Origin of the sequence: Zymomonas mobilis subsp. pomaceae ATCC 29192 (assembly GCF_000218875.1) — a bacterium.
Taxonomy (GTDB): Bacteria; Pseudomonadota; Alphaproteobacteria; order Sphingomonadales; family Sphingomonadaceae; genus Zymomonas; species Zymomonas pomaceae.
On sequence record NC_015709.1, the window covers coordinates 1,897,844 to 1,955,514 of the forward strand.

Sequence of the window (57,671 nt, forward strand, 5' to 3'; positions counted from 1 at the left end):
GAAGACTGGGCCGTGGATGTCTTTTTAAAACGGGTAGCCGTTGAATGAAGGGCATGTTGTCGGATCGCATAAGGATGCTCTGATGCTGCTAAAAGAGCTGAAACAATCCCGATACAGGATATTATCGGTGTAATCATAAGCCTTCTCCTGCTGCGTTTGATACGCTTTTTGCCTTGGAAAAAGCAGATGACAAGGGCAGGGGCGACGATATTCAGAATTCTTGCGCTATTCTGCCCCATAAATCGCGTGATAAGAGGCTCAAAAAAAGAAATCCTGTCTGTATCCTCCTAACAAAAGTGCAAAAAACGGTTTTTAAAGGTAAGAGGTCTTCAATTCCGCTGCGTTACTGAGTAGAGCATAAGCGCTTCGGTTTCATCTTTTGGGATGAAATCGGAAGATGGTTTTATTTTGCGGATATAAATTTTTATATCCGCCCAGATTTGTCCCTGTCGCCGTGGGCATCATTCGAGGAAAAATGCCAGAGAGTCTGTCCTTCCAAGCACTTATCCTGAGACTTCATGATTACTGGAGTCAACAAGGATGCGTCATTCTGCAACCTTATGATATGGAAATGGGGGCAGGAACCTTTCATCCGGCAACCAGCCTGAAAGCGCTCGGGCCCAAGCCATGGAAAGCGGCCTATGTTCAGCCTTGCCGCCGTCCCGCCGATGGCCGCTATGGTGAAAATCCCAACCGGCTTTGCCATTATTATCAATATCAGGTTATCCTGAAGCCTTCACCTGATAATCTTCAAGCCCTTTATTTGGGGTCTTTAGAAGCTATTGGTATTGATCTTTCCCTTCACGACATCCGTTTTGTTGAAGATGACTGGGAAAGTCCGACTCTAGGTGCTTGGGGGCTGGGTTGGGAAGTCTGGTGCGATGGCATGGAAGTGACCCAGTTCACCTATTTCCAGCAAATCGGCGGTTTTGACTGTAAACCGGTTTCCGGTGAAATCACTTACGGTCTTGAACGACTGGCGATGTATATTCAAGGTGTCGATAACGTCTATGACTTACGCTTTAATGATGAAGGCGTAAGCTATGGCGATGTTTTCTTAGAAAACGAGCGTCAATTCTCCGCTTATAATTTCGAAGCCGCCAATACAGACACTTTATTCCGCTGGTTTAAAGAAGCGGCGAATGAATGCAAAGCTTTGCTGGAACGTGAAAATCCGCTTCCTTTACCGGCTTACGATCAAGCGATCAAAGCCAGTCACATTTTTAACCTGCTCCAATCGCGTGGCATGATTTCAGTTACCGAGCGTCAGGCTTATATCGGCCGTGTCCGTGAATTGACGAAAGCAGTGGCTGCCGCATGGATGGCCTATAATGGGTGGGAGGCATAAAAATGGCTGATTTTCTGCTTGAACTTCGTTCGGAAGAAATTCCGGCCGGTTTTCAAAAAATGGCGGTGGACAAACTTGCCGAGCTTTTAACGGCACGTTTAACCGAGGCCGGCATTAAGCCGGAAAAAACTGAAAAATACGCAACCCCCCGTCGTATCGCCTTATTGATGCGCAATTTGCCGGAAAAAACCGAAGCGGTCAAAGAAGAACGCCGTGGCCCCCGCGCTGATGCGCCTGAAAAAGCTTTAGCGGGTTTTCTGCGTTCAACCGGCTTAACCCGAGATCAATTGGAAAGCCGTGATACCCCCAAGGGGCAATTTCTTTATGCCATTATTGAAAAGCCTGGCCAAGAATTAACCACAGTTTTAGCGGATATTATTCCGGCTATTATCCGTTCTTTTCCCTGGCCTAAATCCATGCGTTGGGGGCATTTTTCCAGTAGCAGCGAATCCTTGCGCTGGGTACGTCCTTTAAAGGGTATTGTTGCACTTTTGGATGATCAGATTATCCCTATAGAATTAGAGGCGATCACCTCTGGCAATAAGACTAAGGGGCATCCTTTTCATAACCCGAACTTTATCACTTTGGGTAAAGCGGCTGATTATCCTGAAAAAATGGCCGCCGCGCATGTGATGATTGATTTTGATACACGGGTCGAAAGCATTACACGCGCTGCACGCGCTGCCGCTAAAGCCGCAAATCTGACTTTGATCGAAGATCCGGTGCTGGCGCAAGAAAATGCAGGTCTTACGGAATGGCCGGTGCCTCTTCTTGGTCATTTCGATGAAGCTTTTCTCGCTGTCCCTCGGGAAGTTATTCAGCTTACTATGCGTACCAACCAGAAATATTTTGCTTGTAGCGATGCAAAGGGCAATCTTGCTGCGGCCTTTATTTGTGTTGCCGATAGACAAGCAAGAGACCGTGGGCGGGAAATTATCGCGGGTAATGAAAAGGTGCTTTCTGCCCGTTTATCGGATGCGCGTTTCTTTTGGGAACAAGACCTTAAAATTCCTTTGGAAAACTGGTTGCCCAAGCTCGATTCCGTTTTGTTTTATGAAGGCATGGGTTCGGTCGGTGATAAGGCTAAACGCATTGCGGCGCTTTCAGGGTATATTGCTGATCAAATTGGGGCTTCACCCGATCTTGCAAAGCGGGCCGGGTTGTTAGCCAAAGCAGATCTTGCCAGTAATATGGTTGGCGAATTTCCTGAACTGCAAGGCATTATGGGCGGCTATTATGCCAAGGCGGGCAAAGAGGATAGCGCGGTAATCAGGGCTATTTCGAGTCAATATCAAGCGGAAGCGGGGGAAGCGGTCGCGGCGGCTGTCGCGTTAGCCGATCGTATTGATAGTTTAGCATGTTTTTTTATGCGTAATATTCGCCCGACTGGCTCGAAAGATCCTTTCGCCTTAAGACGGGCTGCAGTTCAAATTATTCAGACCATTATCGCCCATCAATTGCGTTTACCTTTAGCCCCTCTTTTTAAAGAAGCCGGTGCTGGCGATCAACTAGATGGCTTGTTAGGCTTTATTACTGAACGTTTAAAGGTTCAGCAACGCGAAGCGGGCATCCGCTATGATCTGATTGATGCTGTGTTAGCCTTGGGCTATGAAGATGATGTCATTCGTCTTTTGGCACGGGTTCAGGCCTTGCAAGATTTTCTTGAAACCGAAGAGGGACGCGATCTCTTAGCGGGTTATCGACGGGCTGCAAATATTTTAAAGGGCAGTGAGGAAAATGCCTCTGGCATGATCAGTGAAGAGGCTATGGAACCCGCGGAAAAGGCCTTGGAAACCGCTTTAGCAGCGATCCATAATGATCTGGAAGCCGCGCTATCCGGTGAAAATTATGCCGCTGCTATGACAGCATTAGCCAGCTTACGCCAACCGATTGATCAATTTTTTGATCAGGTTATCGTTAATCACGAAGATGAGAGCATACGTCATCGTCGTCTCGCTTTATTGGAAAAAATCCGAAAAGCGATGCACCGCGTGGCTGATTTTTCACTTGTTGAAGCTTTAGCTATTGAAGCTACAGGCGGTAAGCGCTAAATAAAAGATAGCTTACGCATTAGAAAGGGCGGTTCAGATTTCTGAGCTGCCCTTTTTAGTGTCTTTTATCGCGTATAACAAGCAGTCTCTAATAATAATTTTGGCTATTTTTTTTATTTCATTATTTTAATTAAATTAACTTAATGGTTAAAATATTGTTTATTTTAGTAATTAAAATCTTTTTTTCTAAAAAAAAATAATAGAATCCTTTTATACCAGAAGAAGGGGGGCAGCGCCCATCTAACTTAAATATTGATTAAAATGACTATTACTTAATGATGGCGATGAAGGCGCTAAAATGCGATCAAAATTAAAAAGGTTAATCGTATGGCCGTTTCTATCGATTTCGGTCTCTTCTGCCCAAAGTTATTATCGAGAATGTGACCTTGCAAAGGGCAATAAATTTTTCTGTCGTGGTTGGTATAGTGGTAAAGCCATTATCAAAGATAAATAATTTTTTGTTGCCTTTATCATGCACATAGAGCGGCTTCGTTTTTCACTTTTTTATTCTCGCTATCTGCTATCTTTATGGGGTGAAGGCGCCCTTACTGATTTCCCATGCAAGCATTAATATTAAAGGGCATAGCCTGCATGGGTTTCTTCGCAATCAGTAGAAAATATCGTTAAGAGCGCTTCACAGACTAAAATTTAATTTGATCTTCAGGTGAAATCTTGACCGATGATCTTAGACTTGAAACCGTTTCGGTGAATAGCGCTCTGGATCGACGTCTTTTAACCAATCGGGTAAGGCTTGTTCTAATAACAAGCACGCCGCTAACATAGAACCCGCTGAAGAGGTCTGGATACCGAATCCCCCCTGTCCAGCACACCAAAAAAAGCCTTCTGCCTTAGGATCAGCGCCATAAATAGGGGCACGGTCAGGTGAAAAACTCCGTAAACCAGCCCAAGTACGTTCCACTTTTTCAATTTTCCAATCAGCGGCCTGTTGAAAACGGTCAATAGCTATCGCGACATCCATTTCTTCGGGCGCAACATCTGCTGGCGGCTGTGGATGTTCATCATGCGGTGATAACCAAAAACGATTGCCCGCTTCTGGCTTAAAATAAAAACGAGTTAAAGCATCAATAATAATAGGCATCGCCGCCGGTGGAGTAGGGCTGACCTGTAGTTGAATCATCGTGCGACGATAAGGCGTAATAACCACAGGTAAGGCACCTGCTAATTTTGCAATTTCACTAGCCCATGCACCCGCAGCATTTACAACACGGGCCGCTTTAAAGCTACCGCGCGTCGTTTCGATGAACCAATATCCCTCTTTTCGAGTTAAGGCCGTAACACGATTATGCGTGTGTAATTCCGTGCCCGTTTTTTTTGCTACGGACAAAAAATGGGCATGAAGCGCCGCGACATCAATGTCTTCACAACTCGCTTCTGATAATCCATGATCCCAGCCCGCTTTTAACCGTGCGCCGGTGGCCTCAATCGCAGCCCGATCCAGCGGCGTTAAAACGACAGGTGTGCCTGCAAAGCTTTCCTGAAATTTCTTTAACGCGTCTAGGCCGTCTTGATCTGCGACATGGGCAATGCCGCGTGGGAATAGGAATCCCCCTGCCTTTAACCGTGGGCCTGATGCACTGGTTAAAGGTTGAATGGCAGGGCCACCATAGGTTTCTGACCAGAACGCAGCAGAACGACCTGTCGCATGGTAACCGGGGGTTGCCTCTGCTTCCAATAACAAGGTGGTGGCTTGATCCCCAATCATCGCCGCCAGTCCGGCCCCTGCAATCCCACTTCCGATAATGGCAATATCGAAAATTTTAGACATTTTTTTCTCCATCCCGACAGCGCCTTAACGCTCTTAAAAAAGCTATTGTCAGTTGATCCCTTGTCAGGCAACCAACTTTATGCGCTTTCCACTTATAGTTAGAGAGAGAAAATGGAATATATTAATTTATAACAATTAAAACATCATTTTTATAGTATTTGGTATTATTATTTTTGTTTTAATATTTGTTTCAAACAAATATTAATATTAATTGAAAAATCGCCCAATTCATTAAAAATTATTTTAATTTCATTGATAAGATATTGAAATACTAAACAAGCAAAAAAAACAATTACTCACATTTTTTTTAGAATTCTCTTTTTAAAAATCGTTAATAATTTATTAAAAAAAGATTGTTGTTATTATATTTTTTTAATGTTGCGTTCCACTTACAGTGCAACCATGCCACACCCCTGTTGTTTTGTTGGGAAAAAAAAGAAAACCCTCTTATAAATATAGAAAATATATCAATCTTTAGTTAGAAAGTTTTTATTCGGAAAGGGGATCAGCGTTAGAAAATGGTTTTGCGCAAGCTTGGCATCGGCTTGACAAAAGGAGGGGGCTCCTTTGCTTATCGATTAGGGGGATGTTTTTTATTTTTTTTGTCGGTTCAGCCTGTGATTGCCGCTTCGCAACCTATTGGGCCGCCGTCTCCTAAAATCGTATCAAGCCATCCGCCTTTTACCTATCATAGCAATCGTAGTCATCACTCTGAAACCAGAGGGAATACTACACGCCTGCAAGTCATCGGGCATAATGGTAACGATGCGCCCATAGGTTCTTTCACGCCCTCGATTGGCGATCCTCGATTGGCCGCCGCTTTTGCGCAATCCCCCGCTAATCCGATTTCTTCCGGTTTTCAGTTTACGCCTTCTTCTGTCCCCGGGCATAAGCGTGCCGTTACTGTTGCGGTAAGGGCGCATATTCTACCACCTACCGGAGAGCATAACGGTACGCCTCAAAGCTTGTCTATTGCCCCCGGCACGGCTTACAATATGGGGGCTTCTCTCAGCTGGAAACAATTTACGCTTTCAGGGGATGTCGGGCATGTCAATGAAGGGCCGATTTTAGGGGGGCGTGATGCTTTTGATGTCGGGGTAAATTATACCAACCATAATTGGTCTACCCGCTTTCAACTTAATTCTGCCCGTAACACCGGTGAAAGATCATCTGCCATCGGTGATAATACTAATTATTCCTTAGATGTGGTCGGTTCTTATATGTTGAACCATCGCCTTCAGCTTTCTGGTGGCTTGCGCTATTCGATGCAACGGAACAGCCATATTTCACCCTCGGCCCCTGATGTTCATCGTGATGGGCAGGCTGTCTATCTGGGAACGACTTTCAAATTCTAATAAATCCGATAAGGGTTTCTCTCAACTTTAAATATCGTCGCTATTAGAGATGACACGCCCTATCATTCAAACTTGTAGTTTTGATAGGATTAGGACTTTACCAAATTAATATTTATTTATGGTAATAAGGATACCAGATTATATTTTTATAAGTAGAGAGATGAAGGAGCCTTTTTTTGAAAGTAGCCCTAGGTCAGTTTGCGGTTCAGCCAGATTGGCATGACAATCTTGTAATATGTAGTGATCTCATCGAGCAGGCTGCGCTTGGTGGTGCTGATTTTTTGTTGTTGCCTGAAAGTATATTGGCACAGGATATGACCGATCCTGATATTATCCCCAAAACAGCACAACCTATTGATGGTCCTTTTATAACGCATCTTCTGGCGGTGACAAAACGCTATCCCAAACTGACTATGGCGGGGTGTCTTCCTATCCCTGATGGCCTAAACCGTTTTTACAATACGCTACTCGTTATCAAAAATGGTCAGATTATTGCAGAATATCGCAAACTTCACCTTTATGATGCTTTTTCCTTTCAAGAATCTCGATCTATCACTGCGGGCAACAGTTTACCCCCTTTGGTGGAAGTGGCCGGTTTTAAACTAGGTTTAATGATCTGCTATGATCTTCGTTTTCCAGAATTAGCGCGCCGCTTGGTTCTGGAAGGGGCTGATGGGCTGATTTTACCGGCTTCTTGGTTAAAAGGGCCGGGGAAAGAATCGCATTGGGATATTTTGGTAAAAGCGCGCGCGCTGGAAAATACCTGCTATATGATTGCAACAGGTGAATGCGGGGCACGGAATATCGGGAACAGCATGGTCGTCGATCCCTTAGGGGTGGCTATTGTAAGGGCTGGGGAAGAACCTGCTTTAATATTTGCTACCTTAGAGCATAGCCGCATAGAACACGCACGATCAGTTTTACCGGTGCTTCACAATCGCCGATTTTTGCCGCCCAAATTTATTTGATAATTTCGGAAATATCTGCATATCACTTTAAATATAGATACTTTCAGAAAAACTATACGATAAGTCTTGCGTCTGGTGCGACAAAATAGAAAAAGCTATAGAACAGATAGAGAGATATACCCATAAAATCTGTCTATAAGACCGCATACGTTCTTACTCTTGCTAGGAAGCCCAGACCATTTATAAGCAAAGCTGTCACACCGCCATTGTTTCCGGGGATTGCCACTTTATGTTTTATCGCCGCTTTATCTCTTTGCTTCTGGCTGCTGTCATTTTACCACTGACAGCTTGTGGCCATGGCCATCAAAAGAGTGTAGCGGGGCTTGCCCCTTCGAGATTAACGACTATCGGCATTAATGCCTATCTCTGGCGGGCGGCTCTGGAAACTTTTTCCTTTATGCCTCTTATCCAGACTGATGCTAATGGTGGTGTTATTATTACAGATTGGTATATCAATCCGGCTAGCCCTAATGAGCGTATGCGCGTGGCTGTTGCTATTTTCGGAGATGATTTGCGCGCTGATGGTTTAAGGATTTCTGCCTCCCGTCAGGTTTTACGTGAGGGCAGTTGGATAGACGAACCCGTCGATGCCAGTACTGTCCAGCGGCTTGAAGATGTGGTGTTAACACGGGCCCGTGATCTTCGACGGACAGCTATGTCTGGTGATTAAGAAAAGGTTTTCGATTAATGAATGAGTCTGGTTTTTCCCAGCGTTTTAATCCGCATGTTATTGACCGTCGCTGGCAGAAAAAATGGGAAGAAAGCGGCTGTTTTCACGCAAAAGATAATTCAGATCGACCGCATAGTTATGTGCTTGAAATGTTTCCTTATCCTTCGGGCCGTATCCATATGGGACACGTCCGTAATTATACGATGGGGGATGTCCTAGCCCGTTATCGTCGCATGAAAGGCCATGAAGTCTTGCATCCTATGGGGTGGGATGCCTTTGGAATGCCCGCTGAAAATGCTGCTATGGAACGCCATGTTCACCCGCGTGAGTGGACAATGTCGAATATCGCTACGATGCGTGAGCAGCTAAAGCGTATCGGGTTTGCCATTGATTGGAGCCGTGAATTAGCCACTTGTGAACCATCTTATTATGGCCAAGAGCAAGCCCTTTTTCTTGATCTTTACAAGGCAGGGTTAGTTTACCGGAAAGAATCAGCGGTCAACTGGGATCCCGTAGATCATACGGTTTTAGCCAATGAACAGGTTATTGATGGTCGCGGCTGGCGTTCGGGTGCCTTAGTAGAAAGACGAAAGCTTAATCAGTGGTTTTTAAAGATCACGGATTTTGCCGATGATTTATTAGAAGGTCTAAAAGACCTTGATCAATGGCCAGAAAAAGTCCGCGCTATGCAGGAAAACTGGATTGGTCGTAGCCAAGGGATGCAATTTCACTTTCATTTTGACAAAGCCCCTGAAGGTTTTGATCAAATCGAAGTTTTCACGACACGTCCTGATACGTTATTTGGGGCCAGCTTTGTTGCTATCGCCTGTGACCATCCTCTGGCGAAGGCGCTTGCTGAAAAAATGGCAGGCTTACCTGAATTTATTGCTGATTGTCAGCAGATGGGAACGGCGACTGAAGATGTTGAAACCGCTGAAAAGAAGGGTTTTGATACAGGTCTCTCGTTAACGCATCCTTTTGATAAAAACCGTAAATTACCCTTATTTATCGCTAATTTTGTTCTCATGGATTATGGAACCGGGGCTGTTTTTGGATGCCCTGCCCATGACCAACGGGATCTGGATTTTGCCCGTAAGTATAATTTGCCTGTCACCCGTGTAGTGGCGCCGTCTCCAGAAGAAGCGCATGAACCAATTGCTGACAAAGCAGACAGCCGCCCGGGCATCATGGTCAATTCCGGCTTCTTGGATGGTATGGCCTATGAAGACGCTAAAAAAGCCGTCATTCAGCGGGCTGAAAAGGAAGGATGGGGCAAAGGCACAACGGTTTTCCGGTTGCGAGATTGGGGGGTTTCCCGTCAACGCTACTGGGGCACGCCGATCCCTATTATTCATTGTGATAGCTGTGGGCCCGTTGCTGTCCCACGGGAACAGCTTCCGGTTACTTTACCCGATGATGTCAGTTTCGATAAACCTGGTAACCCCCTAGAACGGCATCCGACATGGAAAAACGTTAATTGTCCTTGTTGTGGAAAACCAGCCCGTCGGGAAACGGATACGCTGGACACCTTTGTTGATTCATCTTGGTATTTTATACGCTTTGCCAGCCAACCTTCCGATCAGCCTTTTGATAAAAAAATTGCCGAAAAATGGCTCCCTGTTGGTCAATATATTGGGGGGGTAGAACATGCGATCTTGCATCTTTTATATGCGCGCTTCTGGACAAGAGCGTTACAGTCTATCGGACGTCTTGATATAAAAGAGCCTTTTACAGGTTTATTTACGCAAGGCATGGTTACCCATGAAACCTACAAAGATGCGGAAGGGCATTGGTTAGCGCCGGAACAAATCCATAAAAACGAGGAAGGTATTCTTTTAACCACTGAAGGTGGCCCTGTTAATGTTGGCCGTGTGGAAAAGATGTCAAAATCAAAAAAGAATGTCGTCGATCCCGCACCGATTTTAGATCAGTATGGTGCCGATGCTGTTCGTTGGTTTATGTTGTCCGATAGCCCGCCGGAACGTGACTTAGCATGGACTGAATCGGGTATTGAAGGATGTTGGCGTTTTATGCAGAGACTTTGGCGCGTTAGTGCCTTTGCTTTGGATAAAACTTCCGGCGAAGATCGGGATTTGCTTCGTCGTTTGCACTGTGCGATCAAAGATATTGGGACCGCTATTGAGGATCTTTCCTTCAATAAAGCAGTCGCCAAAATCCATGATCTGGTTAATGCTATCGAAAAAGCCAAACCTTCTGCCAGCCGTCGGGAAGCCTCCCGTATCCTATTGCGTTTGGTCGCCCCTATGGTGCCCCATCTGGCCGAAGAAGCCTGGGATATTCTTCAGGAAGACGGCTTCGTTGCTGAAACATCATGGCCGGATTTCGATCCTGCTATGACGATAGAAGACGAAATCGTTATTGCCGTTCAGGTCAATGGTAAACTGCGGGATACGTTAACGGTAAGCCGCACAACATCCAAAGACGAACTCGAAAAATTAGCAACTTCTTCTGCTAAGGTTATAAAGATGCTGGACGGCAAATCGCCTAAAAAGGTGATTGTTGTGCCGAACCGGCTCGTTAATCTGGTAGTATAAAGGCCATTGATATGCTGCATCTTAGCAAGCCGTCCAAAATAGCGCTTCTTCTGTTTTTATGTATGCCGCTTCCCGCTTGTGGTTTGCATCCCCTTTATAAAGGGGGTAAATCCGGGCCGGTTGCTAAGATGCTTGGCACTATTCACGTGGCCTCTATTCCAGGTAAATCAGGGTATTTATTGCATGGTGCCTTGCAAGATAGGCTGTTATCTGAAAATGGCATGACGCCTCAGTATCAGCTGGAAGTCGAGGTTGATGATCGTATTGATGGTTTAGGTATCCGTACCGATAATACCGTTAACCGCGAACGGCGGACATTGCGGGCACGTTATAGGCTAATCAATTTACGCAATAATCAGGTTGTCGTTGATTCTACGGCGGTATCAGATGCCGGTATTGATGTGGTCAGTTCTGAATATGCTACGATTGCGGCAGAAGATACGGCACTTCAACAGATAACTGAAAATGTTGCCAATCAAATTATTACGCATCTTGCACTTTATGCCGAGCGTCGCAATCAGGCGGATCAAAAAGTAGAAAATACGACGGTCAGCCCCGATAAGGCTCAGAATGAAGTAGAAAAACCTCAGACCCCTTCACAAAATCAGTGAAAAGCAATCGCTCTCAGGTCAATAAAGCCATAGAAGCCGTAGGAAAGGGCGAAAAAGTTATCCTGCTGCTCTATGGGCCTGATGTTGCCCAATCACGGGCAATCGCTGATCAGATTGACAAAATAGCCCCCAGCATCGAACGAATAGAACTGACGGGGGCGATGCTCAGGAATGATCCTGCCACGCTAGCCGATGAAGCGGCCTCGATTTCGTTATTCAGCGCTTCGTGCTATGTCCGTGCCGAAGTGGCGGGTGATGAAGCGACAGCGGCTTTGAAATTACTGCTTCCCATACAGAATATAAATAATTCCGTTATTATAATAACCGGAAATTTGAAGCGCGATTCAAAACTACTCAAAACGGCTTTACCTGCGCCCAATATTTTGGCGTATGCGAGTTATCCACCTGAAGGTGAAAATGCCATACGTTTGGTCATGGATTTGGGAAGACAAAAGGGTTTAGCGATTCCTCCTGATATTGCGCAACGCTTAGTACGATATGCTGAAAATAATTGTGCATTGTTCGATCTGGAAATAGAAAAATATGCCTTATACCTAGACGCTTCCCCCGATAACATCGTAACATTGGATCACAATTCAGTGGACCTTCTAAGCGCCGATAATCATGAGGGAAATCTTTCCCAATGTGTAGAAGGTTTTTTTTCCAGAAGTCTTTTTCATACTAAACAAAGCCTCTTGGAACTTTCGGATTCGGGAATAGAGGCTATTGCTATACTCCGTATTTTAATACGCCGCGCCTTACTCTTGTCAGAACTTTCCGCTCAAATAACACAGGGTTCCACCATCGAAAAAGTGATTGAAGGGGCTGGAAAGAAGGTTTTTTGGAAAGAAAAGAGGGCAATTGCTCAACATCTTCGTCAATGGAGAGGACAAGAGCTTGGGCGATTAATAGACTATTTGTTGAAGATTGAACGAAACATAAAACAAGGAAAGACAATAGGTTTTGATTATGTTGCACAAGAGCTTTATTTAATAATCAGCCTTTACCAATAAATTTTTTTATAGAAACCGTTTTCCTTCTTAACTCATTAGCCATTTTCAGTCGAAAATTTTTCGATAAAAATAATTTTAACAAAAAATGCTAGTAGGAAAAAAGCGCTAACCTTAAAATTTTTTAACAATTTAAGGATATATATTTTCAGGATCAAATTTATCGCGTTTAATTTTTTCTTAAATTATCAATCGAAAATTTTGTAGGAAAAAATATAACCTATCAAACGTTTTAGCGATTCTCTTGTATTTGTAGGGTTTTTTTGTTTCTTTTTTATAAAATAAAACCTTACTTTATCTATCTTTTTATAAGTAATTGGCGTTTTAATCCTATTAAAATTTAAGTGACTGTATAAAATTGCTGGATTAAAGGGGGCTGACAGGACTAGGGAAGCTTTCATCACCTATTCTTTGAAATGGGATAGGAAGCTTTCTTGATGGGTGGTTGTCTGCCTACTATGAATGATAGTACCGCTTTAAAAAATTATGCCGTTTTTTTTGGGTCGGGATATAGCTTTTTGGCTATAGCTGCCTTTAATCAATATAGGTCACTGTGATGCTGTTTAATTTACGGCAGGCGGCCTTTGCGCTTAATTGTTATATAGCCGCGATGCTGGGTCTCTATGTCTCCATGCGCATTGGGCTTGAACGGCCTTTTTGGGCTATGACAACTGTTTATGTTGTCAGCCATCCGTTAACGGGCGCCATTCGCTCCAAGTCTTTTTACCGCGTGATCGGTTCTTTCTTGGGGGCTACTTTTGTTTTAGCGATTGTACCCAAATTTGATAACGCCCCGCTTTTTCTCTGCATGATTTTGGCTTTATGGGTGTCTTTCTGCATCTTTGTCGTCATGCTAGATCGCTCACCCCGTTCTTATATCTTTTTTCTGGGTATTGTTACGGCTTCGGTCATTGGGTTTCTCAGCGTAGAAACCCCTATTAATATTTTTCATATCGCCTCGCTCCGCGTTCAGGAAATTTGTTTCGGCGTGGTCTCGGCGGGTTTTGTTCATAGTGTTCTTTTTCCCCATTCCGTCACTAATCTTTTAGCCAAGCAGCTTGATCAAATTCTTAAAGACTGTGAACGTTGGGCTAACCATGCTTTGGCCGGTGATATGACCGACATTGATGAGGCTGATCGTCAGCATCTTACGGTCGATCTAACCAATGTTCATTTTCTTGGAACGCATATTCCTTATGATACCAGCGGCCTACGGCCCACGCGTATGGCACTCGCTGCGGTTCAGGATCAAATTATTCTTCTAATGCCGGTCATTGCTGCCATGGAAGATCGGACGCGTGAAATTGATGATGCCGGTGGTATGTCATCAGAAATCACGGCTTACGTCGAATCCGTTAGACAATGGGTTATTGCGCCTCCAGCCGATGATGCAGCAGAAGCTAGTCGTCTTATTGCGCGTGGAAATGTTTTAGGTGAAAAACTAACTGTTGAGAATTGGCGGGAGTTATTAGAACTTAATATGATCGGGCGACTGCGTCATCTGATCGAAGCTCTACAATCAACGCGTTTACTTGTCGAAGCCGTTAGTCATCCAGATGAACATCCGCCTGCGATGATTGCAGCCTTAAGTAGTGCCCATCGTGTTCGTTCTATGCATCGCGATTATGGTATGGCAGCCCTGACGGCTTTTACGTTATTTTCCATCGTTATGATGATCTCTTGTTTTTGGATCGGAACAAGCTGGCCTAATGGTGCAACGGGCTGTTTGATGGCGGTCATGTCTTTTGGGTTGTCGGCGCAAGGTGGTGATCCTATTAAGACGCAAACCAATTATTTGATTGGGGCCTTTATTGGCGTTGTTTTAGCTGGATTCTATCTTTTTGCTGTCATGACACAAATTCATGAATTTGAATTGGTGATGCTGACATTGTTCCCTGTCTTATTTGTGACTGGCTATTTGACTGCCGATCAAAAATATTTACCGACAGTCCGGCCTTTTATCGTTGTTTTTAACCTGACGATGGCCATTCATCCTGCTTATTCAGCTGATTTTGAGCTTTATTTTAATAATGGTCTCGCCATCGTTGCGGGCGTCGGTGGTTCGCTTATCGGTATAAAAGTGATGCGTGTTATCGGTGCCGATATGATGATACGGCGTCTGTTACAGTCGGGATGGCGCGATCTTGCTTCTACGTTAAGAAGACCTGGAACACCGGATATCGTTGACTGGTCAAGCCGTATGCTGGATCGTATTGGCCTCATGGCACCGCGCATATCTGCTATAAGCCCTGATCAGACGGGTATTCGGGACGATGGTATTCGGGATTTGCGTATCGGAATTTGTATGCTTCGTTTACGTCAACTAGCCACCCGCGTTGATGAGACAGTTCGACATCAAATAACGACTTTGGCTCAAGCTATTGCCGGTTATTATGATGAACTGTCCCATTCTCCTAATATGGAATCATCAGAGGCTATCCTGACCGATATAGATAAGGTCATTGATAGTTTTGTTGACTTGCATAATTCGATAGATCGTCGTGAAGGTCTGACAGCGCTGGTAAGTCTTCGTCGCAACATGTTTCCTGAAGCACCAGGATTCATCAAACAACGGAGGTTGGCATGATAACCGGAGAATTTGATGTTGTCGGTGTTTATATGCATCCACTCGTCGTGGGTGCTGCCATTTCGATATTGATTACCCAACTCATTTCAGTGATTTTGAGTAAACTTAATCTTTATCGTTTCGTCTGGCATCGTGGATTATTTGACACCGCGTTGCTGATTGTTATTTGGGGTATGATTACCGGCTATATTTCTGTAGCCGGTAACCCTGTCGCCTTTTTTCGCTTGTAGGGGGGGACATGGATCGGAGATCCGTCCTGCGCGTTCTCGTAACGCTATTTGTCGTTTTGGTGGCTGTTTGGGTCAGCTTACGCATGTGGTTTTATTATGAACGTGAACCATGGACACGTGATGGTCGTGTTCAGGTCGATGTTGAAAACGTAACGCCTGATGTATCTGGACTGGTCACTGATGTTCTCGTCCGAGAGAACCAGTATGTGACGGCTGGAACCCCTCTCTTTGTCGTCGATCGTGTTCGCTTTCGTCTGGCTTTAGAGGCTGCAGAAGCGGAAGTCGCCAATGTTGCTTCCCGTCTGGAACAAGCTGAACGTGAAAACCGGCGTAATATCCGGTTAGGTGATTTGGTCTCGACCGAAATTTTAGAGCAAGGCGCCTCTAAAGTTGACGAGTTGGCAGCGGAATTAGAGCGTGCCAAGGCTAATCTCAATACAGCACGTGTTAACGTCGTCCGTTCTGTTGTTCGGGCTTCTGTTGATGGCTGGATTACGAATTTCTCCTTAAGACCCGGAAATTATGCAACCGCAGGCCGACCTGAATTTGCGCTTTTGGATCGTCGCTCTTTACGTATTGTCGGTTATTTCGAAGAAACAAAATTACCGCGTATCCGTATAGGGGATAAAGTTTCTATTCGACTTATGGGTGAAAAACGCATTATCGAAGGTCATGTTGATTCAATGGCGCGCGGTATTGCGGATCGTGAATTAAACGCGACGTCTTCCTTGATGGCTAATGTTAATCCGACCTTTACTTGGGTGCGTTTACCGCAACGTATTCCGGTTCGTATTACAATTGACCATGTACCAGAAGGCATTCGTTTAGTGGCAGGGCGGACAGCTACAGTTTCGGTGCATTATAACTCTCATATTCGTCCTATATTGCCTCCGGTTATTACAGGCGGTGTACCTGCTATCTTGGATGACAACACTGTTTCGGATAGTATTGTTAATACTCTTGGAAATAATGAGATGAGTAGTACGACGCATATTACTACGAATACATCTGAGACTATCAATAAGACATCCTCTCATACGGCTCCCAATACGACAGTACATAATCAGTCAGTTCATCAGACAACATCTGTTACGCATCAAGAGAAGGTGAAGAACGTCAAGGCTGAGGAGCATGCACGGTGAAATTGCAGCGGATATCCCTGCTGACGGTCACAATTTTGGCATCATTAACGGCTGGATGTGTACTAGGACCTAAGTATAAGCGTTCTGATAAGGCGGCTATTGAACGTCCTACAGCAAAGGGCAATTTCGTTAGTAGCCAGAATAAGGCTTTTACGAGGATGCCTGACCTGCCGGATCATTGGTGGCATCTCTATGATGAGCCTCAGCTGGACAAACTTATCGAGGAAGCTTTTACCCATAATAATGATTTAAAAGTAGCTGCAGCGGATATCACACGGGCTACAGCCGCTTTGGCGCGGGCACGGGATGCCAAGCGTATCGGCACTAATCTGAATACATGGGCAAACTATATCGAATTTTCGGATCAAAGATATTTGGTTAATAGTGCCAACAGGCCCCATATTCCTGATGCTTTCGCTACTTCTTTAGATGCGATTATTTCCTATCAGGTCGATTATCTGGGGCAGCTGAAACGGGCAATTCAGGCGGCAAATGCCGATGAAGAAGCCAATCGTTCAGCCTATGATATGGTCCGTATCACAGTGGCTGCCAACACGGCACAAGCTTATGTCGAAGTATGTGCCACTGGTCATGATATCGCTATTACCAAAGAATTGATCGCGCTTTCTGAACGTTCTGCTTCTTTGATTTCGCGTATGCGTTCAACAGGCCGTGCGATGGTCACCGATGTTAGACGTCAGATGGCTTTGGAAGCCCAGATCAAAGCCGCATTGCCTCAACAGATTGCACGAAAACAGGTTGCGCTTTTCAGTTTAGCTGTTCTAACTGGCCGACCGCCGGCTGAATTTCCGGCAGAAGTCGCGAATTGCGAGGAAGAGCCTATCTTGCGGCAGCCTATACCTGTAGGTGATGGTGAGACTTTGTTAAACCGCCGTCCCGACGTCCGTAGTGCCGAATATCATTTGAAATCGGCAACTGCCGAAATCGGTGTGGCTATGGGTGAGATGTGGCCTAAAATCACACTGGGGGCCGCTGCCGGTTCAACGGGTATGGCTAACCATATGTTCGGTGGTCATACCCGAGAATTCAATTTAGGGCCTGGGGTGACGTGGCAGGTACCTAATCGGAATAGAGCAAGAGCTGAAATTCTGGCTGCCAGAGCAGAAACTCGTATAGCGTCTGCTCAATTCGATCAAACAGTATTAAATGCTATCAAGGAAACTGAAGCTGCTTTAACCACTTATTCGCATGATCTCGACTATCGCGAACAAGTCGCTTTAGCGCGTGACCGTGCCGATGCCGCCGATAAAGACATTCATCGTCTTTTTTCGCTGGGTCGCATCAACGCCTTACCTGTCTTGGATGCAGATCGCAGTTTGTTACAGTATGAGCAACAACTTGTGTCTGCCGATGGCAGGATTTCTGATGACCAGATCAGAATTTTCTTGGCCTTAGGCGGTGGTTGGTCACGTGATAAGGATCAAATAGAACGTGAACGCCTCAGTGGTACGGCACCAACCCCAAGAATTGTTCGGGCAAAAGGTATTATCCAGCATATTGGAGATGTGACGGGTATCCGTGCTGAAATTGGTAAGGGCGGGGATTTATCCCATGAAAAGGATGCTAAATTAAATAATAGTAACGAGGCTCCACAGCCCGTACAGCCCCCTAAGCCGTTAACCAATAATCAAGGCGTCCTCAATAGTGAGGGCGAGCTAGAAAAACCTGAATCTTAGTAAGGCATTATTAGTAAAAATAAATTTTTATTATACGGGAAGAGGTCTGAAATAAGGGCTCTTCCTGTTTTTTTTGAGGGGGGTATTTAGAGCAAACCAATGCTATGAAAGCTCTGACATTTTTTATTAGCAAAAATTAAATGATCAATTAATTGAATACCTGCCATTCGGGTAACAAGGGCTAATCGCCTTGTTGTTTCCTTATCCATATAGCTAGGCGTAGGATCTCCACTTGGATGATTATGGGCAACGATTAAACTATCCGCACTTAATATAATAGCATGGCGTAAAATATTACGGACATCCAGATAAGACATCAGATGATCGCCAACATTCTCACCGATTACGGCTAGAATATTGCCTTCCGACGTCATGTAAGCAATATGAACCTGTTCAATTTTCAGCCCAACAAAGCGCCATTCAAACAAGCCGATTGCGTCTTCAAGACATCGCACACATCCGCGATGATGTCTTGATTCTTGTCGATCGCTAATCGCTAGGGACAGTTTCATAGCTTAATTTTGGAGTTTTCTAAGAAAATTTTCTAGTATGGTACTATCCATTCTGGGAATTTTTCTAATAAAAGTAAGAAAAATAATATTCATTTTTTGAACAGTGCTGCATTTATGCAGCATTTTCTACTTCATAATGGATTTTTTCGGAATAGAATATGAATAGAAAAACAAAAAAATTTTTACCAAGCCTATGGCTAATGACAGATGAGCGCCTCGGGGAATCACTGATACCCGCCATAAAACGCTTACCACGACATAGCGGTATCATTTTTAGACATTATTATTTACCATTAAAAGATAGAAAAAAATTATTTTTTAAGATAAAAAAAATAGCCAAAAAAAGAAATATAATTTTATTTCTTGCTGATTCGCCCCAACGGGCAGCAGCCTGGCGAGCCGATGGCGTTCACGGTTCAAATTCTCTGAAAAGAACAGCTCGTCCTTTACTTCGTAGCAAGGCTATCCATAATCAATATGATATTGCTACCGCTCAAAAATGTGATTTAGTCTTATTATCGCCTATTTTTGCTACGCGTTCACATCCGGGAAAAGCACCTTTAGGTCGCGTCAAATTTCTCCAGCTTAGCCGTTTTATTAAGCCTGCAATCATCGCTTTAGGAGGAATTAAGGCTAAAACCCTTCGTGCCTTACCTGCGGTATCGGGTTTTGCGGGCATTGACATCTGGCAGAATAATGAACTGCAATCATGCGTTATCGGGCGGCGTTGGCTGTATAAAAATAACAGGATTAATCGGCGATTTTAAAAATCGCCCTATAATTTTTTCCATGCGCATGTTTTTCTTTATTCCATAAAAAAGCAGGCCATCAATAAGGATGACCCGCTTTTCTATAAAACTATTTTTTACCGGTTAAGCCGGAACTGATTCTTCAGTCTTGAAGATTAAATGGCTATCACCTTCGTCAACTTTTACTGTCTGTCCATCGTGGATTTCACCCTTTAGTAATTCTTCTGCTAAAGGATCTTGAAGATATCTTTGGACTGCTCGCCTTAGCGGCCGTGCGCCATAGACAGGATCATATCCGACACGCCCTAACCATGCGCGTGCTTTATCCGATAACTCAAGGGTAATTTTACGATCTGCCAGCAATTTGCAAAGGCGATTGACCTGAATATCAACAATCGGCCCCATATGCTCTTGACCCAGCCGATGAAACAGAATGATTTCATCAAGTCGGTTTAGAAATTCTGGCCGAAAATGGGCCCGAACCACTTCCATAACTTTAGGCTCGACACTTTCCACTGATTCATCATCGCTCAGATTGGCAAGATATTGTGCCCCTAAGTTTGAAGTAAGGACGATTAACGTGTTGGAAAAGTCAACTGTCCGTCCTTGACCATCGGTCAAACGGCCATCATCCAATACTTGAAGCAAGATATTGAAGACATCCTGGTGGGCTTTTTCGACTTCATCAAACAAGATGACCTGATAAGGCCGACGACGGACAGCCTCGGTTAACACCCCGCCTTCTTCATAGCCGACATATCCCGGAGGTGCCCCGATCAAACGCGCAACCGCATGCTTTTCCATAAATTCTGACATATCAATGCGCACCATGGCGCGATCATCATCGAACAGAAAGCTTGCCAGCGCTTTTGTGAGTTCGGTTTTACCAACACCGGTAGGACCGAGGAACAGGAAAGAGCCCATCGGTCGGTTCGGATCTTGTAAACCGGCGCGTGAACGACGGACAGCCCGACTAACAGCCTTGACCGCTTCTGCTTGTCCAATAACCCTTTTACCCAGAATATCTTCCATATGGACAAGTTTTTCGCGTTCGCCTTCCAGCATTTTATCAACGGGAATACCTGTCCAACGCGAAACGATCGAGGCAATATCCTGACTGGTGACTTCTTCCCGCAGCATAGCGCCCTGCGCTTCATTTTGCGCATCACTAAGCTGCTTTTCCAGCTGTGGAATAATGCCATAGCTAAGCTCACCTGCTTTTGTCAGGTCGCCAGAGCGTTCAGCTTGTTCGAGGGCAATACGGGCATGATCCAGCTTTTCTTTTAACCGGGCTTCTGCCTTGATTTTGTCCTGTTCATTCTTCCAACGCGCCGTCAATTCCGATGACTGTTGCTCCAGATCGCCCAAATCATGTTCAAGGGTTTTAAGTCGATCGCGTGAAGCCTCATCATCTTCTTTACGAAGCGCTTCCCGTTCGATTTTAAGCTGAATAATCCGTCTATCGAGGGATTCGATTTCTTCTGGCTTGGAATCTACCTCCATCCGCAGACGGCTGGCGGCCTCATCCACCAAATCAATGGCTTTATCCGGTAAAAATCGGTTGGTAATGTAGCGATTGGAAAGCGTCGCCGCCGAAACAAGGGCCGCATCAGTAATCCGAACACCATGATGCGCTTCGTATTTCTCTTTCAATCCGCGGAGAATCGATATCGTATCGGCAACCGTAGGTTCGCCAACATACACAGGCTGAAAACGACGCTGCAAAGCAGGATCCTTTTCAACATATTTACGATATTCATCAAGCGTGGTCGCGCCGATACAATGCAATTCACCCCGCGCCAAAGCCGGTTTCAATAAATTGCCAGCATCCATGGCGCCATCTGATTTGCCCGCCCCGATAAGGGTATGCATTTCATCAATGAAGAGAATTATCTGACCATCAGACTGCTTTACTTCATCTAAAACGCCTTTTAAGCGCTCTTCAAATTCGCCCCGATATTTGGCACCTGCGATCAAAGAGCCCATATCAAGCGCCATTAAAACGCGATCGCGCAGGCCTTCTGGAACGTCGCCATTGACTATTCTTAAGGCCAGCCCTTCAACAATAGCCGTCTTACCAACGCCCGGTTCACCGATCAAAACGGGATTGTTTTTGGTGCGACGTGCCAAAATTTGAACGGTACGCCGAATCTCTTCATCCCGTCCAATAACAGGATCCAGCTTACCTTCGCGGGCAGCTTCGGTTAAGTCACGGGCGAATTTTTTCAAAGCATCGTAACGATCTTCGGCACTGGCTGTATCTGCCGTCCGTCCAGAACGTAATTCATTGATGGCTGTATTTAAAGCTTCAGCCTTAAGACCCGCATCCTTCAGGATTTTACCAACGGTCGTTTCCGGCAACAAAGTCATTGCCAAAAGTAATCTTTCAACCGTGACATAAGAATCACCGGCCTTGGTCGCCACCTGTTCGGCCTGATCTAAAAGACGGATAGCATCGTTATCCAAGCCGGGGGGGGTATTGGCCCCGCTACCTGATACGGAAGGAATTTTTGAAAGTGCGGCATCCGTTTCCCGAACCGCAATGGTAGGATCACCCCCAGCACGCCGGATCAAGCCGGATGCCATACCCTGTTCATCTTCCAATAAAGCTTTGAGCAAATGTTCAGGCGCAATTCTTTGATGATTAAGGCGGATGGCTACCGTCTGCGCTGATTGAATAAAGCCCTTGGCCCGATCGGTTAACTTTTCAAAATTCATAGATCGTCTCCTGACTTAATGGGCAAGATGGGGGGCGCGATCGGACAACTCAAGTATTGCTTGTTAAAAATTTATGATTTCATTTGAGTGATATTGTTTGATAATAAAAATTAAATATTTATTATGAACACAAATAAAAATTACTTATTATTTTATTTTAATTATATTTTTATTCAATGAGCAGGGTAATTTTGTGAAGAAATTAAGCCATTTTTGGGCTTGTTTAGTTCTAACGTCCACTATTATCAGTCCGGTTGCGCTTAAGGCCACAGAACCGACAAAACATAAGGCAAAATCACCTATTTCTTTATTAAAATTAGCTAACCAGATTACCCTTCCTTGGCAATCTTTCACGCTTGATAATGGGTTACAGGTATTAGTTCATACCGATCATAAAGCACCCGTAGTCGGCGTGTCCGTCTGGTATCATATCGGATCAAAAGACGAGCCTACCGGAAAAACAGGTTTTGCCCATCTTTTTGAACATTTAATGTTTGAAGGCTCTGAAAATATCTCGGGGAGCTTTTGGAAACCTTTACGGGAAGCGGGTGCCACAGATAGTAATGGCACCACCAATTTTGACCGTACCAATTACTTTGAAACTATTCCTACACCTGCTCTTGATCGTATCTTATATATGGAAAGTGACCGTATGGGTCATTTTCTAGGGGGGCTTACACAGGAAAAGCTTAACAATCAGCGCGCTGTTGTTCAAAACGAAAAGCGCGAAAGAGATAATCGTCCTTACAGTGCAGTCAGCTATGCCATAACCTCAGCGTTAACCCCTGAAGGTCATCCCTATCATCACGAAACTATCGGTTCGATGGCAGATTTAGATGCCGCTAGTTTGGATATGGTCAAAGATTGGTTCCATCAAAATTATGGCCCCAATAATGCTATTTTAGTGTTAGCGGGTGATATTGAAGTTGCTAAGGCCAAGACTTTGGTAACCCAATATTTCGGAGATATTCCGCGTGGCTCCGACGTCGTTCATCCCGATACACCTATTTGGACCCTTCCCAAGCGTAAGGATGAAATCCTTACCGATAAAGTAGCCCTTTCAAAAATTTATCGTGCATGGAGTATTCCCAGCTATCATAGCTCCGACCTAATTCCCTTAAGTATAGGGGCCGATATTCTGGGCGGGTTAGCCTCTTCGCGATTAGATCAAATTCTGGTTCATCAAGAACAATTAGCCGTCGATGTCAGCGCCAATACCCAAAGCTTTGAAGGGCAGGGGCGCTTTATCGTTTCGGTCACGGTGAAACCGGGGGTTAATCCTCAATATGTTTCGCAACGGTTAGATAAAATTTTATCAGATTATTTGACAGAAGCGCCGACAATAGATGAAGTAAGTCGTTCGGCTATGGGTATTTTATCAAGCAGTGTAACGGAATCTGTTAGCACGAAAGGCCCGATATTAGCCCAAGGATTACTTTATCTTAAAGACCCTGATTATTATAAAAAAGCTTTACAGGCAGTAGCGACGGTTTCCCCTCAGGATGTGAAAGACGCCTTACAAAAATGGCTATCGCGTCCTGTTTATGCCTTAACTATTCTACCGGGTGCACAACAGTCCTATCCAGAATCGCAATCAGCTTTAACCGGAAAAAGGCAAGCGCAAGGAAAAACAGACGCATCCCTATCTTCGGAGGCTGTTAAAACAGAGAAAAACAAGCGTTCGCCGATGCCGGGCGTGGGTGACGTGCCGGATGTTCGCTTTCCAATTATCACTCACAGTCAATTAAAGAACGGTATCAAAATTAGTTATGCCCAGCGTTCAGCGGTGCCACTTACCGCTGTTCTGATGAGTTTTGATGGGGGCATAACGGCAGACACAGCCTTACCCGGGACAGAAAGCATGATGCTTTCGATGCTTTCTGAAGGCACAAAAAACAAAAATGTCATTGATCTTGCTATGGCCAAAGAACGATTAGGCGCTTCTGTCAGTTTTGGCGCAGGCGACGATTATAGTTCAATGAGTTTTGTTAGCCCCAGTGTTACCTTTAAGGATACTGCCGATCTGGCATCCGAGATGCTGTTTTCTTCGACTTTTCCCCAAGAAGAATTGACGCGCCTCAAGGCAAAAGCGCTCGCTAACCTCTCGGCTAACCGACAATCCCCCCGCTGGTTGGCTGCACGGGCCATGCATCAAAAATTTTATGCAGTAGGGCATCCTTATCGGCATCTGGTAACAGAAGAAACCATCCAAAAGATTACACGTGAAGATTTGATCGCCTTTAGGGAAAAATGGATGCATCCCTATAAAGCGCATATTTTTATTGTCTCTGATCAGCCTTTATCAAAACTTATCCCAGAGCTGAATAGCCGTTTAGGGGGATGGACTGTGCCTTTAAAGGCTGCCGATACGAAAGCCGCAAAGGCCTCTTCTGAAAATCCTGCATCCGATATTTTGCTGATTAACCGTCCGCGATCACCCCAATCAGTCATTATGGCAGGCACTATTCTACCTCTGAGAGAAAAAGAAAATCAGGACGCGTTATTCGATCTTGATGTAGCGAATGTTATTTTAGGCGGTAATTTCACCTCTCGCCTTAATATGGATTTGAGACAATCAAAAGGATGGAGTTACGGGGTCGGGAGTAGTGTCAGTGCAAGAACGCTTTCCTCTGAATTTCTGATCTCTGCGCCTGTTCAGACTAATCAGACAGGGGCTTCCATTACAGCTTTAAAAGACAATCTGACCCATTTTTTAACAGATAAGGGGATAACAGAAGAAGAATTAAAAGAGACGGTCACCAATATTATTCGTCGCACTCCAAGCACTTATGAAAAAAGCAGCAATATTTTAGGTGGAATGATCGAATTGGCGTTAATGGGACGTCCCGACAACTATTATGATACCTTAAACGCGCGTTATCGCGCTTTAACAACAGAAGCCTTAGATGAGACGGCACGTCGCTGGTTAAAAGCAGATCAATTATCGTGGGTTGTTGTGGGTGATGCGGCGCTTGTTAAACCTCAGCTTGAAAAAACAGGTTTACCTGTTACGCAAGTAGAGAGTGAAAAAATACAGTAAACGTAAAAGGAATGTAAACTTCATTTCCAAGCTTGTTCATTCTGCTTGGACAGAAGATATTTTTTGTTTTTATGTATTAAAATTTATCGCATTTGGACGGTTAACGAGGAGTTTTTTATGGGTGTCCCTTATCGTTGGCTAACTTTATTAGGGTTAGCGACTACTGCCCTTAGCCCCTTATCCCTTCATGCAGCACCCTCAAAGACGCTTCAAAACGATAAACCCGTAGCGTTATCCACTTTAGCAAGCGAAATAAATCTTTCATGGCAGTCTTTTACGCTGCCCAATGGTTTGCGCGTTTTAGTGCATTCAGATCATAAATCACCTGTCGTCGGTGTTTCTGTCTGGTATCATATCGGTTCAAAGGACGAGCCCGCTGGGAAAACAGGTTTCGCCCATTTATTCGAACATTTAATGTTTAGCGGTTCTGAAAATACGCATGGTGATTTTTTTGAACCCTTACGTCAGGCCGGCGGCACAGATGATAATGGAACAACATGGTTCGACCGCACTAATTATTTTGAGACTGTGCCTACCCCAGCTCTTGATTTAGCTTTGTTTCTCGAAAGCGATCGTATGGGGCATCTTTTAGGCGGCATTACCCAACAAAAACTGGATAATCAACGGGGCGTCGTCGAAAATGAAAAAAGGCAAGGGGATAACCAGCCTTATGGTTTGGTAAAATATGCCCAGACGGCAGCGTTAACCCCTGAAGGCCACCCCTATCATCACGAGACCATTGGTTCGATGGCTGACTTAGAAGCCGCCAGCCTTAATACCGTTAAAGATTGGTTCCGTCAGAATTATGGCCCCAATAATGCTGTTTTAGTGTTAGCGGGCGACATTGATGTTGATAAAGCCAAAACGCTGGTGACCCGATATTTTGGCGATATTCCGCGTGGACCTGATGTCGTGCATCCTGATTCACCGATTTGGACATTGCCCGCACGTAAAGACGAAGTCTTGACGGACAAGGTCGCGCTTCCTCGTCTCTATCGCATATGGACGATACCGGGTTTTAACACGCCAGAATTGGCTAATCTTAATATCGCAGCCGCTGTTTTAGGGGGACTCTCTTCTTCCCGATTGGATCAGATTTTAGTGCGTCAGGAACAACTAGCTGTCAGTGTGACCGCAGGGGTTCAACCTTTTGAAAAACAAGGTCAGTTTGAAATAGCGGTAGATGTCAAACCGGGCGTTAATCCGCAATATGTATCGCAACGGTTGGACAAAATTTTAGCGGATTATATTGCCCATGGCCCCAGTGAAGATGAAGTAAAACGTGCCGCCACTCAAAATATGGTTTCAGAAATCGCCGGATTGGAATCGGTCGGCGGATTTGGTGGTCAAGCCCCAACCTTGGCGGAAGGACTGCTTTATGCGAATGACCCAGATCACTATAAAAAAGAATTGGAGCAGTTAGCGACCGCCACGCCCCAAACTGTGACCACTACCCTGCAAAAATGGCTGTCACGTCCTGTCTATGCGCTGATGGTTTTGCCCGGAGAACGAAAAGCTGATGATGAACTGAAAGGAACTGGCTCGGGGAATAAGCTGGAAGAAAAGCCCTTAACGGTTGCAACCACAGCGAATAATGACAACGATCATAATAGCTCTGTTCCGGTTTTAGCGTCAGGGGGTGTTGACCGTTCCCATTTTCCGGCTATCGGCGAAATTCCCGATCTTAAATTCCCCGTAATCAGTCATGCCAAATTGAATAATGGTATTGCCGTAAGTTATGCTCAGCGCACTGCTGTGCCTTTAACGCGGATCGCTTTTGATTTTGATGTTGGCACTGCCGCCGATTCAAAAAGCTTACCCGGAACCGAAATCATGATGTTTTCGATGTTAAGCGAAGGCACCAAGCATAGAAATGCAATAGATTTAGCCATTGATCGGGAAAGATTAGGCGCTTCTGTTTCTTTTGACAGCGGCGCTGATCGTAATACAATGACACTTCGCAGCCCCAGCGCTAATCTTAATGCGTCTTTGGATTTAACATCGGATATTTTATTGTTCTCGTCTTTCCCTGACAAGGAATTTGAACGGGTACGTTCCGAGCAATTAGCGAGCATCGCAATAATCCATAGCTCCCCTATAGGATTGGCTTCGCGTGTCATCGGGACGAATATCTATGGGAAAGATCACCCCTATGCCCATGTTTTAAGTCCCTCTGGAACAGAAGAATCGGTAAAACAAATTTCAAGAACCGATTTAATAACCTTCAAGGATCAGTGGTTAAGACCTGATAAAACGCATATTTTTATTGTCTCCGATCGCCCCTTAACTGAAATTTTACCTGGTTTGAACCGGCGTTTTGGAAGCTGGCAGAATCCCAGACAGGAAGCCGGATCAAAAGATATTAATAAGTTACCCCAAAATAACAAAGCTGGTATCTTGCTTATTAATCGCCCTAATTCGTCGCAATCTGTTATTTTGTCGGGTATGGCCCTTCCTTTGAAAGGGAAGGGCGATGATAGTGCCTTATTTGATCTTACAGCGGCCAATGATATTTTGGGCGGTGAATTTTTAGCCCGTCTCAATATGGATTTACGTGAGACAAAAGGTTGGAGCTATGGTGTTCACAGCCGTATCAGGCGGATGGTCGGGCCTTCTGCTTTTATGATTGTCGCACCGGTACAGACTAATCAGACGGGGCCATCCGTTACAGCTCTAAAAGCCGATACTGTCAGTTTCCTGACAGATAAAGGCATTACAGAGAAAGAGCTTAAAGACACAATAACCGGTGATATTAGGCAACTACCCGGAAGTTATGAAACGGGTGATGATATTTTAAATGGTATGATGACCTTAGATTTATATGGTCGCCCCGATAATTATTTCGATAGTCTTGCTACGCGCTACAGAGGCCTAACATCAGCCAATTTAGAGGCAACTGCCCGCCGTTGGCTGAATGTTGATAAGCTTTCCTGGGTCGTCGTTGGGGATTCGTCTCTTGTTAAATCCCAGCTTGAAAAAACGGGATTACCGATAGACGTTATCGAAGCCAAAGACGTCAAATAACCTTTTCAACGAAAGACATTACCTTTCATTTTTATAAAAAAAAGGGTGATATTTAAATATCACCCTTTTTTGATGGATAAGGCTGTATTTAGAAAATACGCCGACTAAGCTTGGTGTAATGCCCCATTTTTCTACCCGGACGGGGCGTTCCTTTACCGTAAATGTGAAGATATTCATTTTTATGGGACAGAATTTTTTCCCATGTGTTAATCTGTGTGCCGATAAGATTTTTCATCTCCACTTTTTCGGCTGTAAGGGCAGTACTGCCCAAAGGTAGGCCACAGATTGCTCGAATATGATTTTCGAATTGTGAAGTTTCTGATCCTTCAATAGTCCAGTGACCGCTATTATGGACACGGGGTGCCATTTCATTAAAAATGGGGCCAAATTGCGTCGCAAAAAACTCTACGGCCAATACACCAACATAACCTAGTGAATCTGCAATTTTATGGGTTGCCTTGATAGCAGCATCGGCTTGTTGTTGGATAAATTCATTGGCGGGCACAACTGAGTGCGCTAATATACCTTTATTATGCGTGTTGACAGGAACGTCCCATGTCAAAAATTGGCCGTCGGCATTACGGACGGCAATGACAGAAAATTCATATTCAAATCTGACCATGCCTTCTAAAACGGCTTGTTTTACAGATAAGCTATTCCATATTTCGGCCAAATGGGCATCAGTCATTTTCTTGACAGGAAATTGCCCTCGGCCATCATAGCCTTGGGTGCGCTGCTTTAAAATTGCAGGAACCCCTAATTCCAAAAGCGCGTAGGATAATTCCTTGGCAGAGTTAACAGCGCGAAAAGGTGCAGGTCTAATGCCTTGTTCGGCCGCATAATTTTTTTCAACCAAGCGATCCTGAGCAATTTGCAAAGCACGCGGCGGGGGGTAAACCGGCATCTGTTTCGAAAGGTCAATAAGAGGTTCAGCCGGGATGTTTTCGAATTCATAGGTCAGAACATCGACTGTTGCCGCAAATTCATTCAACTTATCACTATCGCCATAGTCACCGACGAAGCTTTTTGCCGCAACAATATTCGCAGGTCCGTGCTGATTAGGCGCGTAAATATGACAAAAATAGCCTAACTGTATAGCTGCAATGGCCATCATCTGGCCTAATTGGCCATTACCGATAATACCAATTTTAGATCCGGGCGGAAATGTTTTAGTCATAAGGCAATCCTTGGCGTGTCACTTGGCATATCAGGCACATCAGCAGTTTGACGATGACGCCATTCCTCTAATCGCTTGGCCAGTGCTGCATCATTATTGGCAAGCATGGCTGCTGATATTAAAGCGGCATTGATAGCACCTGCTCGACCGATCGCAAGGGTACCAACGGGAATACCAGCCGGCATCTGTACTATAGAAAGGAGGCTATCCATTCCGTTTAAGGCTTTTGATTGCACCGGAACACCAAAAACAGGCAGCCTTGTAATAGCCGCTGCCATGCCCGGCAAATGTGCCGCCCCTCCAGCACCAGCAATCACCCCTTTAAAACCGTTGTCTACCAAAGAACCGACATAATCATACAGCCGTTTGGGTGTACGATGGGCAGAAATAATCCTTGTTTCATAGGGAATGCCCAAGGCTTCTAGGGTATCCGCTGCATGATGCATTGTTTCCCAATCTGACTGGCTACCCATAATCAAGGCAATGACGGGGGGTATATCTTGTTCATTTATTTTAGATGGCTGATGGTTCATTGGTTTTTTCCGGGTCGAAATTGGCCCTTGCAGGCAATAAAAATGAATCCTGTAATTTTTTACAGAAGCTCTAGGACATGATAGTTAAAGCGGCAATTGCTGATATCGGGATTATGTCTTTAAATTCATATTAATTTCATCAGATAGCGCTTTTTTTATAAGGAATAGCCAATTTATAATAAGGAAAGACTATAATTCCCTGTTTTTCTGGTAGCCTATTTTTACTAAATTTTTTTAAGGCAACGTTGTGTCGGTAGAGTCAGATTCTCAAATCGTTTCAGATAGCGAGGTAAAAGGGTTGATAAGCCGTCTCCCTAAAAAGGTGAGGGCTTATGTTTCCTTAGCAAGAGCCGATCGCCCTATTGGAAGTTGGTTACTATTTTGGCCCGGTGCAGCTGCTGTCGCCTTGTCCGGCGGTTTGATAACCAACTGGTTTTTATTACCTGCCCTCTTGCTGGGCTCTTTTTTGATGCGTTCTGCAGGCTGTATTTATAATGATATTGTTGACCGTGACTTGGATAAAAAAGTAGCGCGGACATGGAATCGACCGCTGGCCTCTGGTATAATTTCACTTAAATCAGCGTATCTCTTTTTGGGCATACTTTGTTTAGCAGGCTTGGGCTGCCTAAGTGTTTTTAATAATATTGCCCGCTGGGTCGCTATAGCCAGCCTTTTATTAGTCGCCATTTATCCTTTTATGAAAAGGATCAGCTGGTGGCCCCAAGCATGGCTTGGCTTAGTTTTTAGTTGGGCTGCTTTGGTTGGCGGTATAGGTGTTCGACATTATTTAGATCCTGCTACGCTTTCTCTTTATCTCGGCAGTATTTTCTGGGTCATCGGTTTTGATACCATTTATGCTATTCAGGATATTGAGGACGATGCCTTGGCCGGTATTAAATCCTCTGCCCGCGCTTTAAAAAATCATATTCGGGCTGGTATTGCTGTATTTTATAGTTTGGCGTTGCTGTTTTGGGGCATAGCCTTGTGGTTAATACAGCCACAATTTTTAGCTTTAGTCGCGTTATTTCCATTAGCTTGTCACTTTTTATGGCAAGTTATGACCTTAGATACCAAAAATGGTAACAATGCTCTTTTAAGATTTCGATCAAATCGTGAAGCTGGGTTTTTATTATTTTTAGCCTGTAGCACCATCGGAATGGTAGGCATATTTTATCTAAGATAGCGCTGTTCTTTATAAGGATTGATATTCCTTCCGCCCTAAAGCGCCCCATTTTCTCCAGCGAGAGGAACACGACCGATCGTTAGAATGTGTCCTAGTCTCTGTCTGTCCGTGCGGTGTAAATTATCAAGGCCGTGAAACATCCCATAATGACGACATATTCATTTCCTTATGCCGATTTACTATAGTTTCTGGGCAGATGTCGGTTTTCTACAGTCAGAACAAGGGTAATAACCGCTCGCCTCATTTGCTAAAAATTTGAATGTAAATTGCTAGACTTCAAGGGCGAATGTGATCTCGTCTATCTACGAGCATCTTTCTACCCAAATCACAGCTATAAATGCTAACCCAATAACCTGAAAGGCGTTTCAATCCATATGGGTTTGTACAGTAGTTCGGGCGTATTTATCCTTATTTTATAGAGGCGATTGCGCTCTCTATCCTCTTTTGTAGTTCGGCTAGCGGTATCCTTCTTGCGATATTGGGCAATATATTGAGTTGTTGAGCGACAAAATCGCTTTATCGCCTTCACTCCATCCTAAGCTGCGGGGTTTTCGGCTTAGAATTTCAATAAAAAAGCCTCTTCCCATCAGGAAGAGGCTCTAAAAAACTAGAGAAAATAAAGAGTATTAACCGCGACCAACAGCACGAACGCCTTTAATCTGAGGACGACGCGGACGGCGTGGGCGATTACCATTACTATTATTGTTATTAAAGCCTGATTTCGGTGCCCCTGCACCATAGCCACCGCGACCGCCACGACCGCCACGACCTTCATTGCGTTCAGGACGCATCGGTGCCGGATGAGGCAGCGTTTCTTTTTCTACCACAAAATTTTCAGGCAACGGTAAAATCTGAAGTTTTACGCGGGTCAAGCGTTCAATGGAACGAAGATAGGTACGTTCATCATTCGCAACAAAGCTGATCGCCTGTCCATCACGACCCGCACGCGCTGTACGTCCAATACGATGAACATATTGTTCAGCGACATTCGGCAATTCAAAGTTGAAGACATGGCTGACACCCGGAACATCAATCCCGCGTGCGGCGATATCGGTTGCAACCAGAATTTTTAAGCGGCCATTACGGAAAGCGTTCAAAGCCCGTTCGCGTTGTGGCTGGCTTTTGTTACCATGGATAGCGGCGGCAGGAATACCGGCGGCTTCCAAATGGCGAACAACCCGATCGGCACCATGTTTCGTCCGCGTGAAAACCAATGCCCGATCAAGACCCGGCGTACTTTTAAGCGTAATCGTTAAAAGCGCTTGTTTTTCCTGCTGATTAACAAAAACACCGAATTGTTCTACGCGTTCTGCCGTTGAAGACTGAGGCGCTACAGAAACGGTGACCGGATCCGACAGGAACTGGCTGCTTAATTCCTGAATGGACTTAGGCATTGTTGCAGAGAAGAACAACGTCTGACGCTGTTTCGGCAATAATTTGTCAATCCGACGCAATGCATGAATAAAGCCAAGATCAAGCATCTGGTCAGCTTCATCAAGAACGAAAACTTCAACGTCTTTCAGCACTAAAGCGCGCTGATCAATCAAATCTAAAAGCCGTCCTGGCGTTGCAACCAAAATATCCGTACCCCGTTCCAGCATACGGATTTGGCGACCAATGGGTACACCACCAAAAACAGAATTAACGGTCAAACGTAAATGACGTGTATAGTCATTGCAAGCCCGTGCAATCTGGCTGGCCAATTCACGGGTTGGTGATAAAATAAGCATCCGGCAACCCCGTGAAGGGCGTGCTATCGGATTAGTGGTAAGATAATGAATAGAAGGAAGCGCAAAGGCGGCCGTTTTACCCGTACCTGTCTGGGCAATGCCGCAAAGGTCTTTACCTTCTAAAAGATGCGGAATAGCTTGTGCCTGAATAGGGGTTGGCGTTGTATAGCCTAACGCATCCAAGGCCTGAATAAGAGACGAGTCGAGACCCAAGGTTTTGAACGAAACCGGTGTTTCCGTCATAAAAGACTTTCCTGTTTTTGAAATAGGCGTGAGAATACGCCTTGAATAGCGAGGTTAAACTCGCAAATAGCCTGAAAAAAAACAGGCTTGCGTGAACGGGAAAGCCTGTCGCTGCTGGGCATCTGAAGTGGAATACTGGCAACGCGCCATAGAGGAAGCCTGTTTCAACCCTCAAAATGGCAAAGACGGCTGTCAGAGATATGGCGGTGGAACACGCAAATTCCGTGCATATGCCCGTTTAGTACGGGCACAGATGCTTACAGCTATAATAATGGGCGCGAGAGGGTTAAAACGCAACCCCTTATCCTCTTAATTAAATAAATTATTATTTTCTTTAAGAAAAATAGCCGGTCGCCCCCCAAAATAATGGAATAATTCGAAAAAATATCAAAAGCTGAAACAGATAATCTTGATTGCAACCTGTAGCTGCACCAAATGCTATCTTATGTTGATCGAAACAGAAAATACGCCGAATCCGGCGACCCTTAAATTTTTGCTCCACCGCCCTGTGATGGAGCAAGACTCTTGTTTTTTTGTCAATAAAGAGGAGGCTGCCGATTCTCCGCTTGCTGTTGCCTTATTTGATTTGGGCCCAGTGACGGGCGTTTTTTTTGGACAGGATTTTGTTTCTGTCACCGCTGAAAATCCCGGCATTTGGTCTGAACTTGAGCCCAAAGTTATTATGGTGCTGTCAGATCATTTTGAATCAGATGCCCCTCTATTTGTTAAAACTTCAGAAAAAGCTGACGCAAAGCAAGCCGAAGATAATGATATTGTTATTCAGATTAAAGATTTAATCGCGACAAGGGTAAGACCTGCTGTTGCCCGTGACGGGGGTGACATCGTTTTTCAGAAATTCGAAGATGGTATCGTTTATCTCTCTATGCGGGGGGCCTGCTCGGGTTGTCCTTCTTCTGTGGCGACCTTAAAGCAAGGGGTTGAATCTTTATTAAAACATTTTGTGCCTGAAGTAACCGAAGTGCGGGCAATCTAGATGCGGCTAGTGATTGATACAGCCACTGCCGCTTGCTCTGTTGCTTTACTAGAAGGCCAAACGTTGATTGCCTGTGAAAAGGAGATGGTCGGCCGCGGCCATGCCGAGAAGCTCTTGCCCATGATTGCCGCGCTTCCTGAAAAAGGGCATGCTGACCATATTATCGTTGATTGCGGTCCCGGAAGTTTTACGGGCGTTCGCGTTGGGTTAGCCGCCGCGTTGGCCTTGGGGCTGGGTTGGGATGCGCCCGTTACCGGTTATGCTTCTACAGATTTAGTTGCGGGGGCCGTTTTTGCCAACAAACTTGACGTATCAAATCTAACCGTAGCCTTTACGGGGGGGCATGGCGAGTTATTTATACAGTCCTTTACCCGCCTCGATAGCCCTGCGCGTTTCAAAGCCCTTACAGACCTAGAATCTATGCGCCCGGAAGTAGCGGCAACAAGGGTGCAAGATGAAATCATTATCGGGTCAGGTGCCTCAGCCTTAATCGAAGCGCGCGGTCATGGCGAATCAGTAGAAGCTTGGCCATGGGCTGATGATGTACAATTTTTAGAAAATACTTTTGTAAATTTATCGCCGACTCCAATTTATGGACGGGCACCTGATGCCAAAATTTCTTTATGACATTTAATAACAATGATTTTGAATTCTCAGATCGCGGTGATCTTCTTCTAGATAATGTCATGTCTATCATGACCGCGGCTTTTGATCCTTTTTATTGTGAAGCATGGAATCGTTCTCAGTGCGACGGTATGATGAAGCAGTTAGGGGTTTATTGTCTTGTTGTAACAATAAAAGAAAAACCGGCGGGTTTTTTGTTATCTCGTACTATTTTTGATGAGTCGGAACTATTATTATTAGCAGTAAGACCTGAATACCGTAAAAAAGGTGTCGCAACGGCACTCCTTAAAAAGCTTATATCAAAAGCGCATTTTGAAGACACTAAATGTATTCATCTTGAAGTTAGAGATAAAAATCCAGCCTTAGCTCTTTATTATAGCTTAGGATTTAGAGAGGTTGGCCGTCGTATCAATTATTATAAATCGTTAAATGGTGATTTATACAATGCAATCACTCTAAGTTTAATTATAATTTAGCGGACGCCATTTAAGGTAGTTAATAATTTTAGTTGCATTTTCTATAGAATTTGTTCAATTATAAGAAGGTAAAGCGTTGGAAGGTCGACTACGGCCTTTCTTCTGGGTAAGAGCGTTAATCCAGCCCAAGAGAGACAAATGGTCTCCCACGCCTTCTTCCTAAAAAAAGGACTGTTTTATGAGTGATGACAATGCTTTGTCAGAAACCCTTATTACACTAACGGCGGACATTGTTTCAGCACATGTCAGCAACAACAGTGTTTCTGTCGCTGATGTGCCCCAACTTATTCAGAATGTACATCATGCTTTGGCCGCTTTGAGTGAATCCAATGCTGAACCTGAAGCCCGTCCAGAACCTGCGGTTTCTGTCCGAGCCTCTGTAAAGCCTGATTATATCATCTGCTTGGAAGATGGTAAAAAGCTGAAAATGCTGAAACGTCATCTGGCTACGCATTATCAGTTAACGCCGGAACAATATCGCGCAAAATGGAACTTACCTGCGGATTATCCAATGGTTGCGCCCAATTATGCCGATCAGCGTCGTTCGTTAGCTAAAAAAATCGGGCTTGGTACTCAGCGTCGTAAGCGTTAATCTAATAAAATTAGATTAATTTTTTAACAAAAACAAATCGCCGCAGATAGAACAAAGTTAATATATCTTGGCTTTTATGAATAGAGACCTCATACCCTTTATTCTGTTGCGGGATTAAAATCATGGCATCGGGGGCGATGCATGTTTTTAAATTGCTAAAATAAAAGCCAATTTTATAAAGAGAAATGATTGGAGCCTGCGCCTTTCCAGCGCAGATTTCTCTGGTTTTTATTGGGTAACAAAGAATCGACGGAGATTGGGGATGCGGCAGATCAATATTGAAGCGCTTTGTGCACAAAAAGGTCTGCGCATAACGGGACAGAGACGGGTTATTGCTCGTGTCTTATCCGAGGCCGAAGATCATCCAGATGTTGAATCTCTTTATGAACGGGCCTCAGCGATTGATTCTGGAATCTCAATCGCAACGGTTTATCGTACAGTACGCTTATTTGAAGAGGCGGGCATTCTTGAACGCCATGACTTTGGTGACGGGCGCGCCCGTTATGAGGCGTCACCAGAAGACCATCATGACCATTTGATTGATGTTGAATCGGGACGTATCATCGAATTTTCTGATGATGAAATGGAAGTTTTACAAAAGATGATTGCTAAGCGTCTGGGCTATACCTTAGTCGATCATCGTTTAGAACTTTATGGCGTTCCTTTAAATCGTCAGAAAAAACTAAAATAACCACATTATAATTTTTAAAAAATAATTACGAATTTGTACTTTGTTGAAGTGATGTGATTCCTCTTCAATGAACCACTAACTATACCGAAAGCTGAAATAAAAAAGGCAGCAGGGTATAAAACCTGCTACCTTTTCTGAAACTAATATCTTGTATCTTAGTCTTCAAATTTAACGGCGGTATCGCTGTTAAGTTGAATATATCCTTGGATGCCCATTTTACTGATAAGGCTTAACTGCGTTTTCAATCCATCAGCATGGACTTCTTCTTGCTTCAGGATAGAAGAAAGCAAATCGCGGGTACCAAAGTCTCCCACTTTTTCACAGCATTCAATTGCCTTTTTATAGAGAGGAATGGCCGTATCCGCCTCTAGGGATAAATCCGCCTTGATGACTTCTTCGACATTTTCACCAATGCTGATATGCCCAATATCCTGAAAATTAGGAAAACCTTCTAAAAACAAGAGGCGCTTTGCTAATTCATCGGCATGTTTCATCTCATCAATAGAGTTGGACCGCTCCAATTGAGCCAACTTATCCACACCCCAGTCTTCTAATACACGATAGTGCAAGAAATACTGATTGATAGAAGTAAGCTCACTTTTCAGGAGTTCGTTCAAATGAGTGAGAACGTCTTTATCACCTTTCATACCACAATAATCCTTAGCTGTTTACAATTCATTTAGAATCATAAACGAAGCATAACCCTTTAGGTTGCAGAAATTATAGTGTTAATAAGATGATATCTCTGACAATAAATAATTGTAAGTCTGTTCAGACCATGCAATTCTGTTCATCAGAAATGATTTTATGGGCTGCTTTGCTGCATTTACCGCAACAAGCTTTAACACCCATTTTTTTATAGGCTTGTCCAGGTGTCGCAGCCCCTTGTCGTGCTGCATCTTTTAAGGCATTATCACTAACCGTGTTGCAATGACAAATAATCATCCAGCCTATCCTTAATTAAGAACCACCCTAACGGGACATAGTTTAGTAAGAACGTTGTCTAAGAAACATAGCATATTCTTATTTGATAACAAGTATCATTATCAATAAATTTAAATAAAAAATAAACGCCGCGTTATTTAGAAATTTAATTCTAAATTAAAAAATAATTTTATTTAAAAATAATAATTTATAGTAATATATTTTTATATTATATAATTTTCTTGATTGCCACTATCTAAATAGAGGAAAAGAGTAAGGAAAGAACAGGCTATTTGCCGGAGGATCCATGCATTCGCTTTATGATGCCGTTACATCTTTGATGTATGAAGTTGCTAATGATCTGTTAGTGCCGCGTTTTCGCCATCTCGCTCAGAGTGAAATTGCCGAAAAAGAACCGGGTGATTATGTAACCGTTGTAGATAAAGAATCCGAAAAACGAATTACTGAACGACTGGCTACTTTTCTACCAGAAGCTTATATCGTGGGGGAAGAAGCCACCGCTGCAGATACGTCTTTATTGAAAAATTTGAAAAAAGGATTGGCTTGGACGGTCGATCCTTTGGATGGTACCGGCAATTATGCTGCCGGTAAAACACCTTATGCTATGATGATTGCTTTATTAGCTGATGGTATACCTCAGGCCGGCTGGATTCTGGATCCTGTGTCTGGACGGATGTGTCATGCCGTCAAAAATGGTGGTGCTTTTATTGATAAAGAGCGTGTAACAACGCGTAGCACGGGACAAGCTATTCCGGTTGTTGCTTTATCGGCACGGGTTACAGAAGATAACCTGCATCCCGATTTTGACAAGCATCAACCTCTTAATCATGGCATCACGTTAGCGCCATCGCCATTATGCGCCGGAGAACAATATCCGCGTCTGGTATTGGGGCAAAATGATGCAGCCCTTTTCTGGCGTAGTTGGCCTTGGGATCATGCACCGGGTTCTTTGTTCTTAGAGGAAGCCGGGGGGAAACTCGCTCGCTTTGATGGATCTTCTTATTCTACTGCGGATTGTAGCCACGGAATGCTCGGTGCCAATTCACCTGAAATGTGGGATCGGGTAGCCGAAGCCTTATTACGATAAAAAAGAACGCTTTACGCTTAGCGGTTGAGACAAATGTTATATTGATATTGTCTCAACCGTATATCGTTAATAGGCCAATATATTAATATGAGGTGGGCTTAAGCTAATAAAAACAGGCAAATTATTAAATAAATAAGTGTATTCTCTAAACGGCTTCATCCCTAAATATGCGCTAGATAGCCGCAAAGCTACTTAGGCAATATCTCTGAATAATTTGAGAATTACCCTTAAATATTCTCTTTATTTAATATAAAAACTATCTCGAAATATTACGTTTAACAAAATTTATAGCTTACTAAGCCCGATCAAAAAGGTAATCCTCCTTCATAATAGGGTGCCATGATTGCGTTCATTTGGGACATGCTTTACCTAAAAGCCTATGTCAAAAATTCTAATGGGCGTACTTGCTGCTGTGATGATTCCTATATCTGCTTCGGCTGCTAACTTAACCTTGGACCGCATTTTTGCCAGTCCTTCTTTGTCGGGCCCCACGCCGCGCTCACTGGCTTTATCCCCTGATGGGCATTACGCAACTTTATTACGTCCAAGAGCGGATGATCTTAATCGTTATGATTTATGGGCGATTGATACCCGTAATGGTAAGAGTCGGATGCTCATCGATTCCAAAAAAGTGGGATCGGGCACAGAAATTTCTGAAGCAGAAAAAATGCGTCGTGAAAGAGCCAGAGTCGGCGGCACGTTGGGTATTGTAACCTATAACTGGTCACCGGATGGACATTCTATCTTAGTGCCGTTGGATGGCGATTTATATTTAGCGACTCTAAACGGATCCGTTCGGCGAATGACGGATACGCCGTCAACCGAGGTTGATGCCCAAGTTTCGGCCGCTGGGCATTATCTTTCCTTTGTACGCGATCAGAATTTATTCGTTATCGATCTTAAAACAGGTCATGAATTAAAATTGAGTCATGATGGAGGGGATGCCTTAACTTGGGGCTCGGCAGAGTTTGTCGCGCAAGAAGAAATGGCGCGGAACAAAGGCCATTGGTGGGCACCCGATGACTCGCGTCTTGCGGTTGCACGGGTAGATGAAAGCAAAGTGCATATTGTTACGCGTGCAGCAATCGGGGCAGAGGGGACCAAAACCTATCAGCAACGTTATCCTGCGGCGGGAACCCCTAATGCCAAGGTTGATCTTTATCTGATGAATCCTGATGGTTCGGATAAAATCAAGGTCGATTTAGGGGATAATGACAATATCTATTTAGCGCGGGTTACTTGGGCACCCGATAGTAAGACACTTTATGTTCAACGGGAAAGTCGTGATCAACAACATTTGGATGTGTTAAAGGTTGATGCGACGAATGGCCAATCTCGCGTTTTGTTTTCAGAGACCGCTAAAAGCTGGATTAATCTTAATGATGATTTACGCATATTAAACGATGGTAGTTTAATATGGGCTTCTGAACGGAGCGGTTTCCGGCATCTCTATCGTTGGAAAGAGGGGCAGTGGACGACTTTAACGGAAGGGGACTGGATGACACTGGGTGTCGTCGGTGTGAACCAGAAAAAAGGCCAACTCTACTTTTTAGCCAATAAATCAAACCCGCTAGAGCAGCATCTTTATAGTATTGACTACGAACACCCCAAAGATCCCACCCAACTGACTGAATCGGGTTGGTATAATACGGTGGTAATGGATAAAGAAGCCAACCATATTCTAATAAATCGTTCTAATGTTAATCAACCACCCCAAGTCTATCTCGCCGATACAAAAGGGCATCCTATCAGTTGGATAGAAGAAAATAAGCTGGATGCAAGGCATCCTTATAGTCCTTATCTTTCCCAACATGTTCAGCCTAAATTTGGCACCTTATCAGCAAATGACGGTACAACACTTTATTATAAGCTTTTGATGCCTAAAATGGAGCAGGATAAACAGTATCCTGTATTAGTTCAGGTCTATAATGGCCCTGATTTAGGGCGGCAGGTCTTGCAAGGATGGACGTCACCCTTACATCAGTATTTAGTTGCCAAAGGTTGGATCATTTTTTCAATTGATGGTCGTGGATCCCCTGGCCGCGGTAAGGCATTTGAAGATCATATTTATAAAGCAATGGGGACGGTCGAGGTCGAGGATCAATTAACGGGGCTTAGCTGGTTAAAGGCACAAAACTACGTCGATCCTAAACGGATTGCGGTATTTGGTTGGTCTTATGGCGGTTATATGGTGCAAAAATTGCTCCAAAAAGCGCCCGGACAGTATGCCGCGGGGGTCTCCGGCGCACCGGTCATTCGATGGGGACTTTATGATACGCATTATACCGAACGTTTTTTAGGCAATCCGGCTGTGGACCCGACGCCTTATGAAAAGTCTGATGCTTTGCCCGAGGCTTTAAAATTATCTGATCCGATGCTTCTTATTCATGGTATGGCTGACGATAATGTCGTATTCGATAACTCTGTTGCCTTGATATCTAAATTACAAGAAGGCGATCGACCTTTTGAATTTATGGCTTATCCGGGTGAAACCCATCGGATCGCAGGTGAGAAAAAACAGTTGCATCTGTGGCATACGATTGAGAAATTTCTCGATAGAACAACAAAATATCGTCAGTAAAAGGTATAAATCCTTTTTTTGATATCAGTAATTCCATCCTTGATAAAATAATATAAAGGGTGATCGTCCAGATCAGATTAAGACTGATCGAGTGTAAATGGAGAATATTAATGGGGTATCGGGTCGTAGTCGCAGGCGCTACCGGTAATGTCGGACGCGAAATGTTGGCGATCCTGTCCGAGCGTGAATTTCCGATTGATGATATTGCTGTTTTAGCATCAGCACGCAGTCAAGGAACGCCGATTGAATTCGGTGAGTCCGGTAAGGTGTTAAAAGTTCAGAATATCGAAAATTTTGATTGGACGGGCTGGGATATAGCTTTGTTCGCCGTGGGATCTGAAGCGACAAAAAAATATGCACCGATCGCGGCAAAAGCTGGCTGTACCGTAATCGATAACTCTTCTCTTTTCCGGATGGATCCGGACGTACCATTGATCGTGCCAGAAGTGAATCCTGAAGCGATTGATCAGTATAAGAAAAAGAATATCATCGCTAACCCGAACTGTTCTACTGCACAGTTGGTTGTTGCCCTAAAGCCATTGCATGATGCAGCAAAAATCAAGCGTGTCGTTGTAACAACCTATCAGTCCGTATCGGGTGCCGGTAAGGCCGGTATGGATGAATTGTTTGAACAGAGTCGCGCGATCTTTGTCGGCGATCCTATCGAGCCGAAAAAGTTTACCAAGCAAATTGCTTTTAATATTATTCCGCATATCGATGTTTTCCTTGATGATGGTTTCACCAAGGAAGAATGGAAGATGGTGGTTGAAACCAAAAAGATTCTCGATCCTAAAATCAAATTGGTCGCCACTTGTGCGCGGGTGCCTGTTTTTGTCAGCCATGCCGAAGCCGTTAATATTGAATTCGAGAATGAATTAACCGCTGATCAAGCCCGCGAAATTCTGAGAGAAGCGCCCGGTATCATGGTCGTCGATAAGCGCGAAGATGGGGGCTATATCACACCGGTTGAAGCCGTAGGTGATTTTGCGACTTATATCAGCCGTATTCGTGAAGATCCGACGGTTGAAAATGGTCTGGTAATCTGGGTAGTCTCGGATAACCTTCGTAAGGGTGCTGCCTTAAATGCGGTTCAGATTGCAGAATTACTCGGCCGCCGTCAGCTAAAAAAAGGTTAATATTATAGATATTTAGAATCTATAATTGACATCTTTTATAATATTAAAAAACGGATTATCCACAGTGGGGTAGTCCGTTTTTTTATACCTACTTTATGTCAAATTTTTTCAAAAATCAGCTCTCCCTTCCAGAAAACGCCTTCAGCTTCTCTTCATTTTGAAAAAGCCATAAAAGGGTAACGCCAAGATTCTGGAACCAGCCATAAAGGGACAGGATATAAAATTGATGCCCGATCAGGTTACAACCACCTCTTTCACGACACAGGACGGTATTCAATTAGCTTGGTATGAAATCGGAAAAGGGTATCCCATTATTCTATTACATGGGCTTTTTTCATCGGCCTTCATGAACTGGATTCGTCCCGGACATGCCGATCTTTTAGCGCAGGCAGGCTTTCGGGTAATCATGCCCGATTTAAGAGGCCATGGTAAAAGTGACCGTGCAAAATCGGATAAGGACTGGCCAAAAGATATTCTGATACGGGACAATGCCGATTTTATAGCGGCCTTAGAATTGAAATCCTTTGCTCTAGGGGGCTATTCGCTGGGGGCCCGTATCGCAACCCATCTTTGCCTCAAGGGATTACAGCCTGAAAAACTTATATTAGCCGGAATGGGACTCGAGGGCCTGACTACGGCGACCCAAAATCTTGATCTTTTTCAAAATGCTATAGTCCCCGATAATAAATTTCCGGTGGGATCGATTGAACGTTTTATTCAGAATTTTTTCTATCAAAGTGGCTGCAATAACCAAGCTATGTTATATTTATTAAGTAGCCAATCTTCGGTAGAAAAGCGTATGTTAACATCATTACTGATTAAAACATTGGTGATAACAGGCAATAAAGACTATTTTAACGGATCTGCTGCGGATTTAGTACAAACTTTGCCCCAAGCAGAGGCTTTATTGATCCTAGGGGATCATATGAGCGCAGTGATGCAACCCACTCTAGCAGAAGGAATCATCCATTTTATAAAAAATTCATAATGGATATTTTTGCTCAAGTAATTTTCTGAAATTCAGAAATTGAACAAAATGCCCTTTTTTCAGGACCATATGAATTTTATAATCCTCAACAGGGCGGTGCATTTTTGCTAAGTTTGAAATAACGATTCGTCAGCTGTTGCTGTTCCTGAGTAGTGATATAGCTATTATTTAATATTTATTTATCACTTTCAAGGATACAGAATTTTAGTCTTTATTTTGCAGGAGTATTTATCTTTATGCCGCTGGGACAGCAAATAGCGCCATATCTGCCTTTACTTCGCCGCTATGCGCGCGCTCTTTCTGGTGATCAAATCGCAGGCGATCGGTTGGTACGATCCACATTGGAAACCATTATTGCGGCACCCGAAGCCTTCCCTACAGATGTTGATCCACGTCTTGGCCTTTATACGGTTTTTCATCGTCTATGGCAGCAACGCACGGAAACCTCTGCTTCTAATGCAGAAGAAGGTAAGGCAAGTATCGCTTTTGATCGCTTATCCCCCATTACACCTCGTCCACGTCAGGCCTTGTTACTGACGGCAATGGAGGGTTTCTCTTCCAAAGAAGCGGCCTATCTTATTGGGGTTTCCGAATCTCAGATCAATCAATGGCTAGAAGAAGCCATCGCCGAGATTGACCGTCAGATTCACTGCCGTGTCTTGATTGTAGAAGATGAACCTATCATCGCCTTTGATATTGAAACGATAGTCCATGATTTAGGGCATGATATTGTTGGTGTGGCCACTACCCGTGATGAGGCCGTTTCACTAGCAAAAACCAACCCACCGGGATTGATCTTGTCCGATATTCAGTTAGCCGATGACAGTTCGGGTATTGATGCGGTGCAGGACATTCTAAAAGAAATCAATGTCCCCGTCATTTTTATTACCGCCTTCCCGGAACGATTGTTAACGGGAGAACGTCCAGAGCCGACCTTTTTAATTACGAAGCCATTTCAAGTTGACACCATTAAGGCTACTATTGCGCAGGCTTTATTTTGTAATCCTTTGAGTCTAGCAGCTTAGTATTTAAAATGCGCTTTGAAATAGAGATAAACCAAATAGGAATTATTTGAAAATCTATATCCACAGGCCTGTATCTGAACGCTGCGACGGAGTAAAAACATGATCAAAAATCATGAGGAAGAAAAAAATTCTCCGGAAAATGTTTCAAATAAAGTGGCAAAGGGAGAGGTGAATTCTCAGAAAACAGGCACTGACGCCGCTATTGTTCCTGAGCACATCTCTTTGTCAGATGAGGACTTTCGTCTTCAACTTGCTGAAGTTATTCCGCATCTACGCGCCTTTGGGCGTTCGCTGTCCGGCAATCGTGAGACTGCTGATGATTTAGTTCAGGAAACTTTATTAAAAGCATGGGCTGCACGTGTTCGCTTTCAGGCGGGTACAAGCATGCGGGCATGGACATTCATTATTCTACGTAATTTGTTTCTTTCTCAAATGCGCCGCGCCCGTTTCCGAAGTGAATGGAATGAAGAAGCGGCTGCCAAGCAGTTGGTCGTTCAGGCGGGACAAGATCAAAATATTGCGCTGGGTGACATCCAGCGCGCCTTAGGTCATTTGCCCACTTCCCAAAGAGAAGCGCTTATCCTGATTGGTGCAGGTGGTTTTTCCTATGAAGAAGCGGCCGAAATTTGTGATTGTGCTGTTGGCACTATCAAAAGTCGTGTGGCAAGAGGCCGGGCAGCTTTAGAAAAATTAGTAGAAGGCGAAACTTTATCAACGCGTCATAATTCAAAACAGGACTCGCAACGTTCTGCCCTTGATATGATTATGGATGAAGTAAACGAGCTTAGTCACGGCCATTAAAATATTTATAGTAATATAATACCCTTCTTAATTTTCTCAAAAGTTATAAAGCGATCATTTAAATGACAAAGAAATGATCGTTTTTTTTGTAATTAATTCTAAAAATAGACTCCGTTAGCCAAAATTTTAAGAGCTAGCGTGATTTGGACGCAGAAGCCTTTCTGTTCAACGTATAACCGCCCTTCGCCTCTTGCCGAATTTCTGTTTCTTAGTATCAAGAAAAGGCTCTAACTGGAGAAGGTAATGATCGTCAAGGCGTCTGTTGTGCGGGATAATAATGCGGCGAATGTCGTATATTCGGATAATAAAATCATAAACCGTAAAAGTAATTCTTTTTGGTTTAAGTTGAGTTTACTCGCGGTTATGGTTTCGACGCCAGCCTTAGCCTCTAAACATGCCGGCGGGGCAAAATCGAATACCTCTCATACGACTCATGCCGTTACCGCTCACACTGCGACTGCTCACCATGGGGCAGGTCATTTAGTGAGTGCTCACGTAAAGACACCAACTTTCCACACCGTCGCGCATCCTACCCAGTTCAGTAAAATATATTCCAGAAATAGCCATTTTTCTTCTGCACGCTATGAAATGCATCATACAGCTTCCCATTATAAAATGGCTCATTTCGTACTACCCCATAGATCTTATGGCTTTCAGCCTATAGCGATTGATCCCACAACCTCAACTGTACCGGCTATTGCTGAAACACCCAGTCATGGCGACAAACAATATCATAATCTGTTCGTTTCATGGGCAAAGGCCGATGATACCGAGATTAATAATCAAGCTGCGGTGGTACCGTCTTCTACGCCACTTGGGTCTCGCTTTGCTTTGACTAGTCCTTTTGGGGTGCGCGCCGATCCTTTCCGTCGCCATGCGGCTATGCATACCGGTATTGATATGGCTGCGCCTTATGGAACGCCCGTATATGCCAGCGCTGATGGGGTTGTCGATCGGGCAGGGCAGGCATCAGGCTACGGAAATCTTATTGAAATCGACCATGGGCACACTATTCAAACACGCTATGGCCATCTTTCCCGAATTTTAGTGAGTGAAGGGCAGACGATTAAGCGTGGTGATTTGATCGGGCTGATGGGCTCATCCGGACGCTCGACCGGCAGCCATCTTCATTACGAAGTCCGAATTCAGGGTGAAGCGGTTAATCCGGTACCTTTCCTTGCTGTGGATTCCTATCATATGGCTATGCTTGAAAATGTATCTTCAGGCGCACAGGGTGGGCCAGAAAAAGATATTCGGGATGTTAAAGTGCGCCACAAGCATCATTCGTAAATCTGTCTTGATCTAATTGGAAATTCGATCTTTCTAAGAAAGATTAATGTCTTGTTTGTTTACCAAGGTAGCTTATTTATAAATTATGGAAAACAGCTTATCAGAAAAACCTGCCGTAATATTCAGCGCATCAGCGGCTGAACGCGTAACTGATATTGCCCGACAGCAAAATAAACCTGCTATTTTGCGCCTTTCAGTCGAAGGTGGGGGCTGTTCTGGTTTTCGTTACCAATATAGTTTGGCTGATCACATAGAAGCAGAAGACTGCCAGATTCATGAAGGTGAAGCGACACTGATTATCGATCCGGTCAGTTTGGATTTGTTAGCAGGTTCCACGGTTAACTTCATTAAATCGCTTAACGGCTCTGCTTTTCAGATTGAAAATCCCAATGCTGTCTCCGGCTGTGGATGTGGGTCGAGCTTTTCTATCTAATGCTAACAGTTGCCAGTTTTAATGTTAACGGCATCAATGCGCGTCTTCCCCGATTAACCGAATGGCTGGTAAAGTTTCAGCCTGATATTGTCTGTTTACAGGAAATTAAAGCGGCAGAAGATCGATTCCCAAGAGAGGAAATCGAAGCAATAGGATATAACTGCCTTTTCCATGGGCAAAAATCTTTTAATGGCGTGACTATCCTTACCAAGAAAGCGATTCCGCAGTTAATCCGAAATCAACTACCGAATGACCCCGATCCCCTCCAATGCCGTTATTTGGAAGCAGAAGTTAACGGTATTATTATTGTAAGCCTTTATCTCCCTAACGGTAATCCTCTTCCTAGTCCTAAATATGACTACAAGCTTGCGTGGTTCAAAGCTTTTGTCACGCATGCCCAAACTCTATGGAATAGTGAAAAGCCTGTTATTCTAGCAGGGGATTACAATGTTGTGCCTTCTTCTGATTTCAAAGACATTCGGGATGCTTCTGAATTAGAAGGGAATGCTCTTATCTCACCAGAAAGCCGGTTTTTCTGGCGAGAATTATTGGCAATGGGTTGGACGGATGCCATTCGGGCCCGTTATCCGAACGAGCCACTTTATAGTTTTTGGGACTATCAGGGACGCAGTTGGCCAAAGGATCACGGTATGCGCATTGATCATTTATTAATAAGCCCTGCGATTGCTGATCGCTTAATGGATGTTGGCATAGATCGTACTATGCGGGGATTAGAAAAATCTAGTGACCATGTGCCCGTATGGCTGCGTTTGCGAGACTAAATAGAGTAATTATAATCTTCTCTCTTTATTAAAATTATCGGAACATCTATAATAAAGAGAGAATATATCTTAAATATTTTTACTATATATACGGTAAATACGATTAATATCGCTATGAATAGCGGTAGCTATAGAGCGCATACCTTGATTATCATCAAGAATCCAACCGATTTCACCCCGGCTTGCCCCATAATTAGCGACAGAATTACGGCGGATATATTCAATCATCATAAAAGCAACTTGGCTAGCGATGCGTGAAGTTTGAAATTTCTTTCTAACCCCCATTAACGGGACACGCATAGTTCTAACGCGTGGTTTTCTTAACCACCAAAGCATTTTTATCCAGTTAAACGGGAATAGCTTGCCTTTAAATTCAGCCAGTTTTTCATTCACATCAGGCAACGTCATCATAAAGGCTGCCGGCTCGCCATCAACCTCTGCAACCATAATCAGATCTTCAAAAACGATAGGTTCTAGATTATGGCGTGCATGTTCGATTTCCTTATCCGTCAACGGAACATAGCCCCAATTTTTAGACCATGCATCATTGAGGATGTCCATCAGGAGCCTGGCCTCTTTCATAAAGTTATTTTTATTAACCTTACGAATTTTAATGCGGGCATTTTTTTCTCCCGATGCCACAATCTTCTGAATGAGGGGGGGGAAAGGCTTGGTTATATCTAATTCATAGGTAAAAAGGTCTTTAATACCTTTGTGACCCTCTGCCTCAATCCATGCCCGATAATCAGCCCGTTGATGACCCATCATAATCGTTGGAGGATGATCGTGGCCTTTGATCAACAAGCCCGGTTCTTCCCATATCGAAAGACTGATGGGGCCGACTATTTTTTTTATCCCTCGGTTTCGATGCCAATTTTCAGCTGTTTTCAAAAGCGCATCGGCGACCTCTTGATCTGTCGCTTCAAACATGCCCCACATACCGACATCAACTCCGCCCCCTTGTTCGGGAGGTGTTTTTTGAGTCAGTTTTTCGATATGGGCAGATATTCTGCCCACGAGCTTTCCATCTCGTTCAGCTAAAAAATATTCGGCTTCAGCATGTTCAAACCATGGATTTTTTTGGCTGTTCAGCTGCTCTCTTAATTCACTTCTTAAAGGCGCGATCCAATTTTCATTATGACGATTGAGCTCGTAGGCGACTTCAATAAAACGATTGAGATTGCGGCTTTGTGTTGTACCAATGGGATATATTTTCAGGTCAGCCATGGATAGATATTGGCCTCTTCATTTACTGCCATAAACCATAGTTTCTAAGGCAAAGAGAGAAACTTACTGTCTAAAGTGAAAAGCATTCAGGAAACAACAAACGCCATCTGTCATGAATACAGATGACGTAACAGCATGAAATATTTTTAATTCAGCGGATATCCTGTATCTTATCGACCTCGTCAAAAGAACTTTTATAACGATCTCTTTCTTTCGGGCTACATAAAACTTCCCCTCCGGAATATTGTGCGACCCACGGATATTTTTTAGCCATTTCAGGGGTGTACCCTAAATTGAAAACAGTCGGACTTTTCTTAGGGCGTTCGCGACGGACATAATAACTACCGAATAATTTATCCCAAAAGAAATTAGTAATACCAAAATTACCCTCTTCATCATGGAAATGATGCTCAAGATGCCGCTTTTTCATCAAGGCCAAGGTTCTATTACGTGGTTTATAGCCAAGATGTTGAACACAATGACAAAACTCATAAAAACAGGTGCAAAGAAGCCCTGTTGCATACCCGATGCAGGCACCTCCAAAGCCACCGATAAGATAACCTGGCAGCGCTGTTGCTAACGCAATAGAAGGCAACGTTGTATAAAGCGCCCCAAACAAAACCTCAAGATGATCAGGATCTAAATGATGATCATAGTGAATCCGTTTCCAGATTTTGGAAAAAAACACTATGGGCACTTTAAACATCCAGTGACCATGCATAACCCAGCGATGGATTATATACCAGATGAGAGGGAAACCGAAAGTAGCAAGCCCTATCGTGCATAAAGTCGGTAGTAAAGGGGCCGGTTTCCAAAGATAAAGCCCTATCATAATGGCAGAAATTATAAGATAAGTCAGAATTGTGTAATATTGGAAATAGACTACTACAAGTTCTTTGAACGTCATACGTCCAAGATAATGCGACTTTTTCCAGAATTTATGACCCGATTTTAAGGTTTTTGCATCTATTGTATTCATAGTCAGAATCCTCATTCTGCCTAAAAAGAGGGCCAAAGGGGATAGAAATCTTTATTATTCAGCTATTAATTCTAAATTAGCCATGCTTATTAAGGGATAATAAGGCCTTTTTGAGGCAAATTGAGCCAGAAAAACGGAAGCGGGATTCGGGATGGTGCTATGAAAATAAACCATTGTAAGAGTACAGTTTTGAAGAGGTCTGGTTGTAACCTTTTATTTATCAATCTTTTTATCGTAACCTTGATAATTTCAGGGTGTAAATTCGGCAATAAATCAGAAAATACAGCTAATCCAGTGCCTGCTATCGATAATATTTCTCTTGGTACTATTAATGATGATATGGCAAGTGAAAGCTTTACAGATCAGGATAATACGCAAAGCATAGACTCTGTTTTAGATTTACAGAAAAACTCTGAACTAAATCAAAAACCTTAAAAAATTTAAATCTATTTTTAATCGCTTATTTTTACTGTATTCAAAAAAATCATAAAATTTATAGAATAAAAATCTCTGACCCAATGGTTAAAAGTTGCTAGAGAAAATATCTCCATAGCTTGAGCAGAAGCTGCTCAAAAAAGGATAAAAAAATGAGCAGATTCTATGTTAAAATCTGTTTTTTATAACCCAATCCGTTTATCAATAGATTGTTTTTTAAAAGCGGCATAATCCGCATAGTTATTCAGACTGTATAAGCAGCCTTGTTTTATTTCAGCCTTCGTATTCCCAGCAGGTTTTGCCTGCTGAAGGGTTGTTAATTTTTTCTCTTGGGAGAGCTTATATTATGATCGTTTCTTTCGGCCGTCGGATCACTTCTGTCCTGACGGCGGGACTGGTTTCAGCGGGCTTACTCGGCACTGCACCGGTCATAGCTTCTACCGGATATTTATTTTGGTCGCCCCATAATTTTTCCGGTAAGCCGGTTAAAGACAATGATCCTTCTATTGTTATTCCGCTTGTAAGGGCAACGGCAGCTGAAGAACGCGCTAATCTGGTATGGACTTTACGGGCAGGTCTAAATGTTGCGGCTTTACAGTGCCAATTTTCGCCTATTTTAGAATCGGCGCAAAATTACAATCAAATTTTATCGAGTCATAAACGCGAATTGGCCGTTGCCTATACACAGCTAGGTGCATATTTCCGGCGAACGGGTGGCCGTTTTTGGCAGACTAAATTTGATCAGCATTCCACCCAAACCTATAATCACTTTTCTACCCTGCAAGCTCAGCTTAGTTTTTGTGATACAGCTTCTTCTATTGCCACTGAAGCGATAACACATCCCAGAGGACAGCTTTATTTACTGGCTGAAAAGCGTATGCAGGAGTTCAAGAATAGTCTTGTTCCTGTAAGAGATGTCTTAGCTCCGACCATGCCAGCGACGGCCTCTTTGCCTTTACCGCCATTCAATACTGAATGTTGGGACAAAACCCGTCTTGTCCGTAAATGCCAAGCTGGTTGAAAGTGAAAGACATGGCAGCCATTCTCCAAATGGGAGAATGGCCTTCAAGGAAACCTGTTCTATTAACAGTACCTCATGCCGGTCGTTTTTATCCTGAAAATTTATTAAGTCAGCTCCGGTGTAAGCCGGAGCAACTTGTTATTTTTGAAGACCGCTTTGTCGATCTCTTAATGGATGATTCTGTCGACGCGGGATTCTCTGCCTTGTTGGCAACCTGTGCGCGCATGGTTGTAGATTTAAATCGCCATCCGCATGAAATCGATCCCGTTATGATTGATCCGCCTTTAGCCCGCGAAAGCGTTTTACTCTCTTCCAAAGTCAGAAATGGTTTAGGTCTTTTTCCTAGCCATTTAGCGGGTTTTGGAAGTTTGTATTTACGGCCCATTGCGCTTCATGATGCGGAAGAACGCATTCAAAATTATCATATACCTTGGCATAATCTGATAGAAAATAATCTGGAAAATATAAAATCGCGTTATGGCGTTTCTGTTTTGTTGGATGTGCATTCTATGCCCCCCTTAAAAGCAGAGAGGCATAAAGCGGCGGCTGACATCGTCATTGGCACAGCCTATGGACATAGTACCAAGAAGGAAATAAGTCTGTTAGCAGGAGAGATAGCCGAAAAATCAGGCTTTCAAGTCGCTTTTAACAAGCCTTATGCCGGTGGTTATACTTTAGATCGCCATGGCAAGCCTACATCATCGCGCCATGCCCTTCAGATAGAAATCAACCGTGCGCTTTATCTTGATGCCGATTTATATCATCCTAGTGATAATATAAAAAATATTAGCCAGTTAATTAAGAATATTTCAGAAGCGATCGCCGATAATATCGATAGTTTTCGATAAAAAAAACGGCCACTCTTTTCTCTAAAATGAAGATCTACTCTTCTGTCCGAACGAGAATAGCTTCTCCGATCAAAAAGAATAGGACAAAAGGCGCACATGAAGCCAATAGGGGAGGGTATGTTCCAAGATTACCCATGGCCAAGGCAAAATTATCAGCTACAAAATAGGCGAAACCAAGCGACATCCCAATAACAATTCGCAGAAACAAGTGACCGGACCGTGCGAGGCCAAAGCCTGCAACTGATCCTAAAAGCGGCATTAAAATTACAGCCAGCGCCCCTGAAAAACGGTGAATAAGCCCCGCTTTTAATTCATCGGTGGGCCTGCCTGCCGCATCAAGCGCTTTTATCGTCCGAAAGAGTGGAATAGCTTCGACTTCTTCTGCTTTTACCTCTGCCAAGGTAAAGCGTTCGGGGGGTAAATCTTCATTAAGATCATAATCAGGTTGAGCCGTAATATTATCGGTTGCAACATCAAAATATTTGACATTACTCATTCTCCAACCATGGCCCGTCCAAACAGCATGATCTGCAAAAAGCATACTAGTTAAGGCATTATTATCGCGTTGATAAAGGGTTATACCGGATAACCTCGTCTTATCTCCATAGCCTTGGACATTGTCCACATGAATAAGTTTCTGGTCATCTCGAACCCATATATTAACGCCACTGGTCGCTACCGGCGGCGGAATACCGTAATCAACGGCCTGCCACGCATCCAACGCAGCCGTCGCGCGGGTGACAATCCGATCATTAAAAGCAAAGCTGAAGCAGGCAATAACCAGACAACTGGCCACTAAAGGCATCAGGATTTGATGGGCCGAAATGCCGGCCGCTTTCATCGAAATAATTTCACTGTTTTGATTAAGGGTACTAAGCGTAACCAATACGCCCAATAAAACAGCAAAAGGTAAAAATCGGGCAATAAGCTGGGGCACACGTAAGGCAACATAATGCATTATTTCGGCCTGACCATTGCCTTTATAGGCCAAGATTTTTGCCGATTCTCCCAGCATATCCAAGGTCTGCAGAATAAGGATCAAGGCCGCTAAAACAGCGAAACAGCGCACAATAAAAAGCCTGGACAGATAAAGCGCAATCTGACGTGAAGCAAAAATACGTCGGATCATGCCTTTACCTTTCTTTTAGAAAACTTTTTGAAAAACTGGACAATACGCGAGGATACGCGGGCAAAAAACCATTCCAAGGCTCCGATAGGCTGGCCACCCGGTACATAGGCTAATGTATAATACATCCGCCAAACCAATAGAGCGAACAGTAAAAAAGGCGTCCAAAGGACAATAATGGGATCAATTTTACCTAACCCCCCAATCGCCTCACAATATTGATTAAGTTTATGGTCTGTAACAATGATCAAAATAGATAAAAATACCCCCAAGGCAGATGTCGAGCGCTTGGGAGGAATAGCTAACGTAAGTGCCAGCATTGGCAGTAAGAACATAGTAACGACTTCGACAATCCGGAAATGAAAATTAGCTCTCAATTGCGCTCTTAGTTTTACCGGCAGTTTTGTGTGGTGAAGAATATAAACCAATTCAGTTAAAGTCATTTCCTGCTGATTGCCATCCCATCCGCGAAAGCTTTCAACGGCCGGTAATTTTATCGGAAGATCATGATTTTGGAAGGAAAGGACACGGGGTGTTGTAAAATCGGGGCGATTATGAATCAGTAATCCATGATTCAGCCTGAGCAGAATAATATTAGGATCATCAGACGGCATAAAACGGCCGCTATCCGCGGTGATCGTTAATTTTTGACCATTATCAGGATTCTCGCTAGTCCCAAAAATACCGGTTAGATTGCGCCCATTGTCTTGGCTGCCCTCTACCCGAAGCGTCATATGTTGCCCTAATTTCGTAAACTCTCCCACTTTGATAGCGGCCCCTAAAGCCCCCGAACGCAATTCATAGCGCAAATCTTCATAGGCATAATGAGAGTAAGGTTCGATATAGCCAACGATTGCGACATTGACTAAGGCAAAGAAAAACGCAAAAATATAGGGAATACGCAACAATCGGCTATAACTTATTCCGACCGCTCGTAAGATATCCAATTCTGATTGCAGGGCTAACTTTCGAAACGCTAACAAGATACCCAACATTAAACCGATAGGAATACCCAGTGACATATATTCAGGAAGCATATTGGCCAGCATACGCCAGACAACACTGACCGGGCCCCCTTGGTTAGCGACAAAATCAAACAGTTTTAGCATCTTATCCAGTACCATTAACATGGCAGAGACAATCAACGTAGTCACCAAGGGTACTGTAATCAGACGGATCAGATAACGATCAATGGCATTAAAAATTATCAAGCTTTATGCGCTCCTCACCATCTTCTAGCCGTAATCACCCGCCAAAGTGAATTTACGGAGACGCCGAATCTTATGACTGTGCGTCGTTATTTTCGGGTTATAGCTTTCCGGAGTAAAGAGGTCATGTTGAAATTGACAGCCCTTATCGCATGCATTCCTGTGGTTTTAGGGATGAGTGCAGCTGATGCTGCCATATTAGGGCCTTATGCATCATCCTGTCACAAGGGAAGTAACAAGCCGGCCATTCTTGTCCATATAGAAGGCCTGAAAAACCGTGACGGTTTACTGCGTGTTCAGGCCTATGATGCTGTAGAAAAAAGCTACTTTGAAAAAGGACAGTATGTTCAACGGGTTGAAATAGAACCCCCGGCAACTGGTTCGGTTGACATATGCCTGCCCGTAGCCAAAAGCGGCGCTTATACGGTCTTGGCACGGCATGATATTAATAAGAATGGTCATATCGACCATGATGATGGGGGCGGATTTTCAGGTAATCCTTCTATGTCGCTTATGGATGTTGCCTTAAAGCATAAACCTTCTTTAAAGGCGACGACCATCTCCGTTGGAAATAGCATTTCAGATGTTACAATTATTATGAAATATGTTCAGGGTCTCAGTTTCAAACCTATTGCCGCTTCTGATGAAGAAAGTGATAATAACGAGGTAAAGCGATGACGTCAGTAGCATTGCTTTCTAATCCTCAATCTACCGGAAACCGTGCAAAATTGCCTGACATCAGGCATTTTTGCGTTCAGGAGAGTGATATATTCCACTATGAAGTGGAAGCTGTTGAACAAATAGGCGATGCGTTATCAAGCATTGCTAAAACACGGCCTTCTGTTTTGGTTGTTAATGGGGGTGACGGAACCGTCCAGACGGTTCTTACTGCCCTATATACAGGCCAATATTTCGAAAAACATATGGTGCCGCCGGTTGCGGTTTTACCCAACGGTAAAACCAATCTGATTGCCCTTGATTTAGGGGCAGAAGGTGATCCCGTCATAGCCTTAAAGAAAATCATGGAGATTTCACGAGGCGAGATTAAGAATCATATTGTCAAACGTGAACTGATTGCGCTTTCGGATGACAGCGGAAAGCCTCCTGTGCTGGGTATGTTTTTGGGGGGCGCAGGTCTTGCAGATCTGATTATCTATTGTCGGGATACCATTTACCCCTTGGGCTTACCCAATGGGATCAGCCACGTTATCGCAGCCTTTGCCTTATTAATTTCCTTATTTACCCGTGTACCGCTGGCTTTTTTACCCCGTTCCGCGCGCCCTATTTCGGTATCGCTTATTCGTCAGGGACAAATAAAGGGTAATTTTTCGCTTTTGGTCGTAACTACCTTGGAAAGATTGTTGGTCGGCACACATGTTTTTCAGCAAACACCCCAAGATATGGGGTCGATGAAGCTCATGATGGTAGATCAAAATCCATTTCATCTTATCCATGCTGTGGCCGCCGGTATCGCTGGTCGTTTAGGCAAACGAAATATTAAAGGCGTTCATCTGGAGCAAGGCGATGAAATTTTGATCGCAGGGGAGAGGTCAAATCTTATTCTCGATGGTGAGGTTTTTCATGCAGATAACGAGCATCCCATTACCTTGCGCCATACCGAACCTATTTCTTTTGTAAAACTAGCCGTGTGATCCTGTTTTCTTAAGTCATTACCGTTTTTATTATTGTTTTTTTTACAGATTATTGCTTTCGATATAGTGGTCTCTTAGGTGACTATGCTACGCTTGAAAGCAATGACACAGATGAAATGGAAAAATACCGATATTCATGGTTTAAAAAGCATCATTGCTGAAGAATTGAATAGGCCCGTTGCCGAAGAGATTTCTCAAATGGCAGCGGCCATAGCCAAGCAACATCCTTCGGCAAGAGGGATTCTCTTTTATGGCTCTGCATTACGGGCAACAAACCTAGACGGGTTGATGCTGGATTTTTATCTGATTGTTGATGATTATAAGCAGGCTTATAGAAAACGCTGGTTAATATGGGCCAATGAATGTTTACCCCCGAATGTATTTCTCTTTCGCTATAAAAATTTAGTGGCCAAATATGCTGTTTTGAGTGTTGCTGATTTTCGGAAGCTAGTCTCCTTAAAAACGTTATCCGTTTCCGTCTGGGCACGTTTTGCTCAACCTACGCGCTTGGTTTGGTGTGCGGATGCTGCGGCCTCTAATACGGTAACGGCCCTTGTTGCCTGTGCTGCACCGACCTTATTGGAAACAGCCGCCCCTTTATTCTCGGGTGATGCCGATCCTCTAGCGCGTTGGCGGGAAGCCTTTCGTCTGACCTATCAGGCCGAATTACGGGTTGAAAAGTCTAATGGAAGAGCGGATCTTATTGTTGATAGTAATCCTGAATATTATCGGCGTATGACGCAAGCCGTTGTTGCCCATATCAGTCGCAATCTTCCGACGCGTAAGCAAGCTTTACGCCTGTGGGCCAAAAGACGGCGCTTAGGAAAATGGTTAAGTATTTTACGTTTGATGAAGGCCAGCTTCACCTTTTCCGGTGGTCTTGATTATCTGGCATGGAAAATTAACCGTCATGCCGGTACCAAAATAATCATTAAATCATGGCAACGCCGTTTTCCCTTAATCGGGGCGTTAACCTTGCTGCCGAAATTATTGGTAAAAGGTACAGTCCGTTAAAGATAGAATACTCTTTCCATTACGACCACTTTTCTAAGCTTTTATTTCAGATTTTCCCAAATTTTGTAACAAGGCAGGGGTCAATATTTGCGGTAGAATCTGAACAGTCCCTTCCGAGGGATAATAAAGATAAAGCGGCACACCTGAACGGTTCAACGCGCCTAAAAAATGGGTGATTTCAGGATCGCCATTTGTCCAATCGCCTTGCAACACCGTAATGCCCCGATTTTGAAAGGCTTGTCGGGTGGCGGGGCGATCAATCGCCATCTTCTCATTCACTTTACAACTTAAGCACCAGTCTGCTGAGAGATAAACAAAAACCGGTTTTTTATCCTGACGAAGTTTGTCCAAGGTGTTTTGGCTAAAAGGTAAATCCCGATTGTCAGGATGGGCTATTGGGATTCTCTCTTGCCGAGGATCAGCTGGGGCGAAGCTGGCGACAAATGTCGTAAAAACCAGAGCAATAATAGCAGGTATGAAACTAAAATTTTTGCCGTGATTTTGGCGTTTTCCTGTCCACCACAAGCCTAAGACCGCAATTAAGAAGGCCGATAAAGCAATGATAAGGCCATCTGATCCGATTTGATGGCCTAATATCCATCCTAACCATAGCGCCGTTATAAACATCGGAATGGAAAGAAGATGGCGAAGTACAGACATCCATGCGCCGGGACGAGGCAGCAAGCGACGGACAGAAGGCAGAAAGCCGATCGCTAAAAAGGGTAAGGCAATACCCAAACCAAGGCCTGCAAAAATTATTAAGGCCTCAATAGGAGGCAGCATTAAGGCTATACCCA

The 57,671-nt window shown here is 44.0% G+C and carries 52 protein-coding genes (2 of these 52 running past the window's edge); 38 read left to right on the forward strand and 14 right to left on the reverse strand.

The features are described 5' to 3' along the window. Positions 1-137 carry the 5' portion of a TraB/GumN family protein gene (locus ZYMOP_RS08445; RefSeq protein WP_013934902.1) on the reverse strand. It extends 913 nt beyond the left edge of the window, so the window shows 137 of its 1,050 coding nt (coding positions 1-137); it begins with the start codon at positions 135-137; its stop codon lies beyond the left edge, outside the window. A 338-nt stretch (positions 138-475) separates the two neighbouring features. Between ZYMOP_RS08445 and ZYMOP_RS08450 the strand changes: the two genes are divergently transcribed. The 3 genes from ZYMOP_RS08450 (at position 476) to ZYMOP_RS09460 (ending at position 3,853) form a co-directional block, all read left to right on the forward strand. Further along, on the forward strand, positions 476-1,348 hold the full coding sequence (locus ZYMOP_RS08450; RefSeq protein ID WP_013934903.1) for a glycine--tRNA ligase subunit alpha: 873 nt from the start codon (positions 476-478) through the stop codon (positions 1,346-1,348). A 2-nt stretch (positions 1,349-1,350) separates the two neighbouring features. Then, positions 1,351-3,399, forward strand: coding sequence for a glycine--tRNA ligase subunit beta (gene glyS / locus ZYMOP_RS08455; protein ID WP_013934904.1), 2,049 nt, complete (start codon positions 1,351-1,353; stop codon positions 3,397-3,399). Between the two features lie 298 nt (positions 3,400-3,697). Next, positions 3,698-3,853 (forward strand): hypothetical protein, encoded by a 156-nt coding sequence (locus tag ZYMOP_RS09460; RefSeq protein ID WP_158498510.1) that lies wholly within the window; start codon positions 3,698-3,700, stop codon positions 3,851-3,853. Positions 3,854-4,084: 231 nt separating this feature from the next. Here ZYMOP_RS09460 and ZYMOP_RS08460 read toward each other — a convergent pair whose 3' ends face one another. After that, positions 4,085-5,185 carry an NAD(P)/FAD-dependent oxidoreductase gene (locus ZYMOP_RS08460; protein WP_013934905.1) on the reverse strand — a complete coding sequence of 367 codons (1,101 nt, stop codon included), beginning with the start codon at positions 5,183-5,185 and terminating at the stop codon, positions 4,085-4,087. A gap of 518 nt (positions 5,186-5,703) precedes the next feature. Between ZYMOP_RS08460 and ZYMOP_RS08465 the strand changes: the two genes are divergently transcribed. The 10 genes from ZYMOP_RS08465 (at position 5,704) to ZYMOP_RS08510 (ending at position 18,010) form a co-directional block, all read left to right on the forward strand. Continuing rightward, positions 5,704-6,540, forward strand: coding sequence for a porin (locus tag ZYMOP_RS08465; protein ID WP_013934906.1), 837 nt, complete (start codon positions 5,704-5,706; stop codon positions 6,538-6,540). A 176-nt stretch (positions 6,541-6,716) separates the two neighbouring features. Next, positions 6,717-7,508 (forward strand): deaminated glutathione amidase, encoded by a 792-nt coding sequence (locus tag ZYMOP_RS08470; RefSeq protein WP_013934907.1) that lies wholly within the window; start codon positions 6,717-6,719, stop codon positions 7,506-7,508. 229 nt (positions 7,509-7,737) lie between these two features. Beyond that, positions 7,738-8,178 carry a DUF3576 domain-containing protein gene (locus tag ZYMOP_RS08475; RefSeq protein ID WP_013934908.1) on the forward strand — a complete coding sequence of 147 codons (441 nt, stop codon included), beginning with the start codon at positions 7,738-7,740 and terminating at the stop codon, positions 8,176-8,178. Between the two features lie 17 nt (positions 8,179-8,195). Further along, positions 8,196-10,733 (forward strand): leucine--tRNA ligase, encoded by a 2,538-nt coding sequence (gene leuS / locus ZYMOP_RS08480; protein WP_013934909.1) that lies wholly within the window; start codon positions 8,196-8,198, stop codon positions 10,731-10,733. A gap of 14 nt (positions 10,734-10,747) precedes the next feature. Then, positions 10,748-11,344: an LPS assembly lipoprotein LptE gene (gene lptE / locus ZYMOP_RS08485; protein WP_158498540.1), complete on the forward strand. Its 597-nt coding sequence runs from the start codon at positions 10,748-10,750 to the stop codon at positions 11,342-11,344. Further along, complete coding sequence (gene holA / locus ZYMOP_RS08490; RefSeq protein WP_013934911.1) at positions 11,341-12,357, forward strand: DNA polymerase III subunit delta; 1,017 nt, start codon at positions 11,341-11,343, stop codon at positions 12,355-12,357. Before lptE ends, holA begins: the two co-directional genes overlap by 4 nt. 553 nt (positions 12,358-12,910) lie before the next feature. Next, complete coding sequence (locus ZYMOP_RS08495; protein ID WP_013934913.1) at positions 12,911-14,941, forward strand: FUSC family protein; 2,031 nt, start codon at positions 12,911-12,913, stop codon at positions 14,939-14,941. Next, positions 14,938-15,171: a DUF1656 domain-containing protein gene (locus ZYMOP_RS08500; protein WP_013934914.1), complete on the forward strand. Its 234-nt coding sequence runs from the start codon at positions 14,938-14,940 to the stop codon at positions 15,169-15,171. The genes ZYMOP_RS08495 and ZYMOP_RS08500 overlap by 4 nt, the downstream gene beginning before the upstream one ends. An 8-nt stretch (positions 15,172-15,179) precedes the next feature. Further along, positions 15,180-16,313 carry an efflux RND transporter periplasmic adaptor subunit gene (locus ZYMOP_RS08505; RefSeq protein WP_013934915.1) on the forward strand — a complete coding sequence of 378 codons (1,134 nt, stop codon included), beginning with the start codon at positions 15,180-15,182 and terminating at the stop codon, positions 16,311-16,313. Continuing rightward, complete coding sequence (locus ZYMOP_RS08510; RefSeq protein WP_013934916.1) at positions 16,310-18,010, forward strand: TolC family protein; 1,701 nt, start codon at positions 16,310-16,312, stop codon at positions 18,008-18,010. Before ZYMOP_RS08505 ends, ZYMOP_RS08510 begins: the two co-directional genes overlap by 4 nt. Before the next feature lie 86 nt (positions 18,011-18,096). Here the strand turns inward: ZYMOP_RS08510 and ZYMOP_RS08515 are convergent, their stop codons facing one another. Then, positions 18,097-18,522: a JAB domain-containing protein gene (locus tag ZYMOP_RS08515; protein WP_013934917.1), complete on the reverse strand. Its 426-nt coding sequence runs from the start codon at positions 18,520-18,522 to the stop codon at positions 18,097-18,099. A gap of 200 nt (positions 18,523-18,722) precedes the next feature. Here ZYMOP_RS08515 and ZYMOP_RS08520 point away from each other — a divergent pair, with 200 nt between their 5' ends. Then, positions 18,723-19,289, forward strand: a complete 567-nt coding sequence (locus tag ZYMOP_RS08520; RefSeq protein WP_252507419.1) for a thiamine phosphate synthase — start codon at positions 18,723-18,725, stop codon at positions 19,287-19,289. A 105-nt stretch (positions 19,290-19,394) separates the two neighbouring features. On the opposite strand, the gene clpB is transcribed toward ZYMOP_RS08520, so the two are convergent. Continuing rightward, positions 19,395-21,989: an ATP-dependent chaperone ClpB gene (clpB, locus tag ZYMOP_RS08525; RefSeq protein ID WP_013934919.1), complete on the reverse strand. Its 2,595-nt coding sequence runs from the start codon at positions 21,987-21,989 to the stop codon at positions 19,395-19,397. A 193-nt stretch (positions 21,990-22,182) separates the two neighbouring features. On the opposite strand from clpB, the gene ZYMOP_RS08530 reads away from it, so the two are divergent. Further along, positions 22,183-25,029: a M16 family metallopeptidase gene (locus ZYMOP_RS08530; RefSeq protein WP_013934920.1), complete on the forward strand. Its 2,847-nt coding sequence runs from the start codon at positions 22,183-22,185 to the stop codon at positions 25,027-25,029. 117 nt (positions 25,030-25,146) lie between these two features. Continuing rightward, positions 25,147-28,053 carry a M16 family metallopeptidase gene (locus tag ZYMOP_RS08535; RefSeq protein ID WP_013934921.1) on the forward strand — a complete coding sequence of 969 codons (2,907 nt, stop codon included), beginning with the start codon at positions 25,147-25,149 and terminating at the stop codon, positions 28,051-28,053. Positions 28,054-28,141: 88 nt separating this feature from the next. Here the strand turns inward: ZYMOP_RS08535 and ZYMOP_RS08540 are convergent, their stop codons facing one another. Both ZYMOP_RS08540 and purE read right to left on the reverse strand, forming a co-directional pair. Continuing rightward, the gene (locus ZYMOP_RS08540) at positions 28,142-29,230 is read right to left on the reverse strand and encodes a 5-(carboxyamino)imidazole ribonucleotide synthase (RefSeq protein WP_013934922.1); all 1,089 of its coding nucleotides are present in this window, start codon (positions 29,228-29,230) and stop codon (positions 28,142-28,144) included. Beyond that, positions 29,227-29,763, reverse strand: coding sequence for a 5-(carboxyamino)imidazole ribonucleotide mutase (purE, locus tag ZYMOP_RS08545; protein WP_013934923.1), 537 nt, complete (start codon positions 29,761-29,763; stop codon positions 29,227-29,229). Before purE ends, ZYMOP_RS08540 begins: the two co-directional genes overlap by 4 nt. Before the next feature lie 247 nt (positions 29,764-30,010). On the opposite strand from purE, the gene ubiA reads away from it, so the two are divergent. Next, positions 30,011-30,946 carry a 4-hydroxybenzoate octaprenyltransferase gene (ubiA, locus tag ZYMOP_RS08550; protein ID WP_013934924.1) on the forward strand — a complete coding sequence of 312 codons (936 nt, stop codon included), beginning with the start codon at positions 30,011-30,013 and terminating at the stop codon, positions 30,944-30,946. 626 nt (positions 30,947-31,572) lie between these two features. On the opposite strand, the gene ZYMOP_RS08555 is transcribed toward ubiA, so the two are convergent. Further along, positions 31,573-32,919: a DEAD/DEAH box helicase gene (locus tag ZYMOP_RS08555; RefSeq protein ID WP_013934925.1), complete on the reverse strand. Its 1,347-nt coding sequence runs from the start codon at positions 32,917-32,919 to the stop codon at positions 31,573-31,575. A 91-nt stretch (positions 32,920-33,010) separates the two neighbouring features. Here ZYMOP_RS08555 and ZYMOP_RS09465 point away from each other — a divergent pair, with 91 nt between their 5' ends. The 6 genes from ZYMOP_RS09465 to ZYMOP_RS08580 all read left to right on the forward strand — a co-directional run bounded on the left by ZYMOP_RS09465 (position 33,011) and on the right by ZYMOP_RS08580 (position 36,296). Continuing rightward, positions 33,011-33,232 carry a hypothetical protein gene (locus ZYMOP_RS09465; RefSeq protein WP_158498511.1) on the forward strand — a complete coding sequence of 74 codons (222 nt, stop codon included), beginning with the start codon at positions 33,011-33,013 and terminating at the stop codon, positions 33,230-33,232. Between the two features lie 132 nt (positions 33,233-33,364). Beyond that, on the forward strand, positions 33,365-33,913 hold the full coding sequence (locus ZYMOP_RS08560; RefSeq protein WP_013934926.1) for a NifU family protein: 549 nt from the start codon (positions 33,365-33,367) through the stop codon (positions 33,911-33,913). Then, positions 33,914-34,540 carry a tRNA (adenosine(37)-N6)-threonylcarbamoyltransferase complex dimerization subunit type 1 TsaB gene (gene tsaB / locus ZYMOP_RS08565; RefSeq protein ID WP_013934927.1) on the forward strand — a complete coding sequence of 209 codons (627 nt, stop codon included), beginning with the start codon at positions 33,914-33,916 and terminating at the stop codon, positions 34,538-34,540. 59 nt (positions 34,541-34,599) lie between these two features. Further along, a complete protein-coding gene (rimI, locus tag ZYMOP_RS08570; protein ID WP_252507420.1) occupies positions 34,600-35,013 on the forward strand; it encodes a ribosomal protein S18-alanine N-acetyltransferase in 414 nt (137 codons plus the stop codon). 178 nt (positions 35,014-35,191) lie between these two features. After that, the gene (locus tag ZYMOP_RS08575) at positions 35,192-35,605 is read left to right on the forward strand and encodes a Ros/MucR family transcriptional regulator (RefSeq protein WP_013934929.1); all 414 of its coding nucleotides are present in this window, start codon (positions 35,192-35,194) and stop codon (positions 35,603-35,605) included. Positions 35,606-35,867: 262 nt separating this feature from the next. Beyond that, a complete protein-coding gene (locus tag ZYMOP_RS08580; RefSeq protein WP_013934930.1) occupies positions 35,868-36,296 on the forward strand; it encodes a Fur family transcriptional regulator in 429 nt (142 codons plus the stop codon). 155 nt (positions 36,297-36,451) lie between these two features. On the opposite strand, the gene bfr is transcribed toward ZYMOP_RS08580, so the two are convergent. Then, on the reverse strand, positions 36,452-36,943 hold the full coding sequence (gene bfr, locus ZYMOP_RS08585; RefSeq protein WP_013934931.1) for a bacterioferritin: 492 nt from the start codon (positions 36,941-36,943) through the stop codon (positions 36,452-36,454). Positions 36,944-37,067: 124 nt separating this feature from the next. Beyond that, entirely contained in the window at positions 37,068-37,241 is a 174-nt protein-coding gene (locus ZYMOP_RS08590; RefSeq protein WP_013934932.1) for a (2Fe-2S)-binding protein, read from the reverse strand. Positions 37,242-37,527: 286 nt separating this feature from the next. Here ZYMOP_RS08590 and ZYMOP_RS08595 point away from each other — a divergent pair, with 286 nt between their 5' ends. The 9 genes from ZYMOP_RS08595 to xth all read left to right on the forward strand — a co-directional run bounded on the left by ZYMOP_RS08595 (position 37,528) and on the right by xth (position 47,364). Further along, the gene (locus ZYMOP_RS08595) at positions 37,528-38,328 is read left to right on the forward strand and encodes an inositol monophosphatase family protein (RefSeq protein WP_013934933.1); all 801 of its coding nucleotides are present in this window, start codon (positions 37,528-37,530) and stop codon (positions 38,326-38,328) included. 415 nt (positions 38,329-38,743) lie between these two features. After that, a complete protein-coding gene (locus tag ZYMOP_RS08600; protein WP_252507461.1) occupies positions 38,744-40,909 on the forward strand; it encodes a S9 family peptidase in 2,166 nt (721 codons plus the stop codon). 110 nt (positions 40,910-41,019) lie between these two features. After that, the gene (locus ZYMOP_RS08605; protein ID WP_013934935.1) at positions 41,020-42,045 is read left to right on the forward strand and encodes an aspartate-semialdehyde dehydrogenase; all 1,026 of its coding nucleotides are present in this window, start codon (positions 41,020-41,022) and stop codon (positions 42,043-42,045) included. A gap of 226 nt (positions 42,046-42,271) precedes the next feature. Next, entirely contained in the window at positions 42,272-43,033 is a 762-nt protein-coding gene (locus ZYMOP_RS08610) for an alpha/beta fold hydrolase (RefSeq protein WP_013934936.1), read from the forward strand. 236 nt (positions 43,034-43,269) lie between these two features. Then, positions 43,270-44,058: a response regulator gene (locus ZYMOP_RS08615; RefSeq protein WP_013934937.1), complete on the forward strand. Its 789-nt coding sequence runs from the start codon at positions 43,270-43,272 to the stop codon at positions 44,056-44,058. 99 nt (positions 44,059-44,157) lie between these two features. Continuing rightward, a complete protein-coding gene (locus ZYMOP_RS08620; RefSeq protein WP_013934938.1) occupies positions 44,158-44,859 on the forward strand; it encodes a sigma-70 family RNA polymerase sigma factor in 702 nt (233 codons plus the stop codon). A gap of 243 nt (positions 44,860-45,102) precedes the next feature. Then, positions 45,103-46,149, forward strand: coding sequence for a M23 family metallopeptidase (locus ZYMOP_RS08625; protein WP_013934939.1), 1,047 nt, complete (start codon positions 45,103-45,105; stop codon positions 46,147-46,149). A gap of 85 nt (positions 46,150-46,234) precedes the next feature. After that, complete coding sequence (locus tag ZYMOP_RS08630) at positions 46,235-46,582, forward strand: HesB/IscA family protein (RefSeq protein ID WP_013934940.1); 348 nt, start codon at positions 46,235-46,237, stop codon at positions 46,580-46,582. Then, the gene (xth, locus tag ZYMOP_RS08635; protein ID WP_013934941.1) at positions 46,582-47,364 is read left to right on the forward strand and encodes an exodeoxyribonuclease III; all 783 of its coding nucleotides are present in this window, start codon (positions 46,582-46,584) and stop codon (positions 47,362-47,364) included. The genes ZYMOP_RS08630 and xth overlap by 1 nt, the downstream gene beginning before the upstream one ends. A gap of 69 nt (positions 47,365-47,433) precedes the next feature. On the opposite strand, the gene ZYMOP_RS08640 is transcribed toward xth, so the two are convergent. Both ZYMOP_RS08640 and ZYMOP_RS08645 read right to left on the reverse strand, forming a co-directional pair. Continuing rightward, positions 47,434-48,591: a GNAT family N-acetyltransferase gene (locus ZYMOP_RS08640; protein WP_013934942.1), complete on the reverse strand. Its 1,158-nt coding sequence runs from the start codon at positions 48,589-48,591 to the stop codon at positions 47,434-47,436. Positions 48,592-48,742: 151 nt separating this feature from the next. Further along, positions 48,743-49,570 (reverse strand): sterol desaturase family protein, encoded by an 828-nt coding sequence (locus ZYMOP_RS08645; protein ID WP_013934943.1) that lies wholly within the window; start codon positions 49,568-49,570, stop codon positions 48,743-48,745. Between the two features lie 159 nt (positions 49,571-49,729). Between ZYMOP_RS08645 and ZYMOP_RS08650 the strand changes: the two genes are divergently transcribed. From ZYMOP_RS08650 to ZYMOP_RS08660, 3 genes are all read left to right on the forward strand, one after another. After that, positions 49,730-50,005, forward strand: coding sequence for a hypothetical protein (locus ZYMOP_RS08650; RefSeq protein ID WP_013934944.1), 276 nt, complete (start codon positions 49,730-49,732; stop codon positions 50,003-50,005). A gap of 346 nt (positions 50,006-50,351) precedes the next feature. Continuing rightward, the gene (locus ZYMOP_RS08655; protein WP_013934945.1) at positions 50,352-51,026 is read left to right on the forward strand and encodes a hypothetical protein; all 675 of its coding nucleotides are present in this window, start codon (positions 50,352-50,354) and stop codon (positions 51,024-51,026) included. 11 nt (positions 51,027-51,037) lie between these two features. After that, complete coding sequence (locus tag ZYMOP_RS08660) at positions 51,038-51,874, forward strand: N-formylglutamate amidohydrolase (RefSeq protein ID WP_252507421.1); 837 nt, start codon at positions 51,038-51,040, stop codon at positions 51,872-51,874. Between the two features lie 34 nt (positions 51,875-51,908). Here ZYMOP_RS08660 and lptG read toward each other — a convergent pair whose 3' ends face one another. Further along, a complete protein-coding gene (lptG, locus tag ZYMOP_RS08665; RefSeq protein WP_013934947.1) occupies positions 51,909-53,003 on the reverse strand; it encodes an LPS export ABC transporter permease LptG in 1,095 nt (364 codons plus the stop codon). Then, positions 53,000-54,211 (reverse strand): LPS export ABC transporter permease LptF, encoded by a 1,212-nt coding sequence (lptF, locus tag ZYMOP_RS08670; RefSeq protein ID WP_013934948.1) that lies wholly within the window; start codon positions 54,209-54,211, stop codon positions 53,000-53,002. The genes lptG and lptF overlap by 4 nt, the downstream gene beginning before the upstream one ends. 72 nt (positions 54,212-54,283) lie before the next feature. Between lptF and ZYMOP_RS08675 the strand changes: the two genes are divergently transcribed. The 3 genes from ZYMOP_RS08675 (at position 54,284) to ZYMOP_RS08685 (ending at position 56,874) form a co-directional block, all read left to right on the forward strand. Next, entirely contained in the window at positions 54,284-54,886 is a 603-nt protein-coding gene (locus ZYMOP_RS08675; RefSeq protein WP_013934949.1) for a DUF2141 domain-containing protein, read from the forward strand. After that, positions 54,883-55,860 (forward strand): diacylglycerol/lipid kinase family protein, encoded by a 978-nt coding sequence (locus tag ZYMOP_RS08680; protein WP_013934950.1) that lies wholly within the window; start codon positions 54,883-54,885, stop codon positions 55,858-55,860. The genes ZYMOP_RS08675 and ZYMOP_RS08680 overlap by 4 nt, the downstream gene beginning before the upstream one ends. 111 nt (positions 55,861-55,971) lie before the next feature. Further along, positions 55,972-56,874 carry a hypothetical protein gene (locus tag ZYMOP_RS08685; RefSeq protein WP_041581813.1) on the forward strand — a complete coding sequence of 301 codons (903 nt, stop codon included), beginning with the start codon at positions 55,972-55,974 and terminating at the stop codon, positions 56,872-56,874. A gap of 33 nt (positions 56,875-56,907) precedes the next feature. On the opposite strand, the gene ZYMOP_RS08690 is transcribed toward ZYMOP_RS08685, so the two are convergent. Continuing rightward, on the reverse strand, positions 56,908-57,671 hold the final stretch of the coding sequence (locus tag ZYMOP_RS08690) for a protein-disulfide reductase DsbD family protein (RefSeq protein WP_013934952.1). 1,405 nt of this gene lie beyond the right edge of the window; 764 of the gene's 2,169 nt are visible here — the last part of the coding sequence; the start codon falls outside the window, past its right edge; it ends in the stop codon at positions 56,908-56,910.

What these genes read in the sequence shown, in the direction of transcription:
- ZYMOP_RS08450 (WP_013934903.1), top strand. Translation starts at nt 476, where the DNA reads ATGCCAGAGAGTCTGTCCTTCCAAGCACTTATCCTGAGACTTCATGAT.
- glyS (WP_013934904.1), top strand. Translation starts at nt 1,351, where the DNA reads ATGGCTGATTTTCTGCTTGAACTTCGTTCGGAAGAAATTCCGGCCGGT.
- ZYMOP_RS09460 (WP_158498510.1), top strand. Translation starts at nt 3,698, where the DNA reads ATGCGATCAAAATTAAAAAGGTTAATCGTATGGCCGTTTCTATCGATT.
- ZYMOP_RS08460 (WP_013934905.1), bottom strand. Translation starts at nt 5,185, where the DNA reads ATGTCTAAAATTTTCGATATTGCCATTATCGGAAGTGGGATTGCAGGG.
- ZYMOP_RS08465 (WP_013934906.1), top strand. Translation starts at nt 5,704, where the DNA reads ATGGTTTTGCGCAAGCTTGGCATCGGCTTGACAAAAGGAGGGGGCTCC.
- ZYMOP_RS08475 (WP_013934908.1), top strand. Translation starts at nt 7,738, where the DNA reads ATGTTTTATCGCCGCTTTATCTCTTTGCTTCTGGCTGCTGTCATTTTA.
- leuS (WP_013934909.1), top strand. Translation starts at nt 8,196, where the DNA reads ATGAATGAGTCTGGTTTTTCCCAGCGTTTTAATCCGCATGTTATTGAC.
- ZYMOP_RS08495 (WP_013934913.1), top strand. Translation starts at nt 12,911, where the DNA reads ATGCTGTTTAATTTACGGCAGGCGGCCTTTGCGCTTAATTGTTATATA.
- ZYMOP_RS08500 (WP_013934914.1), top strand. Translation starts at nt 14,938, where the DNA reads ATGATAACCGGAGAATTTGATGTTGTCGGTGTTTATATGCATCCACTC.
- ZYMOP_RS08505 (WP_013934915.1), top strand. Translation starts at nt 15,180, where the DNA reads ATGGATCGGAGATCCGTCCTGCGCGTTCTCGTAACGCTATTTGTCGTT.
- ZYMOP_RS08515 (WP_013934917.1), bottom strand. Translation starts at nt 18,522, where the DNA reads ATGAAACTGTCCCTAGCGATTAGCGATCGACAAGAATCAAGACATCAT.
- ZYMOP_RS08520 (WP_252507419.1), top strand. Translation starts at nt 18,723, where the DNA reads ATGACAGATGAGCGCCTCGGGGAATCACTGATACCCGCCATAAAACGC.
- clpB (WP_013934919.1), bottom strand. Translation starts at nt 21,989, where the DNA reads ATGAATTTTGAAAAGTTAACCGATCGGGCCAAGGGCTTTATTCAATCA.
- ZYMOP_RS08535 (WP_013934921.1), top strand. Translation starts at nt 25,147, where the DNA reads ATGGGTGTCCCTTATCGTTGGCTAACTTTATTAGGGTTAGCGACTACT.
- ZYMOP_RS08540 (WP_013934922.1), bottom strand. Translation starts at nt 29,230, where the DNA reads ATGACTAAAACATTTCCGCCCGGATCTAAAATTGGTATTATCGGTAAT.
- purE (WP_013934923.1), bottom strand. Translation starts at nt 29,763, where the DNA reads ATGAACCATCAGCCATCTAAAATAAATGAACAAGATATACCCCCCGTC.
- ZYMOP_RS08555 (WP_013934925.1), bottom strand. Translation starts at nt 32,919, where the DNA reads ATGACGGAAACACCGGTTTCGTTCAAAACCTTGGGTCTCGACTCGTCT.
- ZYMOP_RS08560 (WP_013934926.1), top strand. Translation starts at nt 33,365, where the DNA reads ATGTTGATCGAAACAGAAAATACGCCGAATCCGGCGACCCTTAAATTT.
- tsaB (WP_013934927.1), top strand. Translation starts at nt 33,914, where the DNA reads ATGCGGCTAGTGATTGATACAGCCACTGCCGCTTGCTCTGTTGCTTTA.
- rimI (WP_252507420.1), top strand. Translation starts at nt 34,600, where the DNA reads ATGTCTATCATGACCGCGGCTTTTGATCCTTTTTATTGTGAAGCATGG.
- ZYMOP_RS08575 (WP_013934929.1), top strand. Translation starts at nt 35,192, where the DNA reads ATGAGTGATGACAATGCTTTGTCAGAAACCCTTATTACACTAACGGCG.
- ZYMOP_RS08580 (WP_013934930.1), top strand. Translation starts at nt 35,868, where the DNA reads ATGCGGCAGATCAATATTGAAGCGCTTTGTGCACAAAAAGGTCTGCGC.
- bfr (WP_013934931.1), bottom strand. Translation starts at nt 36,943, where the DNA reads ATGAAAGGTGATAAAGACGTTCTCACTCATTTGAACGAACTCCTGAAA.
- ZYMOP_RS08590 (WP_013934932.1), bottom strand. Translation starts at nt 37,241, where the DNA reads ATGATTATTTGTCATTGCAACACGGTTAGTGATAATGCCTTAAAAGAT.
- ZYMOP_RS08595 (WP_013934933.1), top strand. Translation starts at nt 37,528, where the DNA reads ATGCATTCGCTTTATGATGCCGTTACATCTTTGATGTATGAAGTTGCT.
- ZYMOP_RS08600 (WP_252507461.1), top strand. Translation starts at nt 38,744, where the DNA reads ATGATTCCTATATCTGCTTCGGCTGCTAACTTAACCTTGGACCGCATT.
- ZYMOP_RS08605 (WP_013934935.1), top strand. Translation starts at nt 41,020, where the DNA reads ATGGGGTATCGGGTCGTAGTCGCAGGCGCTACCGGTAATGTCGGACGC.
- ZYMOP_RS08610 (WP_013934936.1), top strand. Translation starts at nt 42,272, where the DNA reads ATGCCCGATCAGGTTACAACCACCTCTTTCACGACACAGGACGGTATT.
- ZYMOP_RS08615 (WP_013934937.1), top strand. Translation starts at nt 43,270, where the DNA reads ATGCCGCTGGGACAGCAAATAGCGCCATATCTGCCTTTACTTCGCCGC.
- ZYMOP_RS08620 (WP_013934938.1), top strand. Translation starts at nt 44,158, where the DNA reads ATGATCAAAAATCATGAGGAAGAAAAAAATTCTCCGGAAAATGTTTCA.
- ZYMOP_RS08625 (WP_013934939.1), top strand. Translation starts at nt 45,103, where the DNA reads ATGATCGTCAAGGCGTCTGTTGTGCGGGATAATAATGCGGCGAATGTC.
- ZYMOP_RS08630 (WP_013934940.1), top strand. Translation starts at nt 46,235, where the DNA reads ATGGAAAACAGCTTATCAGAAAAACCTGCCGTAATATTCAGCGCATCA.
- xth (WP_013934941.1), top strand. Translation starts at nt 46,582, where the DNA reads ATGCTAACAGTTGCCAGTTTTAATGTTAACGGCATCAATGCGCGTCTT.
- ZYMOP_RS08640 (WP_013934942.1), bottom strand. Translation starts at nt 48,591, where the DNA reads ATGGCTGACCTGAAAATATATCCCATTGGTACAACACAAAGCCGCAAT.
- ZYMOP_RS08645 (WP_013934943.1), bottom strand. Translation starts at nt 49,570, where the DNA reads ATGAATACAATAGATGCAAAAACCTTAAAATCGGGTCATAAATTCTGG.
- ZYMOP_RS08650 (WP_013934944.1), top strand. Translation starts at nt 49,730, where the DNA reads ATGAAAATAAACCATTGTAAGAGTACAGTTTTGAAGAGGTCTGGTTGT.
- ZYMOP_RS08655 (WP_013934945.1), top strand. Translation starts at nt 50,352, where the DNA reads ATGATCGTTTCTTTCGGCCGTCGGATCACTTCTGTCCTGACGGCGGGA.
- ZYMOP_RS08660 (WP_252507421.1), top strand. Translation starts at nt 51,038, where the DNA reads ATGGCAGCCATTCTCCAAATGGGAGAATGGCCTTCAAGGAAACCTGTT.
- lptG (WP_013934947.1), bottom strand. Translation starts at nt 53,003, where the DNA reads ATGATCCGACGTATTTTTGCTTCACGTCAGATTGCGCTTTATCTGTCC.
- ZYMOP_RS08675 (WP_013934949.1), top strand. Translation starts at nt 54,284, where the DNA reads ATGACTGTGCGTCGTTATTTTCGGGTTATAGCTTTCCGGAGTAAAGAG.
- ZYMOP_RS08680 (WP_013934950.1), top strand. Translation starts at nt 54,883, where the DNA reads ATGACGTCAGTAGCATTGCTTTCTAATCCTCAATCTACCGGAAACCGT.
- ZYMOP_RS08685 (WP_041581813.1), top strand. Translation starts at nt 55,972, where the DNA reads ATGAAATGGAAAAATACCGATATTCATGGTTTAAAAAGCATCATTGCT.